General features: G+C 56.3%; 74 protein-coding genes and 1 tRNA gene (2 of these 75 cut by a window edge). 46 read left to right on the forward strand and 29 right to left on the reverse strand.

The features are described 5' to 3' along the window. Window positions 1-1591, forward strand: partial view of an ABC transporter ATP-binding protein gene (locus AVI_RS22245; RefSeq protein ID WP_012654382.1) — the 3' portion only. The gene continues 221 nt to the left of window position 1, outside the view; only the last 1591 of its 1812 coding nucleotides appear in the window; its start codon lies off the left edge, out of view; the stop codon is at window positions 1589-1591. Between the two features lie 62 nt (window positions 1592-1653). Here AVI_RS22245 and AVI_RS22250 read toward each other — a convergent pair whose 3' ends face one another. The 3 genes from AVI_RS22250 to AVI_RS31490 all read right to left on the reverse strand — a co-directional run bounded on the left by AVI_RS22250 (window position 1654) and on the right by AVI_RS31490 (window position 4027). Continuing rightward, window positions 1654-2955 carry a HAMP domain-containing sensor histidine kinase gene (locus AVI_RS22250; protein ID WP_012654383.1) on the reverse strand — a complete coding sequence of 434 codons (1302 nt, stop codon included), beginning with the start codon at window positions 2953-2955 and terminating at the stop codon, window positions 1654-1656. Continuing rightward, complete coding sequence (locus AVI_RS22255) at window positions 2955-3644, reverse strand: response regulator transcription factor (protein WP_012654384.1); 690 nt, start codon at window positions 3642-3644, stop codon at window positions 2955-2957. Before AVI_RS22255 ends, AVI_RS22250 begins: the two co-directional genes overlap by 1 nt. A 188-nt stretch (window positions 3645-3832) precedes the next feature. Beyond that, on the reverse strand, window positions 3833-4027 hold the full coding sequence (locus AVI_RS31490) for a hypothetical protein (protein ID WP_234636327.1): 195 nt from the start codon (window positions 4025-4027) through the stop codon (window positions 3833-3835). Between AVI_RS31490 and AVI_RS22260 the strand changes: the two genes are divergently transcribed. Further along, complete coding sequence (locus tag AVI_RS22260; protein WP_234895205.1) at window positions 4013-4654, forward strand: YoaK family protein; 642 nt, start codon at window positions 4013-4015, stop codon at window positions 4652-4654. The two genes, AVI_RS31490 and AVI_RS22260, sit on opposite strands and share 15 nt — an antisense overlap. Before the next feature lie 139 nt (window positions 4655-4793). Continuing rightward, window positions 4794-4883 (forward strand) — tRNA-Ser (locus tag AVI_RS22265). Window positions 4884-4956: 73 nt separating this feature from the next. On the opposite strand, the gene AVI_RS22270 is transcribed toward AVI_RS22265, so the two are convergent. The 20 genes from AVI_RS22270 to AVI_RS22350 all read right to left on the reverse strand — a co-directional run bounded on the left by AVI_RS22270 (window position 4957) and on the right by AVI_RS22350 (window position 14424). Beyond that, a complete protein-coding gene (locus tag AVI_RS22270; protein WP_071207950.1) occupies window positions 4957-6000 on the reverse strand; it encodes a tyrosine-type recombinase/integrase in 1044 nt (347 codons plus the stop codon). Between the two features lie 3 nt (window positions 6001-6003). Beyond that, window positions 6004-6258, reverse strand: coding sequence for a helix-turn-helix transcriptional regulator (locus AVI_RS22275; RefSeq protein ID WP_012654387.1), 255 nt, complete (start codon window positions 6256-6258; stop codon window positions 6004-6006). Window positions 6259-6320: 62 nt separating this feature from the next. After that, a complete protein-coding gene (locus AVI_RS22280) occupies window positions 6321-6827 on the reverse strand; it encodes a hypothetical protein (protein WP_041698674.1) in 507 nt (168 codons plus the stop codon). 11 nt (window positions 6828-6838) lie between these two features. After that, window positions 6839-7297: a hypothetical protein gene (locus tag AVI_RS22285; protein WP_041698677.1), complete on the reverse strand. Its 459-nt coding sequence runs from the start codon at window positions 7295-7297 to the stop codon at window positions 6839-6841. Further along, complete coding sequence (locus AVI_RS22290) at window positions 7298-7645, reverse strand: HNH endonuclease signature motif containing protein (protein ID WP_012654388.1); 348 nt, start codon at window positions 7643-7645, stop codon at window positions 7298-7300. Next, a complete protein-coding gene (locus AVI_RS22295; protein ID WP_041698680.1) occupies window positions 7638-7961 on the reverse strand; it encodes a hypothetical protein in 324 nt (107 codons plus the stop codon). The genes AVI_RS22290 and AVI_RS22295 overlap by 8 nt, the downstream gene beginning before the upstream one ends. Next, window positions 7961-8782, reverse strand: a complete 822-nt coding sequence (locus AVI_RS22300; protein ID WP_012654389.1) for a hypothetical protein — start codon at window positions 8780-8782, stop codon at window positions 7961-7963. Before AVI_RS22300 ends, AVI_RS22295 begins: the two co-directional genes overlap by 1 nt. Continuing rightward, complete coding sequence (locus AVI_RS22305) at window positions 8779-9522, reverse strand: hypothetical protein (protein ID WP_012654390.1); 744 nt, start codon at window positions 9520-9522, stop codon at window positions 8779-8781. Before AVI_RS22305 ends, AVI_RS22300 begins: the two co-directional genes overlap by 4 nt. Beyond that, window positions 9504-10049: a hypothetical protein gene (locus AVI_RS29260; RefSeq protein WP_012654391.1), complete on the reverse strand. Its 546-nt coding sequence runs from the start codon at window positions 10047-10049 to the stop codon at window positions 9504-9506. Before AVI_RS29260 ends, AVI_RS22305 begins: the two co-directional genes overlap by 19 nt. Next, the gene (gene dnaN / locus AVI_RS22315; protein WP_012654392.1) at window positions 10042-11178 is read right to left on the reverse strand and encodes a DNA polymerase III subunit beta; all 1137 of its coding nucleotides are present in this window, start codon (window positions 11176-11178) and stop codon (window positions 10042-10044) included. Before dnaN ends, AVI_RS29260 begins: the two co-directional genes overlap by 8 nt. After that, a complete protein-coding gene (locus AVI_RS22320; protein WP_041698684.1) occupies window positions 11171-11377 on the reverse strand; it encodes a hypothetical protein in 207 nt (68 codons plus the stop codon). Before AVI_RS22320 ends, dnaN begins: the two co-directional genes overlap by 8 nt. 1 nt (window position 11378) lies before the next feature. Then, complete coding sequence (locus AVI_RS22325; RefSeq protein WP_012654393.1) at window positions 11379-11744, reverse strand: hypothetical protein; 366 nt, start codon at window positions 11742-11744, stop codon at window positions 11379-11381. Then, window positions 11741-11902 (reverse strand): hypothetical protein, encoded by a 162-nt coding sequence (locus tag AVI_RS31195; protein WP_156753187.1) that lies wholly within the window; start codon window positions 11900-11902, stop codon window positions 11741-11743. Before AVI_RS31195 ends, AVI_RS22325 begins: the two co-directional genes overlap by 4 nt. Beyond that, window positions 11895-12218 (reverse strand): hypothetical protein, encoded by a 324-nt coding sequence (locus AVI_RS22330; RefSeq protein WP_012654394.1) that lies wholly within the window; start codon window positions 12216-12218, stop codon window positions 11895-11897. Before AVI_RS22330 ends, AVI_RS31195 begins: the two co-directional genes overlap by 8 nt. Continuing rightward, window positions 12215-12388: a ribbon-helix-helix domain-containing protein gene (locus AVI_RS31200; protein WP_156753186.1), complete on the reverse strand. Its 174-nt coding sequence runs from the start codon at window positions 12386-12388 to the stop codon at window positions 12215-12217. Before AVI_RS31200 ends, AVI_RS22330 begins: the two co-directional genes overlap by 4 nt. Further along, a complete protein-coding gene (locus AVI_RS22335; protein WP_012654395.1) occupies window positions 12385-12705 on the reverse strand; it encodes a hypothetical protein in 321 nt (106 codons plus the stop codon). Before AVI_RS22335 ends, AVI_RS31200 begins: the two co-directional genes overlap by 4 nt. After that, complete coding sequence (locus AVI_RS22340) at window positions 12702-12902, reverse strand: hypothetical protein (protein ID WP_139192347.1); 201 nt, start codon at window positions 12900-12902, stop codon at window positions 12702-12704. The genes AVI_RS22335 and AVI_RS22340 overlap by 4 nt, the downstream gene beginning before the upstream one ends. 7 nt (window positions 12903-12909) lie before the next feature. Beyond that, the gene (locus tag AVI_RS31205; RefSeq protein ID WP_156753185.1) at window positions 12910-13068 is read right to left on the reverse strand and encodes a hypothetical protein; all 159 of its coding nucleotides are present in this window, start codon (window positions 13066-13068) and stop codon (window positions 12910-12912) included. A 68-nt stretch (window positions 13069-13136) separates the two neighbouring features. After that, window positions 13137-14009, reverse strand: coding sequence for a DUF6551 family protein (locus tag AVI_RS29265; protein ID WP_012654396.1), 873 nt, complete (start codon window positions 14007-14009; stop codon window positions 13137-13139). A 64-nt stretch (window positions 14010-14073) separates the two neighbouring features. After that, window positions 14074-14424: a hypothetical protein gene (locus AVI_RS22350; RefSeq protein WP_012654397.1), complete on the reverse strand. Its 351-nt coding sequence runs from the start codon at window positions 14422-14424 to the stop codon at window positions 14074-14076. A gap of 191 nt (window positions 14425-14615) precedes the next feature. Here AVI_RS22350 and AVI_RS22355 point away from each other — a divergent pair, with 191 nt between their 5' ends. Next, window positions 14616-15233 (forward strand): type VI secretion protein, encoded by a 618-nt coding sequence (locus tag AVI_RS22355; protein ID WP_012654398.1) that lies wholly within the window; start codon window positions 14616-14618, stop codon window positions 15231-15233. A 6-nt stretch (window positions 15234-15239) separates the two neighbouring features. Beyond that, entirely contained in the window at window positions 15240-15638 is a 399-nt protein-coding gene (locus AVI_RS22360; protein ID WP_012654399.1) for a helix-turn-helix domain-containing protein, read from the forward strand. A 546-nt stretch (window positions 15639-16184) separates the two neighbouring features. Here AVI_RS22360 and AVI_RS29270 read toward each other — a convergent pair. Further along, window positions 16185-16517: a helix-turn-helix domain-containing protein gene (locus AVI_RS29270; RefSeq protein ID WP_012654400.1), complete on the reverse strand. Its 333-nt coding sequence runs from the start codon at window positions 16515-16517 to the stop codon at window positions 16185-16187. A gap of 72 nt (window positions 16518-16589) precedes the next feature. On the opposite strand from AVI_RS29270, the gene AVI_RS22375 reads away from it, so the two are divergent. From AVI_RS22375 to AVI_RS22570, 39 genes are all read left to right on the forward strand, one after another. Then, a complete protein-coding gene (locus AVI_RS22375) occupies window positions 16590-16784 on the forward strand; it encodes a helix-turn-helix domain-containing protein (protein WP_012654401.1) in 195 nt (64 codons plus the stop codon). A gap of 469 nt (window positions 16785-17253) precedes the next feature. Further along, the gene (locus AVI_RS22385; protein WP_012654403.1) at window positions 17254-17712 is read left to right on the forward strand and encodes a phage regulatory CII family protein; all 459 of its coding nucleotides are present in this window, start codon (window positions 17254-17256) and stop codon (window positions 17710-17712) included. A 3-nt stretch (window positions 17713-17715) separates the two neighbouring features. Further along, window positions 17716-17901, forward strand: a complete 186-nt coding sequence (locus AVI_RS22390; RefSeq protein WP_041698695.1) for a hypothetical protein — start codon at window positions 17716-17718, stop codon at window positions 17899-17901. Next, the gene (locus AVI_RS30640; RefSeq protein WP_139192348.1) at window positions 17894-18127 is read left to right on the forward strand and encodes a hypothetical protein; all 234 of its coding nucleotides are present in this window, start codon (window positions 17894-17896) and stop codon (window positions 18125-18127) included. Before AVI_RS22390 ends, AVI_RS30640 begins: the two co-directional genes overlap by 8 nt. Continuing rightward, the gene (locus AVI_RS22395; RefSeq protein WP_041698697.1) at window positions 18124-18312 is read left to right on the forward strand and encodes a hypothetical protein; all 189 of its coding nucleotides are present in this window, start codon (window positions 18124-18126) and stop codon (window positions 18310-18312) included. Before AVI_RS30640 ends, AVI_RS22395 begins: the two co-directional genes overlap by 4 nt. A gap of 265 nt (window positions 18313-18577) precedes the next feature. Beyond that, the gene (locus tag AVI_RS31210) at window positions 18578-20353 is read left to right on the forward strand and encodes a DNA translocase FtsK (protein WP_012654404.1); all 1776 of its coding nucleotides are present in this window, start codon (window positions 18578-18580) and stop codon (window positions 20351-20353) included. Further along, window positions 20353-20640: a hypothetical protein gene (locus AVI_RS22410; RefSeq protein ID WP_041698702.1), complete on the forward strand. Its 288-nt coding sequence runs from the start codon at window positions 20353-20355 to the stop codon at window positions 20638-20640. The genes AVI_RS31210 and AVI_RS22410 overlap by 1 nt, the downstream gene beginning before the upstream one ends. Further along, complete coding sequence (locus tag AVI_RS22415; protein ID WP_071207954.1) at window positions 20633-20926, forward strand: hypothetical protein; 294 nt, start codon at window positions 20633-20635, stop codon at window positions 20924-20926. The genes AVI_RS22410 and AVI_RS22415 overlap by 8 nt, the downstream gene beginning before the upstream one ends. Beyond that, window positions 20923-22095, forward strand: a complete 1173-nt coding sequence (locus tag AVI_RS22420; RefSeq protein ID WP_012654406.1) for a DNA cytosine methyltransferase — start codon at window positions 20923-20925, stop codon at window positions 22093-22095. The genes AVI_RS22415 and AVI_RS22420 overlap by 4 nt, the downstream gene beginning before the upstream one ends. After that, a complete protein-coding gene (locus tag AVI_RS29275; protein WP_012654407.1) occupies window positions 22092-23387 on the forward strand; it encodes a helix-turn-helix domain-containing protein in 1296 nt (431 codons plus the stop codon). Before AVI_RS22420 ends, AVI_RS29275 begins: the two co-directional genes overlap by 4 nt. Further along, window positions 23374-23997, forward strand: coding sequence for a transcription termination/antitermination protein NusG (gene nusG, locus AVI_RS22430; protein WP_049777372.1), 624 nt, complete (start codon window positions 23374-23376; stop codon window positions 23995-23997). The genes AVI_RS29275 and nusG overlap by 14 nt, the downstream gene beginning before the upstream one ends. Window positions 23998-24160: 163 nt before the next feature. Further along, entirely contained in the window at window positions 24161-24643 is a 483-nt protein-coding gene (locus AVI_RS22435) for an HNH endonuclease (protein ID WP_244427788.1), read from the forward strand. A 136-nt stretch (window positions 24644-24779) separates the two neighbouring features. Next, window positions 24780-25421, forward strand: a complete 642-nt coding sequence (locus tag AVI_RS22440) for a P27 family phage terminase small subunit (protein WP_012654409.1) — start codon at window positions 24780-24782, stop codon at window positions 25419-25421. A gap of 10 nt (window positions 25422-25431) precedes the next feature. After that, complete coding sequence (locus tag AVI_RS22445; protein WP_012654410.1) at window positions 25432-27174, forward strand: terminase large subunit; 1743 nt, start codon at window positions 25432-25434, stop codon at window positions 27172-27174. Next, complete coding sequence (locus AVI_RS22450) at window positions 27174-28418, forward strand: phage portal protein (RefSeq protein WP_012654411.1); 1245 nt, start codon at window positions 27174-27176, stop codon at window positions 28416-28418. The genes AVI_RS22445 and AVI_RS22450 overlap by 1 nt, the downstream gene beginning before the upstream one ends. Further along, window positions 28396-29250: a head maturation protease, ClpP-related gene (locus AVI_RS22455; protein WP_012654412.1), complete on the forward strand. Its 855-nt coding sequence runs from the start codon at window positions 28396-28398 to the stop codon at window positions 29248-29250. Before AVI_RS22450 ends, AVI_RS22455 begins: the two co-directional genes overlap by 23 nt. Window positions 29251-29259: 9 nt before the next feature. Continuing rightward, window positions 29260-30675 carry a phage major capsid protein gene (locus AVI_RS22460; protein WP_012654413.1) on the forward strand — a complete coding sequence of 472 codons (1416 nt, stop codon included), beginning with the start codon at window positions 29260-29262 and terminating at the stop codon, window positions 30673-30675. Between the two features lie 52 nt (window positions 30676-30727). Beyond that, the gene (locus AVI_RS22465; RefSeq protein WP_012654414.1) at window positions 30728-31165 is read left to right on the forward strand and encodes a hypothetical protein; all 438 of its coding nucleotides are present in this window, start codon (window positions 30728-30730) and stop codon (window positions 31163-31165) included. A gap of 62 nt (window positions 31166-31227) precedes the next feature. After that, window positions 31228-31824: a head-tail connector protein gene (locus AVI_RS22470; RefSeq protein WP_012654415.1), complete on the forward strand. Its 597-nt coding sequence runs from the start codon at window positions 31228-31230 to the stop codon at window positions 31822-31824. After that, window positions 31824-32144 carry a phage head closure protein gene (locus AVI_RS22475; protein WP_012654416.1) on the forward strand — a complete coding sequence of 107 codons (321 nt, stop codon included), beginning with the start codon at window positions 31824-31826 and terminating at the stop codon, window positions 32142-32144. Before AVI_RS22470 ends, AVI_RS22475 begins: the two co-directional genes overlap by 1 nt. Window positions 32145-32147: 3 nt before the next feature. Further along, complete coding sequence (locus AVI_RS22480) at window positions 32148-32594, forward strand: HK97-gp10 family putative phage morphogenesis protein (protein WP_012654417.1); 447 nt, start codon at window positions 32148-32150, stop codon at window positions 32592-32594. Between the two features lie 3 nt (window positions 32595-32597). Then, window positions 32598-32993 carry a tail completion protein gp17 gene (gene gp17, locus AVI_RS22485; protein WP_012654418.1) on the forward strand — a complete coding sequence of 132 codons (396 nt, stop codon included), beginning with the start codon at window positions 32598-32600 and terminating at the stop codon, window positions 32991-32993. Between the two features lie 17 nt (window positions 32994-33010). Further along, window positions 33011-33697, forward strand: coding sequence for a phage tail tube protein (locus AVI_RS22490; protein WP_012654419.1), 687 nt, complete (start codon window positions 33011-33013; stop codon window positions 33695-33697). 7 nt (window positions 33698-33704) lie between these two features. Next, window positions 33705-34088, forward strand: a complete 384-nt coding sequence (locus tag AVI_RS22495) for a hypothetical protein (RefSeq protein WP_012654420.1) — start codon at window positions 33705-33707, stop codon at window positions 34086-34088. Window positions 34089-34150: 62 nt separating this feature from the next. Then, entirely contained in the window at window positions 34151-34402 is a 252-nt protein-coding gene (locus AVI_RS22500) for a hypothetical protein (protein WP_012654421.1), read from the forward strand. Next, the gene (locus AVI_RS29280) at window positions 34402-36792 is read left to right on the forward strand and encodes a phage tail tape measure protein (RefSeq protein ID WP_049777373.1); all 2391 of its coding nucleotides are present in this window, start codon (window positions 34402-34404) and stop codon (window positions 36790-36792) included. Before AVI_RS22500 ends, AVI_RS29280 begins: the two co-directional genes overlap by 1 nt. Beyond that, on the forward strand, window positions 36792-37511 hold the full coding sequence (locus tag AVI_RS22510; RefSeq protein ID WP_012654423.1) for a hypothetical protein: 720 nt from the start codon (window positions 36792-36794) through the stop codon (window positions 37509-37511). Before AVI_RS29280 ends, AVI_RS22510 begins: the two co-directional genes overlap by 1 nt. Before the next feature lie 2 nt (window positions 37512-37513). Next, window positions 37514-38095 (forward strand): hypothetical protein, encoded by a 582-nt coding sequence (locus tag AVI_RS22515; RefSeq protein WP_012654424.1) that lies wholly within the window; start codon window positions 37514-37516, stop codon window positions 38093-38095. After that, a complete protein-coding gene (locus AVI_RS22520; RefSeq protein WP_041698705.1) occupies window positions 38092-38505 on the forward strand; it encodes a DUF6950 family protein in 414 nt (137 codons plus the stop codon). Before AVI_RS22515 ends, AVI_RS22520 begins: the two co-directional genes overlap by 4 nt. Continuing rightward, complete coding sequence (locus AVI_RS22525) at window positions 38502-40667, forward strand: phage tail protein (RefSeq protein ID WP_012654426.1); 2166 nt, start codon at window positions 38502-38504, stop codon at window positions 40665-40667. Before AVI_RS22520 ends, AVI_RS22525 begins: the two co-directional genes overlap by 4 nt. A 50-nt stretch (window positions 40668-40717) precedes the next feature. After that, window positions 40718-42634: a hypothetical protein gene (locus tag AVI_RS22530; protein WP_041698707.1), complete on the forward strand. Its 1917-nt coding sequence runs from the start codon at window positions 40718-40720 to the stop codon at window positions 42632-42634. A gap of 17 nt (window positions 42635-42651) precedes the next feature. Further along, the gene (locus AVI_RS22535) at window positions 42652-42843 is read left to right on the forward strand and encodes a hypothetical protein (protein WP_139192505.1); all 192 of its coding nucleotides are present in this window, start codon (window positions 42652-42654) and stop codon (window positions 42841-42843) included. A gap of 59 nt (window positions 42844-42902) precedes the next feature. Continuing rightward, window positions 42903-43511 carry a glycoside hydrolase family 19 protein gene (locus AVI_RS22540; RefSeq protein ID WP_012654428.1) on the forward strand — a complete coding sequence of 203 codons (609 nt, stop codon included), beginning with the start codon at window positions 42903-42905 and terminating at the stop codon, window positions 43509-43511. Beyond that, entirely contained in the window at window positions 43511-43765 is a 255-nt protein-coding gene (locus tag AVI_RS22545) for a hypothetical protein (protein ID WP_041698712.1), read from the forward strand. The genes AVI_RS22540 and AVI_RS22545 overlap by 1 nt, the downstream gene beginning before the upstream one ends. Then, window positions 43765-44109 (forward strand): ubiquitination-like system serine protease family protein, encoded by a 345-nt coding sequence (locus tag AVI_RS22550; protein WP_041698713.1) that lies wholly within the window; start codon window positions 43765-43767, stop codon window positions 44107-44109. The genes AVI_RS22545 and AVI_RS22550 overlap by 1 nt, the downstream gene beginning before the upstream one ends. Continuing rightward, a complete protein-coding gene (locus AVI_RS22555; RefSeq protein WP_139192506.1) occupies window positions 44106-44510 on the forward strand; it encodes a hypothetical protein in 405 nt (134 codons plus the stop codon). The genes AVI_RS22550 and AVI_RS22555 overlap by 4 nt, the downstream gene beginning before the upstream one ends. A 256-nt stretch (window positions 44511-44766) precedes the next feature. Next, the gene (locus AVI_RS22560) at window positions 44767-45087 is read left to right on the forward strand and encodes a hypothetical protein (RefSeq protein WP_012654430.1); all 321 of its coding nucleotides are present in this window, start codon (window positions 44767-44769) and stop codon (window positions 45085-45087) included. 1 nt (window position 45088) lies between these two features. Beyond that, on the forward strand, window positions 45089-45610 hold the full coding sequence (locus AVI_RS22565) for a hypothetical protein (RefSeq protein ID WP_012654431.1): 522 nt from the start codon (window positions 45089-45091) through the stop codon (window positions 45608-45610). A gap of 5 nt (window positions 45611-45615) precedes the next feature. After that, a complete protein-coding gene (locus tag AVI_RS22570; RefSeq protein ID WP_012654432.1) occupies window positions 45616-45909 on the forward strand; it encodes a hypothetical protein in 294 nt (97 codons plus the stop codon). Window positions 45910-46301: 392 nt separating this feature from the next. On the opposite strand, the gene AVI_RS22575 is transcribed toward AVI_RS22570, so the two are convergent. The 5 genes from AVI_RS22575 to cyoA all read right to left on the reverse strand — a co-directional run bounded on the left by AVI_RS22575 (window position 46302) and on the right by cyoA (window position 51358). Then, complete coding sequence (locus AVI_RS22575) at window positions 46302-47054, reverse strand: SURF1 family protein (protein WP_012654433.1); 753 nt, start codon at window positions 47052-47054, stop codon at window positions 46302-46304. Window positions 47055-47118: 64 nt separating this feature from the next. Next, on the reverse strand, window positions 47119-47517 hold the full coding sequence (gene cyoD, locus AVI_RS22580) for a cytochrome o ubiquinol oxidase subunit IV (protein ID WP_012654434.1): 399 nt from the start codon (window positions 47515-47517) through the stop codon (window positions 47119-47121). After that, a complete protein-coding gene (gene cyoC, locus AVI_RS22585) occupies window positions 47514-48131 on the reverse strand; it encodes a cytochrome o ubiquinol oxidase subunit III (protein ID WP_012654435.1) in 618 nt (205 codons plus the stop codon). The genes cyoD and cyoC overlap by 4 nt, the downstream gene beginning before the upstream one ends. Window positions 48132-48135: 4 nt before the next feature. Beyond that, on the reverse strand, window positions 48136-50139 hold the full coding sequence (cyoB, locus tag AVI_RS22590; RefSeq protein WP_012654436.1) for a cytochrome o ubiquinol oxidase subunit I: 2004 nt from the start codon (window positions 50137-50139) through the stop codon (window positions 48136-48138). 40 nt (window positions 50140-50179) lie between these two features. Continuing rightward, the gene (cyoA, locus tag AVI_RS22595) at window positions 50180-51358 is read right to left on the reverse strand and encodes a ubiquinol oxidase subunit II (RefSeq protein ID WP_041698717.1); all 1179 of its coding nucleotides are present in this window, start codon (window positions 51356-51358) and stop codon (window positions 50180-50182) included. Window positions 51359-51741: 383 nt separating this feature from the next. Here cyoA and AVI_RS22600 point away from each other — a divergent pair, with 383 nt between their 5' ends. Further along, on the forward strand, window positions 51742-52341 hold the full coding sequence (locus tag AVI_RS22600) for a sigma-70 family RNA polymerase sigma factor (RefSeq protein WP_012654438.1): 600 nt from the start codon (window positions 51742-51744) through the stop codon (window positions 52339-52341). Continuing rightward, window positions 52325-53023 carry the 5' portion of an anti-sigma factor family protein gene (locus AVI_RS22605; protein WP_012654439.1) on the forward strand. The gene runs 126 nt beyond the window's last position, so the window shows 699 of its 825 coding nt (coding positions 1-699); the start codon lies at window positions 52325-52327; the stop codon falls past the right edge of the window. Before AVI_RS22600 ends, AVI_RS22605 begins: the two co-directional genes overlap by 17 nt.

The raw sequence follows: 53023 nt of genomic DNA on the forward strand, positions 1-53023 counted from the left end.
TGCCGCTTTCGCCTGGTTGATGGCGCTCTCTGCCGGAGCCGTCCTGCTGCGCCATGCAACGTTTACGGCCATCATCGGCTTTACGCTGCGCTCCATGTCGGACATTGCTGCCGATGCTTTCTCTCGCATTCAACGCTTTTCCAGCGATTGGCATGCCAATAGCTTCGCTGGTTCGACGGTGCGCAAAGTGACGCGCGGCATGTGGGCACTCGATCTGCTGAACGATACGGTTTTCGTGGCGCTGTTTCCCTCGCTGGTCATGCTGATCGGTTCCACAGTGCTGATGACGTGGCATTGGCCAATGATGGGCCTGTTGGTCGGGGTCGGGTCCGTTTGCTTCGTGTTGTTTACAGCAATCATGGCTCTGCGTTACGTTGCGCCAATGGCCAGCATGGCCAATAGTTGGGATACCAAGCTGGGTGGGTCTCTGGCCGATGCGGTGACCTGTAATGCTGTGGTCAAGGCCTTTGGTGGGGAAAGCCGTGAGGAAACCCGCCTGAGCTGGGTGCTGCAAAAATGGCAGGACAGGACGCGTCGCACCTGGACGCGCGGCACACTGAATGGCAGCCTGCAAGCAGCCTTGCTGATGGTGCTGCGCGGTGGGGTTTTGGGTCTGGCCCTTTGGCTATGGAGTGCTGGAAAGGCCAGCCCTGGTGACATCACTTTCGTGCTGACGGCCTTTTTCATCCTACAGGGCTATCTGCGGGAAATTGGTATGCATATCCGTAACTTGCAACGGTCAGTCAATGATATGGAGGAACTGGTTTTCCTGCATGGTCAACCCCTTGGCGTCGTGGATGTGGCCGGTGCAAAACCTGTTGTCATCGAACGCGGCAAGATCGAATTCGATCGGGTGTCCTTTCATTACGGCAATCATTTTGCGCCGCTCTACAAGGACTTTTCCGTTGTGATCCAGCCCGGTGAGAAGGTTGGGCTGGTTGGCCATTCCGGTTCTGGCAAGACGACGTTCATCAAGCTCATTCAGCGCTTGCATGACGTCAACGGTGGGGCGATCCGGATCGACGGTCAGGATATCGCACTCGTTGCCCAAACCTCGTTACGCCAGCAGATCGCCATCGTGCAGCAGGAGCCGATCCTGTTCCATCGCTCGCTTGCGGAAAACATCGCCTATGCAAGGCCCTCGGCCAGCCAGCAGGACATCGAAACCGCTGCAAGGCTTGCCAGCGCCCATGGCTTTATCGAGGCCTTGCCGAAGGGGTACGGCACGCTGGTCGGTGAGCGCGGCATCAAGCTTTCAGGTGGTGAACGCCAGCGGATTGCGATCGCCCGTGCCTTCCTTGCAGATGCGCCGATTCTTATTCTGGACGAGGCAACGTCAAGCCTGGATTCGGAATCGGAAATGCTGATCCAGGAAGCTATGGAACGGCTTATGCAAGGCAGAACCACCTTGGTCGTGGCGCATCGGTTGTCGACCGTGCGGGCGCTCGACCGGCTGCTGGTCTTCGATCACGGACGGATCGCTGAGGAGGGGACGCATGAGAGCCTGATCAGGATGAAGTCAGGCATTTACCGTGGTCTTTTCGAGCGCCAGGCGTTGGAGTTGACCAAGGGCATGGTCTTCGGAGAATAGGCTTTTCCAACGACAAAAATGCTTTGCGTCATACCAAGGGCCATTGAAAATGGCCCTTGGTATCAGGTCTGCCGCATAGCGTTGTGGCATTCCGACCGTGTGTCGCTATCGCCAGGCAATATCATGGTGATCCGCAAGCCTTTCGGCTTGACATTGCCGGCAAAGACCTTGCCGCCGTGCCGTTCGACGGCCGTCTTGGCAATTGCCAGGCCAAGACCGTATCCGGAGGCACTGCCGCTGCTGCCTGAACTGATAAAGGGGCGAAAAATACTTTCAAGGTCATCTTCTTTGACGCCAGGACCTTCGTCCGTGAAGGTGAGTGTCAGGCCATTCGGTGAAACGGTTGCCGAAATCCGGATTACTGTCGCTTCTCCGGTATATTTGATTGCGTTTCGCAAGACATTCTCGATGGCGCGATAGATAAGCTCTCCATTGACAGCGGCGACAAAACTGCCACTCCGCTGAAAGTCAATTGATACGGCTTTTTCCTGCGCTTCAAAAGTCGCGTCCTGAACAATCTCATCGAGAATATCGAGAATATCGATAACCAGGAGCTGATTTTCTTCATCTGTCTTGGAGGACAGCCTGGCCATGGTCAGGATCTCACCGACCAGCCTGTCCAGCCGCTCGATTTCATGATCCATGCGATCCAGCAGGCCGGGTAGGCGCCCTGGGTTCTTCCTCAGGATACCGGTAACGGCTTGCAGGCGTGACAAGGGTGAGCGTAGTTCGTGGGAAATATCATGAAACAGTCGTTCTCGGCTCTCATGCAGTTCCTGTAGGCGCATGGCGCTGATATCGAAATGCTGTGTCAGAATTCCGATTTCATCCTTTCGATTTTTGACAGGATCGTGGATGCGGATGCTGAAGTGGCCTTCTGCCAGCATTTTCAGCCCATGGCGAAGCCGCTCAATGGGTGTCAGCAGGTATTTCGTCAGCAGGTAAGCGGAAAACAGGCTTGCGACAAGGCCGATCAGCCAAGGCAACACAAGTGGCCAGTCATTGCTGATAGACGATTCATCGATAGTGAGGGTATAGCATTGGTTGGCGTAGGATATGGCAATGCTGCCTGGAAATTGATCCTTGGCGCAGGTTTGCGGGGCCGCTGCCGGCACTGCCTGGAGTTGGAAATGCCCATCGTCTCCTTTGGGTGTTATGCTGCGGATAAACGCCTGTGTCTCCTGCGGCCCGACCCGTTGGAGCATCTCGGCGATTTGCGCGGCAATGATCTCGTTCTGCACCTCAGCGATGCGCATATGCGGTGGCAGCTGGCCGTTGAACCGTGGAAGCGATATGCCCAGCATGGTTGTCAGCGTGATTGTCAGCCAGACAATGACGAAAAAACGCCAGAAAAGCCGAGGCATCAGCTATCCTGTAGCAGAATGTAACCCTGCCCCCGAACAGACTGGATCCAGCTTTGTCTGTCTTTTCTGAGGCCGAGTTTCTGGCGGATACTGCTGAGATGAACATCGATACGCCGGTCGAAAGGCGTCAGGGGCCTGCCGAATACGCTTTGGGAAATGTCATGTTTGGAAACGACCTTGCCGCCATTGCGAACCAGAAGCTCCAGGAGATTGTATTCCGTCCCGGTCAAGGCGAGAGCCTCACCATTGATATGCGCCTGCCTGCTTGTTGGATAAAGAACGAGTTCGCCGCTTTTGAGCGGTTGAGATGGGTGTTCGGGCGGTGTTTTACCGGTACGACGCAATATTGCCCGGAGCCGGGCGACCAGTTCACCTGGCGAACAGGGCTTGGAGACATAGTCGTCGGCACCGAGGTCTAGCCCGGTAATCCGATCCTTGTCATCCCCCCTGGCTGTCAGCATGACGATAGGAATTTCACTGGATTTTCGGATGTTCTGCAAGACATCGACACCATTCATGATCGGCATCATGACGTCGAGAACGATGATATCGGTCGCACCACTGTCGACAAAAGCAAGGCCCTTGGCGCCATCGTCTGTCGAGAGTACATCAAACCCTTCATCCGTCAGATATTCGCAAAGCAATCCGGTAAATTCCAGGTCGTCATCAATCAAAAGAACACGCGTCATTTTTCAGCTCTTCGTGGCGGTGGCCTGTTATAAGTGAAAATCGACCAAGGGGTTCAAGTTTTACATAAGTTTACGTGCTTATGGTAGATGTTGTGCAGACATGTGGTGGCTATTCATGCTCGTTTAGTGCCGCCATCATGTCACGGCGCATCGGATTGGCTCCAGCCGCCCATGACTGGGCTTGCAAATCAATCAGGCCGGACGGAAAATCGCATCTTTAACCCGCCGACTAGGCGCTTGCCCGACTCGTATCCATCATGAAAAGCCACTTGAAAAGTCTTGCCCATCGCGACCGCACCGAGACGAGCGACCGCCATCTGGCATTTTATCTGACCTTCATTGCCGGCGCGGCCAATGCCGGCGGCTTTATGGCGGTCGGTCAATATACCTCTCACATGTCGGGCATTGTCTCGTCCATGGCGGACAATCTGGTGCTGGGCGATTTAAAACTTTTGCTGATGGGGCTGCTCGCTCTTTGTTTCTTTCTTGCTGGCGCTGGCTTTTCCGCAATTTTGATCAATTGGGGCCGCAGACGAGATTTGAGGTCGGTCTATGCGCTGCCATTGGCGGTTGAGGCGTGGCTGATGGGTGTGTTTGCCCTTTCCGGGGCGATCAGTTTCAGCGAAAAGGGCGACGCGGTGGTGTTCGTCGTCATGCTTCTCTGCTTCATCATGGGCTTGCAAAATGCCATCATCACAAAACTCTCCGGTGCACGCATTCGAACGACCCACGTGACGGGCTTGGTTACCGATACCGGTATCGAACTTGGCAAGCTATTGTATTGGAACGGATACTCAAATGGTAAAGTCACATACCCACCGGTCCGGGCCGATTTAGCGAAGCTTTGGCTGCTGGTGCGCATGGTTGGATTATTTTTCGGCGGCGGCGTGGTCGGGGCTATCCTGTTTCAACGAATCGGCGTTTCCGCAGCGGCGTTTCTGGCGATACCTCTGGCGGTTGCCGCTCTCTACCCGATGCTTGAGGACTATTCCTCCCAAAAGCAGCGCTGAAGGCAAATCCGGTCCGCATGTTGTGTCATTGACGCGCTGTAAAGTGGTTGACGTTCCTGTTCGGCTGGATATAACGCCTGCCAGAGATTCTGTTGAAAACCAGACAGAGTCTGGATGTCGGAATACGGCGTCGGGCTTAGGAAGAGTGTCCGAGTGGTTTAAGGAACCGGTCTTGAAAACCGGCGTGCGGGAGACCGTACCGTGGGTTCGAATCCCACCTCTTCCGCCATGCTGAAAAAAAGATCAATAAAATCAGATAGTTACAAGCAAAAGTGTCAAACCTTTGGGTTGGGTTTGACACTTTATGTTCTACTTTTACCCCCGCCTTGAAGGTGAGGGGCGGCTTGTGTGGCGAGTTCGCGGCGGCTGGCGGCGACGGTGTAGCGGGTCACTTCGTCCAGGGATTGGTGGCCGCTGATGGCCATGATCTGGTGCGGTGTGCATCCGGCCTCGGCCAACCTGCGGCATGCGGCTTTGCGTAGGCCGTGGGGTGATAGTTTGTCCGGCAAGCCCGCTTCCTTTGTCATGTCTCGAAACCAGTTGGTGAAGCCAGCCGGAGTGAATGGCTTGCCTTGAGCGGTCGTCAAAAACGTCATGTTCTTAAGGGGCAGTGCATTGAGCACGTCTTTGAAGGCGGCGTGAAATGGGATCTCCACCAACTGGCCTGTCTTCTGCTGGACGATGGAAATCCATCCATCGCGCACATGTTGGCGACCCATGCGGACAACGTCACTGCGGCGCTGGCCTGTGTAAAGCAGGAGCGATAGCGCCAAGTGCGCGCGGGTGCCTGGCTTGTGGTATGCGGTGAATTGTTCGATGTGGTGTTCCTCCCAGGTTAAAAAGCCTTCGGACTTGTGCCGGATTTTCTTCACGTCCTTGGTGGGATCATCCCGACGCCATTGCAGATCGACAGCATGCAGCATCAGTATGTGGATGATCCGCAGTAGATTGTTTGCGGCGGCTGGTGTCGCTGCCTTCTCCCCAATGATTTTTTTGACGTTCTGGGCCTGCATGTGATGTACACGCTTGGCACCGTGCTCTTCCCGGAATCGTTCGATGATGCCGCGATATGTGGTCTTGGTGGATTCTGATAGCCTCTGGAAATCAGATGTTTTGTAATAGCTGACGACAAGCGCAGAGACCGTGCCGGGTGCGCTCTTGGATTTGCCAACCTCTATCTTTTCACCGGCCATCGCCTTTTCGTATGAGGCCATGAATTCTGGACTCCAGGGCAACCCTGAAAGGGGCTTGATCGGAAATCCTTTCCGCCGATAGTACCAGCGAATTTTCCCATGCCGATCCTCAAAGCCCTGGCAGTATTTTGGCGGTCTGTGCATTTGCTTCATTCTTCAATCCCAATCGTTGCCGTCTGGGTACGAAATATCGCCATCGGATGGCAGTGCGTCCAGCGCAATATCAATCTGGCGTACATCCCACACACGCCGCGCATCAATTTTACGCGGCTGAGGCATGCGGCCATCATTCACCATCTCGTCAAACTTTGAGACGCCAACACCGGCATAGGCCGCCGCCTGGACACGGTTGAGCATCCGTTGGGATGGCAACGGCAAGGCTGATTTTGGGTGGTATGGTTCGGTTCGCATTATGATTACCCTCTAGCTCGGAAGGCCGAATTGCCAAGGCTACTTGCCTGGCGGGCTTTCGATTATCTGCTCTCTTGTGCGCCCTGGAATGCCTTACGAACGTCATTTTCGGTAAGAGCCGAACCGACCTTCTCATCAGGGGGCACTAGGCTTGCGAGGCTCTGGAGCCAACCCCCAGCAGCCTCGCAGTCCCGCGCCGTGCAATCTCGGAGAGGCTTTCCGTTGGGCATAATCATGTCCATTAAGATCATTTTGGCTTCTTCGATGATCTTCGCCTTGACTTTGGCTTTCAAGGTATCAGCCCTTGCCTTGAGGGAAACAGTAGTTTTCCTCTCCACGGTAAGGGATGGTCTGGTGACGATGCTGTTATAGTTGTTTGAAAACCAATATTCGATGATAGCATCGAGATAATCAGGGCCATCATCCAATAAAAGCGCATCTCGCAAAGCGCTAAGAATGGCCTGTTTGTCGGCTCCAGCATGATCATCCATAACCCTGATGAGTAGCTCTCGTGGGTTGTATCGTTTCCACGACTGAACCTTCGCGCCGTATGTACCTGCATCAAGCATCTGACTTCCTTTCAGAGTAAGTTCATTTCTTTTAGAACTTTGCGTGCCGCCGACATCTCGGCGTATTCTTGGCGGCGCTTCGCTCGATATTCATCGGATCGGCGAATGTCACGCTGCTTACCGCGAGACTTGGCGTAATAGGCTTCAGGGTCCTGTTCTCGCCTTCTTCTTGCAGCTTCGCGTCTTTTGAATTTAAAAAGTTCTGGATTTTGAGCTTTCTTCTCGGATTCTCGGTCTCTTCTCTTGATCCGCTCTTCTGGATTGCGCTGAAAGCGTTCCCGCTTCTTGGCGTTAATCTTACTTCTGTTCGCCGCTTGGTATTCTTTGGTTCGCGCCAAAATTTGCGCTCGGTTTGCCTCATATCGGGCTTTTGCCTTGGCGGCCTTACAAGCTTCAGAGCATACTTTTGTTTGCCCTAGACGACCGCTGATATCGACACTGCACACTTCACAGAAGCGTTGCTTCATCATTTATTGCACCTCCATACAAGCGAATGCCCGCTTCGCCTGTTCGCGCCGAAGGGCGTTTCGTTTCTTGGTGACAAGCTCCAGATGATCGGGGTGAGGCCGCACGCAAAGCCGGTTGCGGCATACGTGATCGATTTCCTTCTTTCCGGGGATGTAGCCGAATTCATTGGTCCACATGACAAGATGGACAGCTACCGTCTGACCACTGAGCGACATGCGCGGATAGCCCGCGCCGCGTCCTTCGTTGCCGGAGGTCGGACCTGTCCAGATCCAGCAACCCGTTTCCTGTTTTTCAATCACGCGAGACATAATCCGTTCGCGGATCTCTTCGCGGCGGTTCTCGTCAGGCATCGGCGCTGCCTTCCGTGGTATCGCTGGCCAGCGCCTCCTTAAGGGTTTTCTCTTTCTCGAATTCGAGCGCGATCCGCATCAGCGCGGACCGATATGAAGCCTTGACTTCATGTGTCTGCCTGAGTCCTTGTATTGGATACGGCTTATCGCTGAGGATGTAGTAGGCCTCGCATATTGATAAGCCACCTCGACCAGCGAGACCGCGCAAGGTCTGGCTATGATTAGTTTGCGCTTGCTTTTCGTGTGGCTGAATTAGCGCCCATGGAATGCATTTGATAATTGGGTCGTTGAGGATTGGGAACATAGGCTCAGACATCACTCTGCCTTTCCTTTGTTGAGGACGGTGCGGGCTGCATTTATTGCGGCGACCTTGTGATGAATTAGGACGCCATCTGCATCGCGTTTCCAAGGCAGGTTGGGCGGGAGCATATCAGCAAGCGCTGCCTCCAGCTCTGCAATGCGGGCCTGCTGGTCGGGCATGGCTGACAGCACAACGCGAAACTGCTCCCGGATCGCGGAGAAAACACCAGCATGGGCCAGTACCCATTCATAAAGCTCGTCATCCTCGCTCTTATCGCCAAGATCGTAGGGCGCCTTCATCAGAAGATATGAAGAGACCTTCCGATCAAGCCACTCCGAAAAATACTGGATTGTGTTGATGGCTGGATTTGACATAAAGCGCGTGAGGGGTGTAGCGCCCATCATTTCCGCGATTGTCAGCATTCCGGCAGCCTTCATGCGATCATCTAGGGTGATGACCGGCTCTTGCGCTGGCGCTGTGGTGACGGTTGCGACAGGCAGCTCCTCAAACCGCCCATCTTCGAATTCTTCACGGGGCCGCACCCACAGATTGCCGTCTTCGGTGGCGCGATAGATAGCGACTTCCCGCATATCAACTGCCTGATTGTCATACTCAGCATCAAGGTTCGGGTCGTGCCAATGCTCGGTCTGCATTTTGCCGATGCCGATCAACTCGTATGTGCTGCCGCGCTTTTTGTGGCGGTGCGTTGCCGCCGTCTGCGGAAGGGCGGCTTCCAATGCTTCAAGCTGCTTGCGGTCGATCACGGTTATGTCGTCCACTGGAGACGCACCCATGTCTTCCTTCAACTTGGCGATGATTTCACTTGTGATGGTCATTGGGGAACCTCCGCAGCATCGCCACACTGAAAGGTATCAACTTCGCCATCCGGCAGAACATCGCCGCTATCGAGGTCCACGACAGGCGATCCTTCCAGACAGGCGGCGTGGCACGTTCCCATTTCAACATCGGTGGCGCAGATGTCTTCGGGCTTGAATGGGGTGGCGCAGATCGGGCATTCGCGCGGGGCAAGTTGGTAAAAGCGCTCCAAGAATTCTTTCTCTGCCCGTTGCGGAAACCATCCGTGTATTTCCACGCCTATCGGGCGATACCGCAGGCCCCAGGGTTCGGGTGGCTTACCCATGACTTGGCTCAGTTCGTCACCGAGGATGGCTTCATCGGCCCATCGCACGCTTTCGGGCGTCACCAGCGGCAAGCCAAAGCGTAGGCAGATGGCCGTCATCAGGTTTGTTTCAAACGCCTTGTAGTTACTCAGATGGGGCTTTACCGGGCGGATGATGTCGGAAATATACGCTTCCGCTGCATCGTGCAGCAGGCCCCAGAGGGCATCTTCACTGCGCACTTGATGGCTGATGAGTACGCAGTGTTCCGCCACGGAATAGAAGTGGTTGCAATGGCCGCCGTAGCGGCACGCCATGGATAGCGCATGGGCTATGTCTTCAATATGGATTTCTTCGGGCCGTGGATCGCATGGCCAGAACTTGCGACCGGAATAGGTCTGCATCCAATCGCCGTGACGACGATCCTCACCCTGCGCAATTACTTCCGTGCTTTCCATGTCTCGAAATCCTTTTTCATGCGCTGCCAGCGGGATGCGGCGGCGGGGTCTGTGTTGAGTTCGGCCCGCGACTTGATTTGCAGCATGGTGCGGACGCGGGTTTTGATGCGGTCGGCGTCGGCGGATGGGTCCATGCCGTGCTGGTCGATCAGCCAGAGGCGGAAATTGTTGTGCTGGGTGGCCATGGCGCATTCTGCGGCGTAGTTGGGTGGTTCCCTGCCTGCGGCCTTGCGCTCCAGGTTCCTGATTTCCATGTTCTGGGCGTGGATGCGCGCAATGGCGGCATCCAGCATTGACAGCAGGAAGCTTATCCATGCGCGGCCCTTGATCAGCATCTGTTCATCGTCAAAGCTGATGCCTGGGCGAAGGGTGGCGATATCCTGCACGGTAGATGATCCGGCCTCGCGCACGCTCAAGACCGGCGCACGGCTGGCGGGGTCGAGGCCCCGCAGCCATTCGGTCGATGCAAGGGCATCGACGCGGCGGATTTCTTCGAGTTGCTTTGCGCGGGCCTCACGGTCAGTCATGTGGCAAGACCCGTGGATAGACGACATAGAGTTCGTCCGTGCCGACAGTTGGCGTCAAAAGGCCTGGGCTTGATTCTGTCAGCAGGTTGATCGCTACATCAGTCGTCTTAATGCTGGATAGGGCATCTTTCAGATAGTCGCCATTAAAGCCGATTCTGATTTGCGGGCCATTATATTCAGCTGCGATTTCCTCCACGGCTTCTTCGCCGTCAGTCGCGGCCATGGACACCTGCAACATGCCATTTGACCCGACAAGCTTGATCGTGTCGCGCTTATCATCTTTCTTGACGAGGCAGACGCGATGCACTGCATTGATAAGATGCTTGGCATCAACGATGATACGGCTGGTATTGTCCTTAGGAATTGCAACGTCATAGTCTGGGTAGACGGCATCGATCAGTTTTGATGTGAGGCGTACGTCATGACAGCAGATCTGTATCATTTCGTCAGAGATTTTGACTTGGGCAGACGCCTTGGTCTCGCCAAACAGTCTTCTGATTGCATCAATAGCTTTGATGGGGATGATTGCGCCGGGGAAGGTTGTGCCAGCCTCACACGGAAAACGCACAACTGCGAGATTGTGCCCATCGGCAGCAACTACGGCGATTTTGTTTTCGCCTTCTTCCGGGTGGATGAAAATCCCCGACAGATAGGCTCTGTCCTTATGGTCAAACAGGGCATATTTGACACGGGCGATGGCGGAAATCAGCGAGGGCATATCGACCGCCACCGACTTGCCGGACGCCAGCGATGCAATCGTCGGGAATTGATCGGCGTGGAGTGTGGCCAGCAGGAACCGAGAGCGGCCCGACTTTACGCGGACCTGACCGCGTAGATCATCAAAGGAAAACTCGATTTCCGCCACTTCGGAAAAGCTTTTAACGATATCGAGCAGCGCCTTGCCAGACAATGTGAGTGGATTGCCTGATGCGCTTTCCAGCAGATCGCAGGATGTTTCAACCTCCACTGTCATGTTGGTGCCTGACAAGCGAAGGCGCTCTGCATTTGGGGAAAGCAGGACGTTTTGAAGGATCGGGATATTCGAGCGCGGATCGACCGCCTCGAATACTGCATTGAGGGCAGGCAGGATCTGCGAGCGATGGACGCGAAACAGGAAGGTATCAGCCATGAGGGGGGGCTTCCTTCGCGTAAGCCTCGGCAATGCGGAGTTCTGCTTCTGGCAGAAGCATGTCTGCGTCGGGGAGCAGGTCGTAAAACTCTCGCAGGATATCCAACTTGTCTTCTCCGAGAGCAATCATTCTGTAAACGCGCCGGACATCTGCACGGCGGCGAGCTGCAAGAGCTTCGTCTGGGTGAATTTTTGCCATTTCAAACTCCTTTGGCTTGCCGTCCGCCGCGCACGCTTTCGCGGTAGGCGATCTGCATGGTGATGGCGGGCAGGGTGGCAATCGTGCCGGTGATGGTTTTGACGCGGTGGGTGCGGATGAAGGGGAATTGCTCTTCCAGCACGCTTTTGCCTGTCGGCTTGGGTGCGGGCTGGGCGGGGTCGAGTGAGGGGATATTCCAGCCGCCTTGGCGGTCGCTTTGGCAGCCTGCGGCATTCATCCATTTGCGGGCGCTGTGCTTGCCGCAACCGCAATGGGCGGCGATATCAGCCGTGGTCATTCTGGCGGCGGCCATGGTGCGCAGCTCGGCGTCTGTCGGGCGGTTGGCGTAGGCTGCATGGTGGGTCATTGCGCATGCTCCCTCAGGGTTTTGCATTTGGTGATCAGCAGGCCGGGGACGTGGCCGGACTTGCGGGCCTCGGCGGCGCTGGTGGCCTCGATATCCGCCGTGGTGCCATCCGAGTAATGGAGGCGGAAGAGTGTGGTGGGCTGGGCTGGTTTAGCCATCAGCTTGCCTCCGGGCTTGCAGCCACGTGCGGATGGCGTGGCTCAAGGCGTGGTCGGTGTGCAGGTTGCCTCGCAGGTTGATGATGTGCAGCGCGGCATGGCAGGCCCAGGCCAGCGCCCGGCCATTGATGATGCCGCCGTTTTGGGAAAGCCTTGCGCCGTGGCGGACGTTTTCGGCTTCGATGTCAAATTCGTGGGACAGGCTGGCGATGGAAATCTCAGCGTTGAATAGGTTGGTCGAAGTGTCGTTATCTACGACCAAGGGTGGGCGGCGGCGCGGGAAAGGGAGGATGGTGGCGGTGGATTGGGTGGTCATGGCTGTCCATCCTGAGGGGTTGCTTCCAAGCCCATACGAAATAGACGCCTTATGGCTTCCCCGCGGGAGCGAATACGGTTTTCAAAAGACCAGTTGTCGATTGCCTTCAAATCGGACTCCGTCATCATCACTGAGATGCGGAGATCCTTCAGCTCTTTACGCTCGCTCATGGCTGGCCACCCATTGCCGCTGCAATGCGGGCATCCATGTGAGCTTGGAAGGCCGGGAACTGTTCGCCGATCTCGTGCATGAAGCCAGCCCGCCACAACAGGATAAATTTGCGGGCTTCCGTGCCGCGCTCCAGTGAGGCGGCGAAGGATATGGCGGCGTCGGTGCGGACACGGCGGAGGCGTTCGCGGTGGGATTTGGCTTTTTCACCGTCCAGACGCAAGGCGAGCGCGATGGTCGTGCCGCCGAAAATCACCATTGGCCAGTAGGGGAAAACCGGACGTGAGGCGTCCCAGATATCTTTGATGATGTCGATCATCTGACAAGCTCCATATGCAGCAGGCGGAATTGCTGGCGCAGATCCTGCGGGATGGTGGCGAAGCGCTCGACGGGGCTGGTGGGGCCGATGTCGGTGCAAGGGTCGATCTCGCGGGCAATGCGGGAAAGGATGATGCGCATGCGGTCATTTTCGGCGCGCAAGGGCTGCTCTTCCTGCGGGGTGGATGGTGTGATCATGTCCACCTCACAAGATCTTGACGATGATGGTGAACAGCGCGATGCCAAGCGCCAGGCCGTAGCAGATGCGCTTTGCATCGCGGTTTGCCGCCTCGGCATCGCTGGCCAGCATGGCCTGCACGTCGATGGGAATGCGGGTAATGGTGTGGTCAAGGGATTTGGGCATAATGGGTGCCTTTATTGATCCGTTCGGGAAACCGCAGGGGGTGGATCGGCTGCGGAAACCGGAGGGGATCACGCTGCTTCCATGGTCTTGGGGTGATGGGATGATCCAGCGGCCTTAAGCTCGGCTGCCAAATGCCTGAAAAACTCGGTGCGCAGCATTTCCATGCTGCTGACATTTGGCAGGCCGTCACGCATACGTTTCTTGCGCTGCTGATCCATGGAGCTGATGGTGGCAAAAACATCAAAACTGTCGATTGCCGCGACGATATCGGGATGAGACAGGAACGGCGGAGCGCTGCAAAGCGCCTCAAGTATTGGGCGCAAGATGCCGGCTGCCCACAAATCCTGATTATCGTCAAAGCCATCGCATCGAACGAGGATGGAAAGCGCCTGGGTAAGCCGGTCGCCATATTTTCCGTACAAATCCTTGGCGCCGCCAACGAAATAGATGGTCTTTGGCGGCTTGCTGCCTTTGCTTCCGTTGCTGGTGGCAATCTTGCATCCGGCTGCCTCTATGGCGGCCTTGAGAGAAACCGCCGCCGGATTACCTGCGGCCAATTCAGCACGAAAAATATTGAAGCTGGTTATGGCGGTGACAGCACCATTGACCGCAGCAAATGCCTCTGCCTGTTCGGCGCGGTCCATAGGCACAATCTGGCACGGAACCTGATCAATCGCGCACAAAGCTGCCGCATGAACCCGGTGCTGCCCGTCGATTATTGCGAATTTTCCGCCCTCGACTGGCGCGCAAAATACCGGAGAAAAGCGCGACCACTTGAAATTGCTGGCAATGCGCCGGATGGCTGTCCAGTTTTTGCGGTCAAGGTCGCGCTGATAAGCGTCATCAACCACCAGATCGGCAATGGGAACCCATTGCAGCATCGGCGCTGGTCCTGGCTCCGTTGATAGACTGTTGTCGGCATGCAAAGGGATTGGTCGCATTGGCGTTTCCTCAAAGATCCGTTCGGGAAACCGCAGGGGGTGGGGCTGCGGAAACCGGAGGGGATCAGGGCTTTGCTTGATTTTCAAAAGCGATGACATTCACCGCATCAACCAAAGCTGACTTGAAGCGATTGTAGGCGGCAGCCAGATCGCGAAGGCCACCCTGATAGCGAGGATCAAATTGCACAGTCGGCATGAAGCCTTGCTTGGTGGATTGCCAAACCTGAAGAACCAAAGCGATCTGTTTCCAGAAGAGACCGGCGTTCTCGCTGCATCGCGCAGCTTTTTCCATCTGCGCGATCTGGGCATTGAGCGTTTTTGCCGGTTTCATTTCTTGATCCTCTTCTTCTGGTGACGCCGCCGGATGGTGGGGTTGTGGGGACAGGTGGCATCCGGCGGCGTCTGCTTTTGCCAACCTCTGGGGTAATTCGATTGGCTGGCTGCACTATGAAAAACTAATAGTTATTCGTCAAGCGAAAATATTAGAAAATAATAACTGCTACGAATTTGCCATATCGAGAAGGTTGGCGCAGACCAGCTGTCCGCTTTCCAGCGTGCGAAATTTATGCAAGCGTGGGCTGTGGTTGTTTACTGTGTGGGGGCGCAATGATTAAGCGGATTATGATGATGGCAACGATACTTGCCGGTTGGGCGCTTTGGCCGATGTATGGGTACGCAAAAACGGGGGTAGATTGCGCAAAAGTTACGGACGCGGGGGAGCGTTTGTTGTGCTATGACGCCGTCTTTAAGTCCGAGACGGTCACCAAAAACAATAGTGCGTCCAACTGGGCGATTGTGATTGATAAGTCGAAGATCGATGATAGTCAGACCGTTGTTCTCGGCTCTGATTCCGATGAAGAATTTGACGATAAATTTTCGCTCAAGAAGATCAACGCCACCCTTCTATTGAGGTGCTTCGAGGGGAAAACGTCGATTCTTATCGGCGCCGGTAATCATTTCCTTGCGGATATTCAGAGCTTTGGAAAAGTTACCATAAGGCTGGATAGTGGCGCACCGTTTACGCAGGGCTTCACATCGACAACCGATCATAAATGGCTAGGTTTATTTGGCGGAACAGCTGTTCCGTTGATTAAGAAGATCATGGCGGCAAACGTCATTGTTCTTCGATTTACCCCATTTAACGGCGCGCCGATGGTTGCTACTTTCCAGGTGGCAGGTTTGCAAAATGACATTGCGCCTCTGCGCCAAGCTTGCCGCTGGTAGGTCCAGATGCACACCTATCTTTCGGAGTGGCGGCGGTTTCGGCGCCTTGGTCAAAAGCAGCTCGCGGCTAAAGCTGGTATTAGCCTGCAACATCTTTCGAATGTCGAGTTGGGCCGCAAGGCGTTCAACAGCGTGACATTGGAAAAGCTCGCGGATGCTCTGAGCTGCACAACGACTGAATTAGTCGCCGTTAATCCCGTCACCTACGGCGGCATGAAACTTTCCCGGATCGTCCGTGGAAATGATCCTGAACACCTTGAGGAAATTGCCGCTATTTTTTCCTCTCTGGCTCGCCTTGTGCGGACGCACCCGGAAAGAGTTCAAGAAGCCGTGAGGGTTGCTCAACAGCTTTCTGACCATAGTCACATGCGACGTAAAGGCGGCACGCAAGACAGCCAAGCGTGATGACGTAGAGCTTACGCTCATCAACACCCATGTCGGACATTGCTTTAATGATCTGATCGATCTGCTTTGCCATGCGCCACCCTTTAAAAACCTATGACAATATAGGGGGTAACGGCTAAATGAGGATCTACTCATAAATAAGAAAGATTCAGTCTGTCAGTTATAATTTTGAAACTTCTAATTTTCTGCGCGGGCTCTAAAACACGGGAATTGTGCGGTTTGACGGTGCGTTTTAGGTTTATCTTAAGTGATTGCCGCCGGGAATTGTTTAAAATGGAGTAAATATAAAGCTTGAAGCCGTCCTGAAATGGGGACTAGAAACTTGATGAATAAAGGGTTTCTAGGGGAGTTTTATGTATAAGAGGCGCGCTTTGTTTTCTGTCGCTGGAGGGCTGGCAAGTGTGGCGATAACGGGGGATCTTACGAATAAAGGTGATTTTTCAGGGGCAAAGGCAAAGTCTAGCGACATGGATAGGCTATTGAATATGCTTTCGACCGAGCGGGGCGGTAAATGGACATCCCAGGATGGCGGTGATTTGATATTAATCAGCCGGTCTTAGCTCCTTCTGCAACGGCCTGCATAATGCGCTTAGCTCGATCCAGCTCTTCTTCCGGCAAGCTGCTCGCAATCAAGAATATTTCCCATGCTGCGTCGTGTTCGCCACGCGGGCCTTTCCCTTTTCCTGTCAAAAGCCAATCAGTCGATATCTTGAATTTTTTGCAATAGCGGATCACGGAATCAGACTTAAAGCCTGATCGCCCATTCTCATGCCCGGCATAGGTTTGATAATTCACGCCCATTGCCTCCGCTGCTTCTTCAACGGTTGCAAAGCCAGCGGCGAGCCTCGCCATCTTCAATCTTTCACCAATGCTGTTCATGATTCTGAAAATGCCATAGATGGTTATTAGAAACTCGTTGACTTTGAACTATTAGTTTTTAATAGTGCTGGTATGAGCAACGATATCGACGTTAAAGCCATCCGCGCTGACCTAAAGATGACGCAAGCTGAGTTCGCAAGCGAAGTCGGGGTTAGCCAGAGTATGGTTTCGCAATGGGAAACCGGAACCGCCAAGCCTCGCGGCTCTGCGACCATTCTCATTGGTCAGTTGCGTGAGCGTCATTCCCCGAAAGAGGCCGCACAATGACGGCTTCGATTTACCGTTCCCAAACCGCGCCACTCGTCCCTGACTTGCGCGGTCATTGCAGCCGGGCGGGCGGACCTTCACGCCCGGCTGCCTTTTTATTCCAATACGCGCCGTTTTCTCTTCGCGGCGTGTGTGGGGCTGCGCGGTCCTCGAAACATCGCCGCGCGGCTTCCCCTTTTTACCATTGCCCGGCGCTGTCCTTTCCAATCCTTCGCCGGGTTGTGGTGCTGGCCGCGACCGCCATTGCGGCCAGCTTCCCCTTTGATCTTCGCTCCGCTGGTTTTGCGTTGGGGCAATGCGCGAGCGGCCTGAGGCGATGGCTTCGGGCCGCTTTTTGCGTGGGTGGTTTTCTGTCTTTCGCATGGCGTTCCGGGTCGGTTGATCTGGTTGACGCTGCGTAAGGCTCTCCGGTTTGCGCGTCACCGAATCGATGCGCCGAAATGTTTCCTTGACGGGTTTTGGAGGTTTTATGCGCGCTCTTAGCGAACAGAATATTGGTGATCTCAAGGGCGCAACAGAAGCGTCCTATGTGCTGGGCGGCGGTGTCACCAGCTTTGCAGTTTTGACACGGGTCGGCGTTTCTACCCTTTCGAAATATGCCGGGCTTGGGCCTGAAAACGCGCAATCGCTGATACCGATCGATATTGCTGTCGAGGCGGATAAGCGGGCTAGGCAACCTATTATCCTGGCGGAAATGGCCCGGCAGCTTGGCTACCGGCTGGTGCCAGATGATGGCAGCACCAATGAAACCAGCTTGTGCGAACACGATGCACTAATGCTTTCGCTGGGTGCGGCCAAGCTGGCAGGCGTGGTGGCGGATGCCACGGCGGACAACCGGATCGATGCCCGCGAGCGCGAAGATATTATCCGCGCCGGTCTGCCCTTGGTGCGGCAGGTGGAAGAGATCCTGCTGAAAGCGAGGGGTTGAGCCATGACGCTCGCCGAACACGTGGTTGCCAAATCCATCCATCGCCATTGCCGCGAAACCAACCTTGCGGCGCACAAGCCCGTGCGGGTGAGCCACGAAAGCCAGTGCAAGCGCTGCGGCGCGGTGCTGACCATGGCGGAGATTATCGAGCGGCATTGCATTGCATGCCAGGGGGTGCAGCGTGGCTGAGGCGCATATTGAACGGCTGCGAAGGCTGGAGCAATGCCCGGTTTGTCAATCCAAAAGGCTCGTGTTTGTGAACGTCGGCGGCCATTACAAGAGCGCCTATGCTTGTGACGCAATCTTTTCGGCCACTGTTGATGACGACAAGGTCAACGCGCTGAAAGCCTGTGGCAATGCAACGGCGCTGGCGGCCCGGCTGCTGACAGAAGAATGCAAAGGGGCCGCATCATGAGCGGCCTTAAGCAATTGAGCGACCACCCGGATTTGAAGCTCACGGCGCGCCGCCGCCGCATGGAGCTGGTGGTTGAGCTGTTTCACAGCGGCAAGAAATCCACGTTTGAAATTGCACATGAGCTTGGGCTTTCCGAGCAGGACGTTTGCGACCTGCTGGATGATGCCGGGCGAGGGGGATGGTGATGGCTGCACGGGTGAAACTGCGTGTGACGAAGATTTGCTGCCCGGCATGTAAGGGGAGTGGCAAGGTTCGGCTATTCAACTTTGACTGCGCCTGGTGCGACGGTTCGGGGCGAATGCCGACAAAGGTCGTTAAAGAATGCCTTGAAATAGAAGAAACTTTCAGCGCTGGTCGATTTATCGTTGATGGCGGCAGCGCAGACGATCGTTCGAAAGATATTGGACGAATGCGGGAAGTTGCGAAGCTTGCCGGTGTGAGGGCGCCGCGATGAACGCACTCACTCCCATCACAGCCGATACATCCGAGTTGGTCATCACTATCGAGCGGGCGCGGCTGGCGTTTGACGCTGGCGACGTGCAGGCGGCGTTTTTGCTGTCATCCGGCGCTTACGAACAGGCCAAGGCGGCGGGCCGGTATGCGGAGAAGGTCAAGGCCAGCCGCGAAATGATCGACAAGGCGCGGCGTATGCAGGCCGATGCCCTGAAAATCGAGAGCCTTTGCACCGTGGCCATGGCCGATGCGGTGGATGAGGCCCAAACGCAAGGCAAGCTCTCTCGCGGCGGACGGCCCGAAACGGTCCAAGGTGAGGACCGTTTTTCGCTTGAAGATGTCGGCATTGACAAGCGCCGCCTGCATGAGGCGCGGCATCTGCGCAATGCGGAGCGGGCGCAGCCGGGCTTTATCGACCGGGTGGTTGAGGCTCGAGTGAATGAGGGGCTGGAACCTAGCCGCGCCTCGATCAAGACAGCGGCGGGCCATGCCATCGGCACGAAGAGCCGCAGCCAGGAAGAGCGCGGCGTAAATGCCTACTTCACCCACGAATGCGCCGTGGCGACCCTGTTGGCGTTGGAATCGTTTTCAGCCGACGTGCTGGAGCCTGCTTGCGGCGATGGCGGCATTTCCCGGCCTATGCAGGCTGCTGGCTATACCATGGAGCTGGCCGATATCGTTGATCGCGGCCTTGCAAACCAGCATGGCGAATTGCAGCGGGTGGAAGACTTCCTGCAATCGCGGCCCACCGATCTGGGGCGGGATATCGTCACCAATCCGCCCTACGGCAAGGAAATTCTCAACCGTTTCGTGGCGCATGCGCTGCGGACGCATCGCCCCCGCAAGATGGCGCTGCTGTTGAACCTCAACTTCATGTGCGGCTGCGAAGATAAAGATCGCATCTTTGCCATGGAGGAATGCCCGCCAAGCAGGATCTATGTCTTCACCCGCCGCTTGCCAATGATGCATCAGGAAGGTTGGACCGGCCCTGAAGCCAGTAGCCAGATGAACACGGCCTGGTTCGTTTGGGAACAGAACGAAGACGGTTCCTATGGCCAAGGCTTTCCGCAGCTTATTCGGATTGACTGGCGGAAATTCGAGGGTGTGGCGGCATTGCCGCCCGGTGCTGGCGGGCATGTGGGGCCGGTGGGCCGCCCGGTCGTCGATCAGGAAGAGCCGAAGCGAACCACGCCCGTCAAAACCATTGACCAGCGGGTTGAGGAAGAATTCGAGCGCGCCATGCTTTGGATCAAGCATATGGAGCCGTTCGACCTTCGCCGGTTCCGTAGCAACGTCGCAGTGCGTGAGGATGTGGCAAAGGCGCTGCTCGACGCCATGCAGTTCAATGGGCTGATAGAGCCTGCCGGTGATGACCAGTGGGTGATTTCCAGCAAGGGCATCAGTTCCGCGATTGATGTGGCCGCCGTGGTTGCGACGCGCGAATGGCGCGCACGGGCGGCAAATCGCGGCCCCGATACCATTTCCGGCAAGCAGGCCTCGCTGGTCATAGGCGATGAATTTCAGGGCGCTGTTGATGTGGCGGCGGATGATGCCGCAGCACCCACTGAGGCCGATCCTCTCTATGCCAATGCCCTCGATCTCGTGTCACGCACGGGCAAGGCCTCGGTCGATTATTTCAAGCGTGAGTTGAAACTAGGCCATGCCAAGGCGGCGGCCATCGTGGCGCGGTTGATTGCCGAGGGGCTGGTTTCCGAACCGGACGCGGCGGGCCGACGCACTATTTTTACAGATAAAATCAAGGGGGCATTGTGATGGCTCAACCCGTGAAATTTGACGGCGCAAACATGGTGCTGCGTGCGCCTGCCGGACAGGAAGAAACGGTTTCTGACCTGTACACGTATACCAATGGCCATTGCTCTGTCTCGTGCTGGCAACTGACGGCGGACGAACTGGCGGAGGTCAACAGGACCGGACGTTTGTTCCTGTCGGTGTTTTTTGGCCGTAGCCAACCGCCTGTTTTTATTCGCGATGAAGAGGCTGTGCGATCCATCGTCGTTGATTACGGTGGCGTATGGAAGCGGGGTGGCGACCGTGGTTGATGATCTTGCTTATCTGTCGCGGCTTGAGCTGTGCAGCACCAAGGCAGACAGGGCCTCATGGCTACTGACAACGCCGCATGCGGTGCTGTCACGGCTCGAAGTCCCGGCGCGCCACAGGCTGGCCGCATGCGGCTTTGGTGATGGCATTCCGGCCCTTTCCGCCCATGTCGAGGCTTTCAATGCGCCACGCCTAGCGGACGGTGATTTGCCCGCAACGGTTGTTGCTCGGCTGGAATTTGAGAAATCGCGCATGCGGGAAATTGTGCGGATTGGGGGGGCGAGATGAATGTGGCTCTACATCCCCAACACACCAACATCATCAGTCTCTGCACCGGAGGCGGCGGCCTCGATCTCGCCGTCGAACTGGCAGTTCCAAGCGCTCGAACAGTCTGCATGGTCGAGAGGGAAGGCTTTGCCTGCGGCGCGCTGGTATCAGCAATGGAAGCGGGCCTCATGGCTCCAGCGCCTGTGTGGAGCGATGCCAGAACCTTCAACGGCAGACCATGGCGCGGCCTTGTGGATGGCCTCATTGGCGGCATCCCGTGTCAGCCTCACAGCCTTGCAGGAAAGCGGCGCGGTCAGGAAGACGAACGCGACCTCTGGTCGGTCGCCCGGCGCATCATCGTCCAGTCAGGCGCGTGGTTCGTCCTTATCGAAAACGTCCGTGGGATGTTGTCTTCGGGCGGTGCGGAGCGTGTCTGGCGAGACTTTCAGCGATTGGGCTTCTCGGTTGAGGGCGGATTGTTCCGGGCGTCAGAAGTTGGCGCATCACATGAGCGCGAACGGCTCTTCATCCTCGCGGTGGCAAACGCCATCGGCGAGCGACGGTTCGCGGGGCGGGACGATAACGGAATTAATGACCGGTGCATCGTTGACGCAACAGGTAGGAAGCCTTTGGCCGACAGTATTGGCGAACGAGGCGCGGCTGGGGTTTCGGGACCGCAGCAACCCGGCAAGCCGGGGGACGCAAGAGAGCCTTTCGACGGTAGCGGCGTTGTGGCCGACGCCACAGGCGAGGGATGGCAAGGGCGCGAACCAGCAGAATTTGTGCGACAGGGGGAGCAGGACGCCACCTTTGAACGAGGTGGCAGCCCTTTGGTCCACTCCATCGGTAGCGGATGTGCAGGGCGGACGGAAGTCGAGAAGCGGGGATCGTCGCAGCGAGTTACTCATGAATGGTCAGGCCGAACTACTTTGTTCCCGCCTCGGCCTGATGATTTCGACGGTTGGCGAAGCGCACTTGCGGCCTCGCCGGAGCTTGAACCCTCTTTTTGTCGAGTGGCTGATGGGCTGGCCTCCAGGTTGGACATTGCTCGCGTGGACCGACTTAGGTTGCTCGGCAACGGCGTTGTGCCATTGGAAGGCGCGTATGCGTTCCGCACTCTTGTCGCTCGGCTTGCCGCGAGAGGCTCCGCCAGCGCAGCTCGGCTTCTTGCTATGAAGGTGACGGCATGAGCCACGACGCCACCAATTGGGCCATTCGCCAGCGTGGGCTTAAGCCTGCGGCCAAGCTGGTGCTGTGGCATCTATGCGACCGTTATCATCCTGACAATGGTTGCTTCCCTTCGCAGGATCGTCTTGCCGAGGATTGCGAGTTGTCGAGATCGTCGCTCAATGTGCAGTTGGAAGCGCTGGAAGGGGCCGGATTGATCGCCCGTCGCCAGCGCCGCCAACAGGGCAGCAATCGGCAGCAATCTACCCTCTACAGCTTTGCTTTTGAACGGGATTTCGTTGCCAAGGTTTCAGAAAAGCCGTGTCCAGAATCTGGACACGGACAAGAGGACGCCGTGTCCAGAAAAACAGGCGAGCCGTGTCCAGAAAATGGCGAAAGCCGTGTCCAGAATCTGGACAGTAACTCTGTAAGGGAACCAGTAAGAGAACCAGTAATTGAGAGAGAGCGTGAGCGCGAGAGCGCAGAAGAGGAAAATCCAAAAGCAGTCGAGCAGGCCTTCAAGCGCTGGTATGCGACTTGGCCAACCTTTGTGACCGATAGCGAGCCTGCTGCCCGTAAGGCCTGGGCTGCCCTGACAGCGGCGGAGCGGGTAAAGGCGGCGGAGCTGAGTGCAGCCTATGTCGAGGCTGCCAAGGCGTCGGGACGCAAGTTCGTCTGCTCGGCTGGTGCCTATCTCTCGGAAAAGCGTTGGGAAAAGCTGGATGCGATTGCCAAGCCAGCGGCTGTTGCTCCTGTTGTGGCTGGCGGAAAGATCGCCGTGCCGGTGTTCGGGCCTGCCTGGGCAGCAGCGAGGCATATGGCGTTTCTGGCAGGGCCATGCCCTATCGAACTGCCTGAGGATCTTCGTGAAACCGTGCGGGTTGCCTATGCTGCCTGCACCCGGCGTGGACCGCTGGCAGCGCAGAAGTATGCCGAACGGCGTGGCCTTGGGATCGATGCCGATGGGGAACTGATCTTCCCGGCTGATTTCGAGGCGATGGAACACCAGCGCCTGACGATGGCCGAAGGCTACCCTGAAGCGAACCGGCTGCACAACGCAGCGGGCAACCGTGGCAGCGTGACGATCAATCCCGACCTGGAACCACTGAAAGCGCTCTGCGAGGCAGTGCCGGTTGGCTCTGCCATGTGGGACGCATGGCGGGACTGGCATGCTGAGAACTTCCTCCCCTTCGTGCCGGATACCGGCGCGATGCGTGTGGTCTATTTCCCGAAAGGTGGGCCGCAGGGCCTTGATGAATTCGAGCGCGCGGCGCGCTCACTGTTGGAACGAGGGGCACACGATGATGCAGCTTAATCAGATTTCCGGTGTAGTGATTGGCAGTGGCGTGAGCAACGACAGGCGCATCAAGCTCGAATCACTTGCGCTTGGCAGGGCTGATTGCGGGTTAGTGCGGCGCTGGTTTGCGGTTCGGGTGGCATCTGGACGGGAAAAGGCTGTGGAAAAGGCTCTGGATGGTTACGGGATTGAGGCGCTGGTTCCACTGCGCCGGATACCGGAAAGGCGACGTGGTCGTTGCGTTTTCCCAGAGCGGTGGGTGCCTGTTATCCATGGGTATGTGCTGGTTTGCCTGCCTGTAAACGGGGTGATCCTAGCCGGTTTGCTGGGTGTGGATGGGGTGTCAGGCGTCATTGGTGGGTATGATAACCCAAAGCCGATCCTTGCAAAGGAAGTTAACGTATTCAAGGAATTAGCTGTATGTGGTGCCTATGACCTTGATGCACCTGTTGATATTATTTTGCAGGTTGGCGAACGTTGCCGCGTGGTGAATGGGCCATTCTCTGGGTTTGCTGCTGAGGTCATATCTGGCGGGACACGGGGCAGGGGTGATGTGGTGGTATCGGTAGAGATACTAGGCGCACAAGTGCCGGTGACGATGCCACTTGCAATGCTCGGTAAACTGTGAGAGCCATATGCCACGGAACAGCTGATGATCCTGTAGCGAACCTCTGAAAACGCCTGAGAATGGCGGGTAGAAATACCGAGGATGAGTCGCCGGTCAGCTCCCAGCCCTGAACCTAGCCAATAGGCGATATGTGTTTCAGGGCCAGTGCGTAAGCCATGCCCAAATGATTGACAGACAAGGCGACCAATGCGGTCGCCTTTTGTCGTTAAAGAGTATGAAGCGCGCCAAACAGTTTCGCCCATCCGGCATGCCATCCCGGCAAGAGCAGAAGCAGGTTGCGGACAAGTGGCGTGGCAGTGCTGCCAGTAGGGGTTATAACCATCGGTGGTCCAAGGCCAGAGACACGTTCCTGCGCTCTCGTCCGCTCTGCATTGGTTGCCTAGCGGAAGGCAGGACGGAAGCGGCAAGTGTGGTCGATCACGTTGATCCGCACCATGGCGATCCCGATAAGTTCTGGGACACAGCTATGTGGCAGCCCTGTTGCAAGTGGCATCACGACAGCGTCAAGCAAAGGCTTGAACTGATGTACGCAGCAGGTCGCATTGGCATCAATGAGCTGTGGCTCAATAGCAACACGGCCCTCAAGGTCGCGGCGGGCCTTCGAACGGACGCCATCGAAAACCCGGAACCCCACCCCCCCCGGTAAAAGTCTACACCCCCGCAGCGCCGGACCGGCGGCCCCCCACACAAAAAAGGGGCGCGATATTTTTGGCGGGAAATAATTTTTTCTGTACCGGACGGCATTGGGGGAGGCGTCTGGCGTTGGAAGTGAAGGCGGATCAATGGGACGGCGCAAGGGTGATCCGCTGGAGCAAGCGGCAAAAGGATTTCCGGGTCGCAGGCGTGGCGCTGTGGAAAAGGAAATCGAGGCGGTAGCGAGGGCAGCTTCCGAGGTTGCGGCGACTGCCGACGATCCGTTTCCGCTGCCTGAGGTTTTTACGACTGCACCGGCTTACTACCAGATGGCTATCAAGATCTGGCGGCATCAGTCGGATGTGTTGTTGAGGGCGGGCCGCAGGCGTCCGGCGTACCGGCATGCTCTGACCCGCTATTGCATCTGGCAGCAATTCTTCCTGGCAGCCAGTGAGCAGCTTCGCAAGGATCTGCCGAAAGGCGGCGCGGCCATCAAGGTTGTGAAGGGTGATGGTGAGACGGTCATTCGCACGCATCCGAACATTGATTTCATGGGTAAAGCTGAGACGGCCTTGCGGCTACTGGAGGCGGAGTTCGGGTTCACACCGGTTCGGGATCAGGATCTTTTGCGGGTCGAGAGTTTCAATTCCACGCAGGGGCGCTTGCCATTGGGTGGCGCCCATCCATCGTCGCCACGCGCAGCGGCGCCAGAGGCGGAGAAGCCAGCGGGTCACGATCCGATGGGGCTTATGAACGATACGGATAGCGCGCCACCAGGCGCCTTGAACTGATGGAGGCATCATGGCCGCGCTTTTTCCGCTGGCCATGCCTTACCCCGAATGGTTGGCAGATGTCGCCGACGATCCGGCGTATGAGTGGGCGATTTCAGGATGGAACCGGGCGGCGGCGGTGGCCGGTGCATGGTTCGATCACCGCAAGGCCGATACTGTCGTTGCGCGGTGGCCTGATATTTTCCGGCTCACCAATGACCGGTTCAAGGGCATTCCCTTCCGCCTGGTCAAGTGGCAGGAAATTACCGTCCGGCTTCTGGTTGGTTGGAAAAAGCCGATTGAGGTTATCGATCCTCGCACGCATAAACCGGCAATCGAGCATGTGCGGGTGTTCCGTCGCCTCGATCTCTGGATACCGCGCAAGAACGGCAAGTCTGAATTTCTGGCGGCGCTGGGTGTTCTGTTCTTTTGCCTGGAGAAGCTGGCCGGGGCGGAAGGGTATGTGTTTGCCCGCAACGAAGATCAGGGCCGCGTACCGTTTGAGAAGATGAAGGATATCATTCGTGAGGCCAACGGCATCATGGAAGACGCGCAAGGCAACGCGCGGATCGCGATCTTCGACAAGTCTATCTATGTGATGGAAACGAATTCGAGCTGCCAGCTCCTGACCGGGTCGCCGGACGGAAAGCATGGCCGCTCTGCTACCGTAACCGTTGGCGATGAAATCCATGAATGGAAATCAACGGAACTGGCCGATACGTTGCGGCAAAGCTCCGGCGCCCGGCTCCAGCCCATCGAACTTTACGCTTCGACGGCTGGCCGCAAGCAGTCGCTGACCGGTTATGAATGGTATGAAGAATCTGTCGCGATCATGCGCGGCGAAAAGGAAGATCCGACAACCCTTGTCATTCACTTTGCCATTGGTGAAGACGACGATTGGACGGACGAGGAAGTTTGGCGCAAAGCAAACCCCAGCCTTGGCCTGACACCGACACTGGACTTCCTGCGAACGGAATACAAGAAAGCCAAAGGGTCACCTCCAAAGGAGGCCCGGTTCCGCTGCTATCACCTCAACCAGTGGGTTGATGAGATTTCCGGCTGGCTTTCGCGCTCGGTCTGGGCGGAATGCACGAAGGATGCGCAGTCCTGGCGCGATCTCTGGGAAAAGCACAGGGGCCGTAGCGGCTATCTGTCGTGCGACGTTTCGGCCACGCAGGACTTGACGTCCATGGTCGTAACGTTGCCACCAGACGATGACTTTGATGAATGGGTCCTTATCCCTCTGTTCTGGATACCAGAGGGAACGCTGGACGAGCGGGCGGCGAAAGACCGGCGCGTCAACTGGAAAAAATGGGCGGCTGATGAGGTTGTCCTGACGACGCCCGGCGATGCTGTCGATCAGAACTTTGTCTTGAATGCGATCATCCTGGCAATTGCCCATTTTCAGATTTTGAAGATCGGCGTCGATCCATGGAATGCGCAAAAGCTCCAGGGGGATTTGCAGCGCGAAGGCGTTGACCCGGAGTTGTTTCAGGAAATGCGCATGGGACACCAAACGCTTTCCGGTCCGACAAAGGAATTTGAGCGCCTGGTGCTGGCACGCAAGATTGAACACGGCGGCCACCCGATACTGACTTGGATGGCCGGTCATTGCGCCGTCCGGTTTGACGAAAACCTGAATTACATCCCCGCGAAAAAGCGCTCTGCCGACAAGATCGACGGCATTGTCGCCGCTGTCATGGGGGTCGGTTTGGGGATGAATACAGAAGATAACAGCTCGGTCTATGACGAGCGCGGTATTGAGGTGCTTTGATGGGATGGCTTCGAGCGCTTGGCGGTGTTGTCTCCGGGCAACCGAAGGCAGCAACGCAAAGCGATAGCGGTGGAAGGCAGTACAGCGCCAACGATCCGCGCTTGCTTGAGGCCATCAGGTCGGCGGTCAATGGTGCGCCAAGCGCGGATCTGATGCGGAATGGTGCAATCAACCGGGCCGTTCGCCTGCATTGCGAAAGCATCGGCATGTTGCCGCTGCATCTGATGTATCAGGACAAGGATAAGGGCAAGGCAAAAGAGCATCCGCTTTTTTCCATCCTGCACCGCAAGCCGAACAATTGGCAGACAGCCTATGAGTTCAAGCGCCTCATGCAGTCGCAGCTTTTGCGGCGCGGCGTTGCTTATGCCCAGATCGTCAGATCGAGTGGCCGGATTATCCAGTTGCAACCGCTGGCGAAATTCCAGGTTGTTGCAAAACAGAATGCTGACTGGTCCATCACCTATGAGCTGACGAACAGGAATGGCGCGAAGGTTACGCTGGCGCAAAACGAAGTGCTTGCTATCCGCGATCTCGATCTTGAGGACGGCGTGGTTGGTGGATCGAGAGTTGATCAGGCGCGGGATTCGGCGCTGATGACGGCGACGATCAAGCAGGCCGTGAAGAAGCTGTTCGACAACAATATGCAGCTTGGCGGGGCTTTGAGTACGCCGAACAAACTCTCTCCTGAGGCTCGAGGTTTCCTGAAAGCGTCCATGGCGGAAAGAACCGGCGCAGAAAATGCCGGAAAGTGGCTGCTTCTTGAAGAGGATTTGAAGGCCACCCAATTTGAAAACTCGCTTGGCGATAATCAGCAGGTTGAAAACCTGCATTTCCAGATTGAAGAAATCGCCCGGATAATGGGAACGCCACGGCCCTTGTTGATGATGGATGAGACGGCCTGGGGTTCCGGCATTGAAGCGCTGGGGTTGTTCTTCATTCAATATTGCCTGAGTGCGCAATTCACGAATTGGGAACAGGCCATATCCCGCGACTGCCTGACGGAAAAAGAGCAAGAGGAATATGTGCCGAAATTCAATGAGGGCGCATTGTTGCGCGGCTCGATGAAAGATCAGGCAGAGTTCTTCACCAAGGCGCTTGGCTCCGGCGGCGGGCGGGCCTGGATGACGCAAGACGAAATACGAGGCCTCCAGGATCTTCCCGCGCATGGCGGCGAAGCGGATGTGCTTCCCCAGCCGACAACATCAAACACTGGAGCTGCAAATGTCCCTGCGAACCCTGCCTGAGGCAAAGACGTTTACGCGCCCGCAAAACTTCCAGTGGGACGCGCCAAGCGACGTGCTGGCGAAGTGGGCCGATGGTCCGCAGGCCGCTGATGCGACAGGTGAAAATATTATCTCCATCTTCGATGTGATCGGTGAAGATTACTGGTCAGGCGGCGGATTTACCGCCAAGCGGGCGGCTGCTGCGCTGCGACAGATTGGCAACAAGGAAGTGATTGTCCAGGTCAACAGTCCAGGCGGTGACATGTTTGAAGGCATCGCCATTTACAACATGCTGCGGGCGCATCCGGGCAAGGTGACAGTCAATGTTTTGGGGTGGGCCGCCAGTGCTGCCTCGATCATCGCCATGGCGGCGGACGAGATCGTCATGGGTCTCGGCTCGTTCATGATGGTGCATAATGCCTGGGGCGCGGTGATTGGCAATCAACACGATCTGCGCACTGCGACGGACCTTTTTGCCGGGTTCGACAGTGCACTTGCCGACATTTACGAAGCTCGTACCGGCGCAAAGCGCAAGGATATTGTTGCTTTGATGGATGCGGAAACCTTCATGTCTCCATCCGATGCCGTGAAAAATGGCTTTGCGGATCGCGTTGATGAGGGGCTGAAACTCTCCGGCGATGCCTCGGCATCCGCGAAGGGCGATACGGTCAAGGCGCGCCGCCAAGTTGAGGCCGCGCTTGCCCGATCAGGATATTCCAGAAGCCAGCGCTGCGAGCTTCTGGGTGAAATGAACAGTTCCGGTGCCCAGCGTGATGCAAGCACCTCCGCCGCGCGCGATGCAGGCAAATCCATGGTTGCCGCCCGGCAGCTAATCGAAATTTTCAAACTCTGAGGACTCAACATGTCTATGAGATTCAACCCTGCCATCGCGCTCGGTCTCGTTCTTCTCTCCGCCCTCCTGTTTCTTCTGGTCCTGGGTGGTGGTGCGCATGCCGCCGCGATCCTCCCTCTGGATGCGCATGTCACCGGCTTTGCCATGGTGATGACGGTTGCGCCGCAACTCAATCATCGTGCGCGTGGTCTGGTGATTGGTGTGCGCAACGAAGGCGATGCGCAAAAGATTTTTGAAGAGCTGAAAAAGAGCGTGGAAGCGTTCAAGGCTTCCCATGAGGAAGAATTGAAGGGCATCAAGAATAAGTTCGCCGATGTCGTGACGACTGAGAAGGTCGATAAGATCAACAACGAAATCACTTCGTTGCAAAAGGCGCTGGATGATGTCAACGCCATGATGGCCGCCTCCAAGCTTGGCGGTGCTGGCGATGGCGTGGAAAGTGCTGATCAGCGCGAACATCGCGGCGCGTTCAACAAGTGGTTCCGCAAAGGCGCGGACGCTGGCCTTGCAGACCTTGAAGTCAAGGCGGCCTTGACGACGCAATCTGACCCGGACGGCGGCTTTCTGGTGCCGACGCAAACAGAAACCACGATTGACCGGGTTCTCGGCACTGTCAGCACCATGCGGCAACTTGCGACCGTTATGCCGGTTGGCACGGACACCTATACCAAGTTCGTCAACATGGGTGGGTCTGGCGCCGGTTGGGTCGGCGAGGAAGAGTCCCGCCCGGAAACCGGCACTCCGACCCTGCGTGAAATCGTGCTGACGGTCATGGAGCTTTATGCCAATCCGTTCACCACGCAAAAGATGTTGGATGATGGCATTATCGACATCGCCACCTGGCTTGCCGATGAAGTCAGCATTACATTTGCTGAAAAGGAAGGCGCCGCCTTCATCAGCGGCGATGGCGTCAAAAAACCACGCGGCATCCTGGCTTACGATACCATTGCCAATGCAAGCTACGCCTGGGGAAGTCTTGGCTTCGTCGTTTCTGGCGGTGCAAGTGGGTTTGCATCTTCCGCGCCTGCCGACGCCTTCATTGATCTGTATTATGGCCTGAAAGCCGGATACCGGACCAACGCATCATTCTTGACATCTGATGCGACGATGGGGTCGATCCGTAAAATGAAGGACGGTCAGGGGAATTACCTGTGGCGCGACCCTTCCGCTCCTGGTGAAGTTCCGACAATCCTCGGCAAGCCAGTTTACACCGACGACAACATGCCTGCCGTGGCAGCCAATGCGTTCCCTGTTGCCTTTGGTGACTTCAAGCGCGGCTATATGGTTGCGGACCGCACTGGCATCCGGGTTCTGCGCGACCCATACACCAATAAGCCAAAGGTGGGTTTTTATACCACCAAGCGCGTTGGCGGCGGTGTGACCAACTTCGAAGCCATCAAGCTCCTGAAGATCGGCACAAGCTGATCTTTCTCGGTCAGGCGCTTTCATCAATCGCACTTTGAAAAGGACTGGTCCCATGAAGGATCTGCATTCGAGTATTTCGCGCGTCGTCGCTATCGGCAACGCCACACTGACTGCCGACAATACGCCCACCGCAATCGATCTTCGCGGGTATGATTCCGCTGAAATTTGCCTGGATATCGGCGTTGGGGGCATCACATTCAGCGGAACGAACAAGATTGAATTCGTGCTGACCCATTCCGATGACAACACGACATACACCAATGTCGCGGATGCTGACATGCTTGGTGTGTCTGGCATTTCCAACGGCATTATCAAGGCGTTGACAGCGGCCCACGCTGCGGCGGCGGTTTACCGATACGGCTACAAGGGCGGCAAGCGCTACCTGAAACTGCTGGCGGACTTTGGCGGCACGCATGGCACTGGTACGCCGATTGCTGCAAGCGTCATCCTCGGCAATGGCTTCAACAATCCGCAGGCCAATCAGGCCTGATTTATTCGATAATGGCGGGGCCGGGTTTTCGGCCCTGCATTTCTCCTGATGGGTGGTTTGTCATGCTTGTTCCGAAACGCATTGTTGCTCCGGCGGCGTCTATCCTGACGCTGAGTGAGATCAAGGAACATCTGCGGATCGAAGAGGATGACGATGCGGAAAACGATCTGCTCCAGGCGTTGATTGCGGTCGCGGAAACGTATCTGGATGGATATTCCGGTGTTCTTGGCCGGTGCATGATCACGCAGACGTGGCGCTATAGCCTCTATGGGTGGCCGTCATGTCGGTTGGATTTGCCGTTTCCTGATGTTTCCAGTGTCATCGTTCGATATCGGGATGATGACGATGTAGAGCAGATTTTGCCGGAAAGCCAATATCAGGTGCTGGAAGGGGCTTGTGGATCGTTTGTCCGGTGGTTCGACAGCTTTTCCGGGCCATCGCTATATGATCGCGGCGATGCTGTGCAGGTAGATATGGTTTGCGGGTACGGCGATACGGCGGCGGAGGTGCCTGCGAATATCATCCACGCGGCAAAGCTGATGATTGGGGCCTGGTACGAGAACCGGGAAAATATCGTAATCAGTAACTTGATCTCGCAACTGCCGATTTCTGTCAGTGCGCAGGCGCTTTTGGCGACCGTGCGACGGGTAGGTGTTTGATGCGAGCCGGGAAGCTTGACCGGCGCATCACGCTGCTGCGGGAAACCGAGACCGGGCGCGATGCCCTCAACCAGCCGATTTTGGAATGGGTTGGGATAAAGACGGTCTGGGCTGGTAAAACAGTCAACAAGGGAACTGAGGTTGTGCAAGCGCAGCAGATGAGCGGCACACGTCCACTAACCTTTCGCATTCGCCACCGTCCTGGTCTGAGCCTCAAGGATCGGGTTCGGTATGATGGTGCGCTTTACGAGATTAAAGACATTAGAGAGATCGGGCGCCGGGTTGGCCTTGATCTCGACTGCGTGGCGGTTGCGGAGTGAGATATGTCCAAGGTGACATTCAAGGTCGAGGGACTGAAAGAGCTTGAGGCGGCACTTTCGGAAATGACGGCTTCGACGGGCAAGCGGATCACGACGAAAGTCTTGCGCGATGCGGGCAAGCCGATTGCCGATGCAGCGGCGGCGAAAGCGCCGATCCTGACCATGGCGCTCTATGAAAATGTTGGCGTTGGGACAAAGTTGACCAAGCGCCAGGCGACGCTTTTTCAGAAGCAAAGTCCAGTTGAAGTCCATGTCGGCGTCAGTGATCCGGCTGGGGTGCAGGTCGAGTTCGGGAATGATGAACAGGCGGCGGAGCCGTTTTTGAGGCCTGCCTGGGACAGTGGAAAAGACCGGGCGCTTGACCAGATCATTTCCGGCCTTTGGACCAGCATCAACAAGGCTGCGCAGCGTGCAGCGCGGCGTGCGATAAAGCTCAAAAATAAAAGGTGACGTATGGAAGAGGCTGTTACGGCCTTTCTGCTGGCGGACGCGAAGCTGTCCAGCCTGATCTCCAGTCGTGTCCATTGGGGCAGGTTGCCGCAAACGGAAACCCGGCCTTACCTGATTTTGACCTTGGCGAGCGCAACCGTGGACATGGCGCAATCCGGGCGCACTGGCTGGGCGCAATCCCGCTTGCAGCTCGATGGCTATGCCGAAAGTGCCAGCGCCTCAAAGGCAATCAGCATGGCGGCTTTCGAAGTGCTGGAAAAGGCTCGCCATAGACAGGCGGGCGTAAAGATCCATAGCGCGATCATCGACACCATACGGGACTATTTGCCCGTTTCGACCGCCGGGGCGGCTCTGCTCTATCGGAACTCCATCGACCTTTTCATCTGGCATAGCCGATAACTCGAAAGGATACTGACATGCCTGCATCTGAGGCACAAATCGCCCTCGGCCTTGTTGTCGAAATGGCGGATGAGGCAACGCCCGCCACGCGGACCTATCTTGCCGAGGTGACGGATATCACCCCGCCAAGCGAAACCACCGACACGGTGGATGTAACGCACCAGCAAAGTGCCAACCGCTACCGCGAATTCATTGACGGTCTGACTGATGGCGGCGATTTTTCCTTCGACATGAATTATGTCGCCGGATCGGCTTCGGACGTTTATCTGCGGGCCTCACGCAACAAGTCGAAGTGGGTCTACATCACCTTTCCGAGCGGTCATCAGCTTATCTTCAAGGGCAAGCGCACCGGTTACGAAATCAGCGCTTCGCTTGGCGACAAGCAGACCGTGACCGTAACCTTCAAGGTTTCCGGCGAACCGGTGCTGACCGGCGCTACCGCGCCGCGCTCCATTGTTGCGCCTGCTGTGGTCGGCACGCCGACCGTTGGCGCGCCTTTGACGCTTGATCCGGGCGTATGGGCTGGAGCCATGGAGCAAACCTATCAGTGGAAGGTGGATGGGACGGCGGTCAGTGGTGCGACCAGTTCGACCTATGTGCCAGTTACGGCAGATATCGGCAGCCCTGTGACCTGCACGGTGAAGGGGGAGAATGACGACTTTGAAACGTCCGTCACCTCGGCTGCAACCGCTGATGTAGCGTGAGGGTGGCATGAGTAATCCTATCAGAGGCACGATCACCCGCAGCATCAATGGCGAGCAGATGGAGTTCCGTCTGGCCGCAAATGAATGGTGTGAGCTTGAGGAAGAGCTGGGCAAGCCCATGGGGGCGATCCTGCGGGAATTTGCGGAAAGGGTGCAGAATGAAACGATTTCCATGGCGTTTCTTCGTTCTATTTTTCGCGCCGCGCTTTGCCGTTGCAAGCCTGGACTTACGCATGACGCTGCTGGAGAGATCATGTCGAGCATCGATCTCAAGGATGCCGCGACGATCATTGGCGAAACCATCAATGCGTCTATGCCGAAGGCTGCCGCTGAAAAGGATGGTGCGCCGGGAAAGTCGAGGGCGGCAAGGACGAAGAATCCAAGCCGCTAGACTGGCTTAACCTGTACCGCGCATGGGTTGAGGCCGGGCAACGGCCCGGAGACTTCTGGGACATGACGTTGCGCGATATCATGATTGTCTTCAAAGCCTGTCGGGATCGGCGGCTTTTCGAGCATGATCAGCGGGCGTGGCTGGCGCATACAACGGCGTTTCTGACTGCCTATGCGCCGCAAAAGTCCAGGGAATTCCCAAAACTGAAAATCATCGAAAGCAAAAAGTCGGAGGCACCGCCTGCGGCTGCTACCAAAAACGATTGGCGCGCGATGCTGGATAAGGCGCGGGCTTGGGTAAAGGGTAAATCCTGATGGCAAATGCTGTGATTGGCGCTCTGCGCGTCACGCTCGGACTGGATACAGCGGCCTTTGAAAAGGGGCTTGCCAGTACCATGAAGAGCATGAAGGGGCTGGGCAAGTCGATGGAGTCGGTCGGCAAGACCTTGTCTGTCGGGTTGACGGCGCCGATTGCGGCCTTTGGCACCTTGACTGTTAAGACGGCGGGGGATTTTCAGGCGGCGATGAACCGCGTTGAGGCTGCGACCGGTGCGACGGCAGCAGAGATTGCCGACATGCAAAAGATGGCAATCAAGCTAGGTGCGGACACCACCTTTTCCGCCTCTGAGGCCGCCAATGCTATGGAAATGCTGGCGAAGAATGGCTTGACTGCCAGCCAGATCATGGGTGGGGCGGTGCAGGCCAGCATGAAGCTGGCGGCGGCATCCGGCGGGGAGCTGGCGGCATCTGCTGACCTTGTTACTGACGTGATGATGAATTTCGGGAAAAACGCCAAGGATCTGAATCCGGTTATCGATGGGATAACCGGCGTTCTGCTGCAATCGAAATTTGGCTTTGACGACTATCGTCTTGCAATAGCGCAGGCTGGCGGCGCGGCTGGCAGCCTTGGTGTCTCTTTTGATGATTTCAATGCATCAATTGCGGCCACCAGCTCGGCTTTTTCTAGCGGCTCTGATGCTGGTACATCCTTCAAAACATTTATCACCTCGCTGGTACCAAAGTCCAAAACGGCAAGAGCCACCATGCGTCAGTTGGGCTTGGAGTTTTTCGAGGCTAACGGCTCGATGAAAGACATGTCCGCTATCGCGGAACAGCTAAAAACCAAGATGTCGGGCCTGTCTGATGAAGGGCTCATCGAGGCCATGAATGATCTTTTTGGCGTTGATGGTATGCGGACGGCCATCATGCTGATGAAGACCGGGGGCAAGGGTATTGATGAGCTGAAAGCAAAGATTGCTAAGGCCTCTGCTGCCGATCAGGCCGCGGCGCGGTTGAAAGGCTTCAATGGCGAATTGGAGCAGTTGGGCGGCGCCTTCGAAAGTTTGCAGATTGCCATTGCCAATAGCGGCTTACTCTCGTTGCTGACGGAAATGGTAAAGTCGCTTGCGGATTGGGTTGCGAAACTGGCGGAAACCAACCCGGAAATCCTGAAATGGGGAACGGCGGTCGCTGCACTCGCTGCGGTTCTCGGTCCTGTTGCGGTTGGTATCGGCGCTGTCGTTGCGGTGATTGCCGCTATTGGCGCACCGATTGCGTTGGCGGTGGCTGGTGCCGCAGCATTGGCGGCGGCGGCTGTGGCGGTTTACACCAATTGGGATACGATCAAGACGCAATTTCCGACCATTGGCGCGATTGTCGAGGGCGCAATTGGTGTGATCAGCGCGACGTTGACAGCGTTGAACGCCAATGCGCACTCGATTGTTGCCGGTATTGTCGCGCTGTTTACCGGGGATTTTGCCGGGGCATTTACCGCCATACAGCAGATTGCCCATAACTTCGCGGATCTATGGCTCAATATTGCCGAGGTAATTTTCCCTGGCGCCAAGGCAGCAATCATTGCTGGGGTGCAGTCTATCGGCGCATCCATGGCAACCTTTGGATCGCAGATCCTTTCGACATTCGTCAACCTGGGCGCTGAAATGGTGGTGATTGGCGAGCAGATCATGGCCGGGCTTTGGCAAGGCATTCAGAACAAGTGGCAATCGGTCAAGGAAAGCGTGACCAGTATTGCCAGTGGCATCAAGAGCACCTTCACGGAATTCTTTGACATCAACTCGCCTTCGCGCGTGATGACCACACTTGGCGAATATATCACGCAGGGCCTTGGTGATGGTATCGCCAACGGCAAAGGGCAAGCCGTATCCTCTGCAACGGATGTCGCCAATGGTGTTTCCGGCGCATTGTCGAATATCGACACAGCAGGATCTGGCTTGGCGAAGAACATGGATAATGCTTTTTCGTCCATCGGTTCCGGGCTGGCGGATGCGATCAAAGGCACAAAGAGCTGGGGCGATGTTGCCAAGGGCATCCTTTCATCGCTGGCGCAATCGCTTATCGGCACAATGGGCGGCGGCGGCGGGGTTGGTGGATCGCTGCTCAAGGGCCTGTTTTCCGGCCTGACCGGCTTTGCCAATGGCGGCACGATCATGCCGGGGGGCAATGGTGCGGGGATTGACAGCCAAGTAGTGGCGTTTCGCAAAAGCCCGACTGAGCAGGTCGATATCCATGACCCGCGCAAAAGCAAGAGTAGTGGCGGCGGTGACCGTTACTACTCTATCGATGCGCGGGGCGCTGATCAGGGTGCTGTTTCCCGGATCGAGGCTGCCTTGAAAAAGGTGGATGGTTCGATTGAAAAGCGGGCGGTTGCCGCACAAAACTTTAGCAATAAGCGGAAATACATCTGATGGCGCGCCTGATCGATTGGCCTGTTGGACTTGGTATTCGTAGCTGGGAACCGTCCAGCGGGCCGGAAAGCGTCAATTCCGGCTCGAATGCCAGCACCAACGGTGTGCCACAGACATTTGCCAGTCCGCTGGGTGGCTGGGGCTATTCCGTGACGCTCCCCGCCTGCCAGGGGCGAATGGCGCGGCGGTTGCGCGGGATGATTACCGCGCTGCATGCCGGTGCCAATGCCGTGCGGCTGGCCTGGCACGATGCTGACGGCATGAGCCTGGAAGAGGCCGGAATCTCTTACTCTGTCGAGCAGATGCGCGACGGCTTGCCTTGGTCGAATGATGAGCCTTGGTCGAATGGCGAGAATTGGGCGGCGCAATATCCGCTGGTGAGTGTCGGGGCGGCTGCTGCCAGGGGTGCGACGATCATCACTCTGTCCGATAGCTTTTGGGGCGGTCAGCTCGATATGGGTGATGAGTTCGGCTTTGTCGGGCACTTCGCCAAATATCAGGTAACGCAGCGGATCGCCGCCGGGCAATACCGGATATGGCCGCAACTGCGCAGGGCGGTGACGCCGGACGATCTTGCAACGCTGGTGCCTGTGCTGGCTATGCGGCCTTTTTCCACGTCCTTTGCCAGCTATTCGCGTGACGTGGATGTGATGCCTGAAACTGTTTTGCAGCTCTTCGAAGTCTATGACTACGATGTGCGCGCCTATTTTACGGATTGATCATGGTTGCGCAGTTTACTGAGGCCGATCAGGAATTTCTTCGGCGTCCGCATGTGTCGCGGTTGTGGTTTTTTGAGATCGATCTCGAAGACCGTATCTGGCGGGTGCATAACGGCTCCGGCGAATATGAGATTGGCGGCTATACGTGGGTTGGTGTTTCCAGCCCGCTCGGACAGCAGCTTGTCAGCATTGGCGCGGTGCGCGATCCGCGCTTTGGCGAGGCGGCGAAGATCGATATCGTCATTGCCGGGGCGAATGCGGATTTTGTCAAATATATCCGCAGCAACCACAAGATCTTGGAGGGCCTGAGCGTCAATGCCTATTGGTCGATGATCGATCAAGAAACATTCGAGGCGTGGCCAAGTGGCTTGAAAAAGATGTTTCCGGGGTTGTTTTCGGCGCCTTCCGTGCATCGCGAAGGCATTGGCACGCGGACCATCGGGATTACTGTCGAAAGCCTCTGGCACACCCTGAATTTCCCGTTTGGCGGATATTGGACTTATTCAAGCCAGTTGAAACGCTATCCGGGCGATAAGGGCCTGCAATATTGCGGCGTCGATATCTATGAGGTCATCAAGGCATGACCGGCTCTATCGAAGATGCTTTGCGGGCGCATATCGAGGCGACCGGCACGACACCGTGCGAGTGGGGCAAGAGTGATTGCACCAGCTTTGCAGCGACATGGATTGAAACCGTGCATGGCCGCACGGTGAAGCGTCCGCGCTGGAAAAGCAAGGAACGGGCGATGGCGTTGATCAAAAAACGCGGCTCGCTGCTGGATCTTTGGTCCGATGTGCTTGGTGACTTTGGCCTGTTGCGCGGCATGGATGGCATGGTGCCGGAACCGGGCGATGTCGGGCTTATCAATACACATCTTGCCGGTGTTGTCGGCGGGATTTTCGTCAAGCCGCATTTGTTTGCCTGGCGTGGCGAGCCTTTTGGCACGCGGCTTATGCATATCCGCTCATTCGAGGCGTTCTGGTCGATCCGATGAAGATCCTGAAAATCACTCTGCTTGGCTCGGCTGCTGTTCTGGCGCTGACATTGCCAGCCCATGCTGACCCGATCAGCACGGCATTGGGCAGCTTCATCTTTCAGTCGCTGTACACGATTGGCGTTTCCGGCGCGGTGGCCAATTTTGTTGCGGTCAATGGGCTTGCGCTGCTGGCGGTGGCCGGGTCTGTCGCATCGAGTTTTTTTGCAACGAAGGGGTCGGTTAAACCGTCCGATGCCAAGTCTACCTATTCGACCGAGGAAAGCTCGGTTCGGGAAGGTATCGGCTACACGACAGGCGCTGGCGTCAAATTCTACGGCAACACGGATGGCTCAACCCGCTGGCGGTTGAATGGGCATACCGTTGGCCCGATTGATGCAATTACCGAATATTACCTTGGTGAAAAGGAAGTGGTGATCGATGACGATACCGGCTATGTGACATCGCCGCCGTGGCCAAAGTCGGACGGCACAAGCTGGGCAAAGATTGAGCATAAAGCGGGTGGCGGCGGCGAAACGGCCTGGCCTGCGCTGGTTGCGGCCTTTCCTGGCAAATGGACATCGGCCCATAAGGTTGAGCGGACTTTTCAGACGCTATCGACATTTTACAACCCGGGCCTGGAAAAAGAGAAATACCTTTCGCTGTATCAAGGCGGCGTGCCAGAGCTGCGGGTGGTTTACCGGGCATCGCTGGTTTACGACGCGACCGACGAAAGCCAGGACTCCACCAATGACGCGACGTGGCGTTGGACGGACAATAGTGTCTGGTGCATCATCCATGTGATGCGCCGCGATCCGCGGCTGTTTTCGCCTGACATGTGGGATTGGACGCTCAACACGTTGACGGCGGTCAAGTGCGATACCCATGTGGCGACCCTGACCGGTACGGAAAAGCGGTCTCGGCTTTGGGGGCAGTGGAACTATGAGGATAAGCGCAACGATACCGTTCAAAGCATGCTGGATAGTGCTGGACTGGTGATCCGCACCACGCAGGCGGGCAAGATCTATCTCGATATGATTGATGATGCGCCGGTTGCGGAAATCAGCTTCACCGATGACGATATTGTTTCCGATGACTGGAGCGGCGGACCGGAGGCGGTGGATCGTCCCAACGTCTGTCGGGTGAAATATTATTGCGAACCGCGTGATTTCGAGGTCGCGGAAATAGACATGACTGGCATCGCCTGGGCGCAGATTGACGATGAAGTCACGCGCTATGGTGAGAAATTTCACGATGTCGAACTGTCTTATTGCCCCTCGGCAAGCCAGGCGCAGCGCATTGCCCGGCGGCTGTTTGCTCTTGAGCGTGCCGAAACCTATTCGGCCACCATGAAGATGGTGGGCATGGCGGCGTGGGGGCTGCAATATGCTGAGATCCAGACTGAGTATGATGACACGCCGCGCCTGATGCAGTTGGGCGCACCGGAAATGAATGACGATGACGGCACGGTCTCGATCTCTGGGAAATACTGGCCTGAATTGTCGGCCTGGAACCCAGCAACAGATGAAGCCGCCGCCCCGGAAGATACACCGGCCCTCAACTATGTGGCCGATATCGATCCACCGGGGCCGCCGACTTATGCGGTGCAAACCACGGCTCCAGACGGCACCAGACAGTTGCGGTTGCTTTATTCCGTCTCAGGGTCGCCTGATGTTGTCGAGGTGAATTACCGCTCCTATTCCGGTGGGTCGCCAAGCTCCTGGCGCTCGATGACGGAGCGGTCTGGCGTCGCTTATGTAGCGCTCACATCCGATATCCTTGGGCAGACGATTGATGCGCGGGCGCGGGTTTTTGAGGATGAAGAAGGTTCGGATTTCTCAACGACTGCGAGCCTTGTCGTCGGAGTTGATAACGGGTTGCCACCAGCGCCGTCGCTTGTGTCGGGCGGAATAACTGTCGATGGGACAACCGCCACCCTTAGTGTGTCGGTTGTCAGTAATGACTTCCGGGTTGCGGCCATCCGCCTGATGTATGGGCCGACTGTGCTTCAGACTGTAGCGGTTTCGCCCGGCGTTGCCATTGGCTTTTCAAACACGACCTCCGTTGGATCTGGTGGCGGCACAGTCGAATGGAAAATCTACGGCGTCGTCACCAACGGATCAGTTGGCGCTGCGCTGACGCTTTCGGCCTACATCCCAGATACCGGCGGAGGTAGCGACTAACCGGTCGCTCAAGCCCTCTCTATATATCTCCAGCTTTGAAGGATTTCCGCATGTTCACGCGACAGGCGCTCTCTGTGTTTGCCGGTTACACTGCCAATGGGCAGCCACGCCAGATCGTGCCGGGCGAAAGTCAGGTGTGGGGCATGGAGCTTCAAGAGGCCGTCAAGGCGCTGTCGAATGTATCGGGCACGACCTTTTCCGTGGATACAAAGGCGGAACTGGATGCAGATCTCGCATATGGCGAGGGTGTCATTGCCCTTGTCTGGCAGGATGATGATTCTGACAATGATGGATACTGGCGCAAACTCGGCGCCTCTGGCTCCGGTAGCTGGGTGTGGCGGGCGCCTTTGCCATCAGGGATTATCTGGGGTGTCGATAGCGGCGCTGGTACGGCCAACGCCATCAGCGTTATCACGCGCGGGCGGGTTTCCGGCTATGCACTGATCGGCTTTCGGCTGTTCGAATCCACCACTTCGGAGCCAGCGACCGTTGCCTTCAATGGAGGTGCGGCCCTGACGATCAAGACCAACCAGGGGACCAATGCCAGCGCGCTTTCCGTCGGTATGTGGGTTTTTGGGATTATCGATGAGGATGATGATAGTTTCCGGCTGTTGATCGATGAGGATATTTCTGAGCTTATCGCACAAGCTGAAAGTGCGCGCGATGCTGCGAATGAAGCAAGAGTGGCGGCAGAGGAGGCAGCCAGTGCGGCGGCAGCATCAGTGGTTGGTGCAGTCAAGTATAACCAAAGCCAAAGCCTGACTATCAGTGAGCAGCAGCAGGTCATCACAAATATCGGCCTTACTACACCTTCAATTCTGAGGCTGATAGGGCTTCCGTTTGTTACACTGGATATGTTTAGTGGTGGCGTTTCTGCCTCGGCTAGTGCCAATCTTACCGCATTGACGAGCGCAATAGCGGAAAAAAAGAAAGTAGAGGTGCGGCGCGGTGTCTATCAGATGAATGGCGCCACGTTTACGGTAACTGATCCAGAAGACATCGTTATCATCGGAGAGGGAAGGAACACTTCGCTTTTTAGTTATCCGACGGCTGGCGATACCGGGCTTATCTTCAACTACAGCATGGCGTCCCTTGAAAATTGGTGGGGAGACGCTTGTACTTTTCGGGTTGAGAACCTTGGCTTTCGTGGCAATGGAGCAGCCTCGAAGGGCTTGACAGTTCAACAACTGTCTTCCACCGGTAACATTCGACTTGAGCGCGTTTTAAAAAACCTATCCTTTGCGGGGCGTGCAAGCGGTGAATATCTCGGCACTGGTCTTGTCACGACGAATGCCAGCTATTTGACGATGGATGGGATTTTCTATCGCGGCGATGGTACCAACGGTACGGCATATTCCTTGAATGGGCAGCTTGATAGCCTCGATAACTCGATTGCGCGACTATACGCATCGGAGTGCGCGACAGGCATAAACGTCTCTGGGAAGATCGAGGGATTGACGATTTCCGATAGTCGGTTGGTCAATCTTGCCAACGGTATCTTCGTAAGCCCTTATCTCGCCGCTGGCGAAAATGTCCAGCCATGGGTGAGTATCAGCAACTCCCATATCGCGGCCCGGTCGCGCGGTATTTACGCGACAGATATTGCTCAACTTCAGGCGACAAGCAACCTGATCTATTTGGTCTCCGGGTCAAGCGATGCCATTGGCATCGATTTGCTGCGGACGGAGGCGTACGGCATTGGTTACGGCCTACACCAGATTATCGGCAATCAGGTTTTCAACCAGCAGGGCGCAGTCGGAACGACAATCGGCATTCGCTTTGAAAGCAGCACCTCTACCGGCCAGGATCATTCCGTATGTGATGGCAACATTGTTGCCAACCTGAATATCGGAATTCAGACCTATGCCACATCCAACCAGATCAGCGGGCAAAACCGTGCGACGGGCTGCACGACGGCGCTGAATGACAACGGCAGCAATACCAATCTGACCGTGCTGACCTCTTGATACAAAAGGGCATTCTGATGGTTGATTTTGTCTGGTTAATGTTGCGCGGGCTGATGGTCTGGTTGATTCGGATTGGGGATGCCTCGAAAGGTGTCCGCAGGGTTGTTGTCGCGGCCTACGTTCTTTCTTTCATTGCGACGGCGCTGATCGGCGTAAACAGCACAATCAACATAGGAATGCGCCTTTTCGACTTAGCTTCGGAATATTGACCAACAAAGCCGCAGCTATTCCCTGGCGGGCATTCTAAAGATTAAAAAAGGAAACGATCATGGATCGCGCGAAATTCTTCGCGGCGGTGCGCACGTCGCTGTTTGGCGGTGCGCTGACGCAAAATCAGGTGAGTGGCATCACGGCCATTCTCGATGCCTGGCAGGCCAGCACAATGACCGATCTGCGCTGGCTGGCCTATATGCTGGCGACGGCATTCCATGAGACTGCGCAAACCATGCAGCCGGTGCGTGAGACGCGTGCGGCGACGGACGAACAGGCTATCGCCATTCTGGATCGATCCTGGGGAAAGGGTGTGATGCCCTGGGTAAAGTCGGCCTATTGGCGAATCGGGGCCGATGGCAAGAGCTGGTTGGGGCGTGGCTATGTCCAGCTTACCCACAAGGTCAATTATATCAAGCTGGGCGGTGCCATTGGCGTGGATCTGGCGGCCAATCCAGCCCTGGCGATGCGCGAAGATGTGGCGCTTAAGGTGCTGTTTGTTGGCATGGGCGAAGGTTTGTTTACCGGCGTCAAGCTGGCGGATTACTTCCAGGGCGCCAAGGCCGATTGGGTGAACGCCCGCCGCATTATCAACGGTACGGAAAGTGCCAGTGTTGTTGCTGGTTATGGCCAGAAATTCCATGCGGCGCTTAAGGCGGCCACGTGATGGAGCGGAGCTGGATTTATCGCCGTGCCGCCGTCTTTTTCGCGCTCGCCTTTAGCGCCGGGATTATCCTGGCGCTGTTGATCGGCGGACAGGACACCATGCTTGCCCGTGACCTTGCGCAGGGCGCCTATCTGATCATGGGGTCTACCATCGGCGCTTATGTGTTTGGCGCTGAATGGAGTGACAAGAATAAAGCCAAGGAAATCCTGCAAGGGATCGATGGCTATCCGCCGCCACCCGGAGGGCAGATTTGATGGCCGCTATCAGCAAAAAACTCAGATCTATTGAGGGCGGTCGCCTCGGCTTCATGTGCCCTGGCTGCGATGGATTGCACCAGGTGGCCGTTGGCAGTGGGCCGGGTCCACGTTGGTCATGGAATGGCGACAAGGATAAGCCGACATTCGCTCCATCCATTCTCATAACATGGAAAGAGCCGAGCGACGTACCGGCGGAATTTGATGACGAAACCAAGGATGTTTCCATGGTTTGTCACTCGTTTGTTGTTGACGGGAAAATTCAGTTTCTCGGAGACTGCACCCATGCGTTGGCGGGGCAGACGGTCGAAATTCCAGATTTGGAACGGCGGGGTTCTGCGTGATGTTTGCAACCCTGTCTGACTTTATCAAGATCCCGCTGGCGGTGCTGTTTGGTATCGTCATCGCCGCGATCTTTTATGAGGGGCTGAAGGTTCCGTTTTTTGGCTGGCAGCTCGTGGATGGGCGGATTGCCTCAGAGGTCAAAGCGGCAACGGCGGATCTTGTCGCCGCCTCTGATCTTGCCGCTGCGAAAGCGGATCTCGCCAAGCTGCAAACCGACATCGCCCGTGCCGAGGCGCTGCGGCAAATGGCGGAGCGCAATATTCAAAGCCTCATGCAACAGGATGAAGACGATGCAAAAGCCCTTGCCGAAAGGCAGGCTGCGGATGATGGCGTTGATGGCGCTCGCTACACTGCTGCCGATATTGAGCGGATGTCTAAGCGATCGCGCCGCGCGCGTTGATATCGCCAGCGCTGCGGCCACGAAGGCTGTGGCGCAAGCATCAACCAAGCTCCCAGATTATCCGACCTATTGCCGCGCCCACATGACGCGACCACCCCTTCCCAAAGTGGGTGATCTCGCCCGACAACAGGATGAGAAATGGGAGGTTGCCGCCGATGCGTCGGACAGGCGGACGGATTTCTGCGGGTCATTTTACGATCAAGTTAAGACAAGCTACGGCGCGCCGGGTGCGGCGTCGAAATAGAGAGGGAATTCCATGGCAACGCAGGAAGAGAAGATCGCAATCGTTCAACGTGGTGTCAGTGCGTTTGCCGCAATCGAGCAGGCGTTGAAGGATATTGCCGAAAACGCCAATGCGCTGAAGTCCGTCTATGAGGATGGCGCCGCCGCTGGTATGGCCGATGGACGGACTGTCGTTCTCCAGATTGCTGAGTTTAATCGCTGGATTGGTGATGTCGGTGATTTTGAAGCCAAGGTTTATGACGCCCATGACCGTTCGACGGCCATTGCAAAAGCGAACGATGCGGACAGCGCTCTACCAGAAGGATATGTGACTATCCTGGGCGGAGGCCGGTGATATGCAGTGGTATCATGCTGTAATCGGCATCATGGCCGCCTTATCGCTGATCGCGTCTCAACCTGTGCCGCGTGCAATGCGGTGGGTTTTGCTGATTGCGGCGTGCTATGCCATCCCGGTTCTTTATATGCATGCCGAAAAACCCACCGGAATCTGGTTTCCCATGCCCTCTGCTGTTTCGTTTCTATGCGATGCGGTGTTGGTGCTGGCGATCCACAAGGGGCATAAAGAGCGGTGGGAATTTGCACTGCTAATTCTCTATATGGTTTCTGCTACCTGTGGACTTATCCAAACGTTCGGAACGCTGGTTGGCGTTCCTTCGCCGCTTCCTGTCTATCTCTATGGGGGGATATTGGAGGCAGTCAACGCGGTCGCGTTCGCTCTTATTGGCGGCATAGGTATGGTGGAAATGTTGGGGCATGTGGGATCTCATTTTACTGGCCGTCATGGGGGCAATCTGGCTAGGGTTGTGCATGTTGCCCGTTCGCCAACCCCCGCCCCAAAAAGACGCTGGAAGTGGTGAGCGACATGGCGATTGATTTTTCGCCTGTCGATATCGATGTCTATAAAGCATTCGGTTCGCTCCTTGGCTCGGTTGGCGCGCTGCTTTATTCCAGGCCCACCAACATGCGCGATATGCTGGCGCGGCTGGTGTTTTCCTTGATTGCCGGGTTCGCACTCTATTTCGTGCCAATCGAGGTGCTAGGCTGGAAAGAAATCCGCGACCGGATTATTGCCGGTTCATTGCTGATGGCTTTTCTGTCGTGGTTTATAGCCGGGGCGCTGGTGAAATATGCGACAGCAAAGGCCAAGGCGGATTGATATCTGGCTTGGCGGGAATTGGTTCAACGCAAAAGCCCCTACGGAATGCCGTAGGGGCTTTTTTTGTTTTTGCGCCTCATTGCGAAGCATCTTGCTACAGTAAAAATGGTTTGACACTTTGGCCAAAAAGCAAAAGAAAACAGTAGTCGCAAAGTGGGCGGTTTGACGGCTTAACCCATTGAATTCATTTTATTAATTCAGTCCCACCTCTTCCGCCATTCCCAAAAATAGATACATTAAATCAGATAGTTACACGTTGAATTGTCAAACGATTACGCTCGGTTTGACAATTTATGTTCTCGTTTCACCCTCCTACTTCGAAGGGGAGGGGCGTCTTGGGCGGTTGTATCATTATGAAATAGCGCTGCTGGTTCCTGCGCCCTTGGTCTCGATCACATGTCGTGGGTGTCTTCTGCGGCGCTCTTGCGTTTCAGCAGGAACCACAGAAATGCCAGGCTCATGGCGGCCATGGCAAACCAGGTTATTGCATATTGGAGATGGCTGTTGGGAAAACGGATCTGGGTTAAACCGCCGACCGGGTAGCCGCCCGGCACATCGCTCTTGTCGGCATCCATAAAGAAGGGCGCTACTTGCGTCAGATTGCGTTTGGCGGCAATGGCAGAAACGTCGCGTGAATACCAGCGATCGGCATTCGCATCGTTGGAGCGAAGCAAGGTTCCATTCGGTTCACTGATGCGCAAAAGGCCGCTTACTGTCACGTTTGCAGGGATCTGGCCTTGCGCGCGGCGTGACGGGTCTTTGCGATCAATCGGCACAAAGCCCCTGTTGATTAACAGGGTTCCATCTCTTTCGGTCTTGAGAGGGGTCATGACCCAATAGCCGGCGCCCAATTCCGTGGCGGCGTAGACCAGGGTTTCCTTGTCGTGCTCGTAAATGCCAGAGGCCTTGATATGGCGGTATTCATCGGCGTCGCGATTGACGGCAGGCCATTGAGATGGGGATGGTGCATCCACTGGCTCGGCATGAACACGCGCATCGACGCGAGCGATCAATGCCTGTTTCCAACCCAGGCGTTCGATTTGCCAGATGCCGAGTGCGATGAATAAGGCCGTTGCCAGCAGGAGAAAGCTGGATAGTGCAACCTTCTTCATGGGAAAACGCCTGATGGCCTGCTGGTCTGACATTTATCAACCGTCCTGAAACGGATCGGGCGACATGCATATGCCGCCCGATCGGATATCGGCGTCCTTACGGAACGTTACGCATCATTTCGGGGCTCATCGGCATCATATTGGTGTTCAAGTGATGCATGACCCAGAGAGAGCCGGAGAGTGCGATAACGACAACGATGATGGTGAAGATCAACGCCATCATGTTCCAGCCGCCTTCCGACTTGGTATTCATATGCAGGAAGTAGATCATGTGAACCACGACCTGGATGGCACCAAGGCCCATAACGATGCCAGCCAGCAAGGCCTTGTTGGTCAGGCTGCCGCTCATCACCAGATAGAACGGTATCGACGTCAGGGTGACCGACAAAATAAAGCCGATCATATAGGTCTTCATCGAGCCGTGGCTGGCCTCGTGGCCGCCATGATGATGCTCATGGCCGTGGCCATGCGAATGTGCGTGCGAATTGTCGTTCATCCGATCACTCCCAGTAGGTAGACGTAGGAGAATACGCCAATCCAGATAACGTCGAGGAAGTGCCAGAACATCGAGAGGCACATCAGGCGACGGCGGTTTGCTTCGATCAGTCCGTGCTTGCCGACCTGGGCCATCAGCGTCACCAGCCAGATGATGCCGAAGGTAACGTGCAAACCGTGGGTGCCGACCAGCGTAAAGAAGGCTGACAGGAAGGCGCTGCGATTTGGCCCTGCTCCTTCATGGATCAGGTGAACGAACTCATACAGCTCGAGCGCCAGGAAGATCGCGCCAAATACACCGGTTACGCCCAGCCAGATCAGCGTAGCGGCCTTGTTGTTCTTCTCCATCGACAGCATGGCAAAGCCATAGGTGATCGAGGAAAACAGCAGCATTGCCGTGTTGATCGCGACCAGTTTCAGGTCGAACAGGTCGGCCGGAGCCGGGCCAGCCGCATAATTGCGGCCGAGTACGGCATAGGTGGCGAACAGCATTGCGAAGATCAGGCAGTCGCTCATCAGATAGAGCCAGAACCCAAGGTTCGTGCTGCTTTCCGGATGATGCTCTTCGGTGAGGTAGAATTCCGGCTTTGCGGTTTTTAAAGTTCTGGGATCCATCTGATCACCCCTTCCTTGCCAGAAGCGCGGTCCGCGTTGCCTCGGTATTCACCACCTCTTCGGCGGAGATATAGAAGTCGCGGTTGTAGTTGAACGTGTGGGAGATCGACACTGCGACGATCGCCACGAAAGACACGATGGCCAACCACCACATGTACCAGATCAGGCCGAATGCCATGGCAACGCTGAGGCCCGCAAGGATAACACCCGTGCCGGTATTCTTCGGCATGTGGATCGGCTTGAAGCCCAGCAGAGGACGGCTATAGCCACGCTTCTTCATGTCATCCCAGGCATCGGTGTCATGGACAACAGGCGTGAAGGCGAAGTTATAGGCTGGAGGTGGCGAAGAAATAGACCATTCCAGAGTCCGGCCATTCCAAGGGTCGCCTGTCAGGTCGGCCAGTTCGTGACGCTTGAAATAGCTGACCACAAGCTGGATGACGAAGGAAGCGATACCAAGGGCAATCAGGCAGGCGCCAAATGCGGCGATGATGAACCAGATTTGCAGCGACGGATCGTCGAACTGGCTCATGCGGCGGGTGACACCCATCAGGCCGAGTACATAAAGCGGCATGAAGGCGAAGTAGAAGCCGACCAGCCAGAACCAGAAGGACATCTTGCCCCAGAACGGATCGAGCTTGTAGCCGAACGCTTTCGGGAACCAGAAGGTGACACCGGCCATCAGTCCGAATACCACGCCGCCGATGATGACGTTATGGAAGTGGGCGATCAGGAACAGCGAGTTGTGCAGGACGAAGTCGGCTGGGGGTACGGCGAGAAGAACGCCTGTCATGCCGCCGATGACGAAGGTCACCATGAAGCCCATGGTCCACAGCATCGGCACTTCGAACCGGATGCGGCCACGATACATCGTGAACAGCCAGTTGAAGATCTTCGCGCCCGTCGGGATCGAGATGATCATTGTGGTGATGCCGAAGAACGAATTAACGCTGGCGCCTGAACCCATGGTGAAGAAGTGATGCAGCCACACCAGATAGGACAGGACCGTAATACAGACTGTGGCATAAACCATCGATGTGTAGCCGAACAGGCGCTTGCCGGAGAAGGTCGAAACCACTTCCGAGAAAATGCCGAAGGCGGGCAGAACCAGGATATAGACTTCCGGGTGACCCCAGATCCAGATCAGGTTCACATACATCATCGGGTTGCCGCCGAGATCGTTGGTGAAGAAATTGGTGCCCACATAACGGTCAAGCGTCAGCAGGGCCAAAGTCGCGGTCAGGATCGGGAAGCTCGCAACGATCAGCACGTTGGTGCAGAGCGAGGTCCAGGTGAAGATTGGCATTTTCATCATCGTCATGCCCGGAGCGCGCATTTTAACGATGGTGGCGATCAGGTTGATGCCTGATAATGTCGTTCCGACACCGGCCACCTGAAGTCCCCAAATGTAATAGTCAACGCCGACGCCGGGGCTGTAATCGCCACCCGAAAGTGGTGGATATGCAAGCCAGCCGGTACGGGCGAACTCACCGACGAACAGCGAAATCATTACGATCACCGCGCCAGCAACCGTCATCCAGAAGGAGAAGTTGTTGAGGAACGGGAAGGATACGTCGCGCGCGCCGATTTGCAAGGGAACGACGAGGTTCATCAACCCGGTTACAAACGGCATGGCCATGAAGAAGATCATGATCACGCCATGCGCGGTGAAGACCTGGTCATAGTGATGCGGCGGCAGGAAGCCTTCATTGCCATTGAAGGCCATGGCCTGCTGGCCACGCATCATCAAGGCATCGGCAAAGCCACGCAACAGCATGATCAGCGCCAGAATGACATACATCACGCCGATCTTCTTGTGGTCGACGCTGGTGAACCATTCATTCCAGAGATAGCCCCAGAGGCGGAAATAGGTAACGGCGCCGAGCACGGCAATGCCACCGATCGCGACAGCCAGAAAGGTCAGCACGAGAATGGGTTCGTGATACGGGATCGCATCTAGGGTCAACCGGCCGAAGATGAACTTCATAAGGTCAGGGTTTGAGAACATGGGAGGCCCCGTTTAAGTTGAATATCGCGAGATGACCGGCTCAGTTTTTGGGCTGAGCTGGTGCGGTCGCGCCGTTATCTGTGTCAGGCATGTCCATTCCAGGCATGGAATGATCGGCCATGGAGTGATGCATCGCGTGGTTGCCTGCGTCGGTTGTAGAGGCGACGGGCATGCTGTCGGTAGCAGGAGTGGCCTGCGAATGATCCTGTGGCGCATTCGCGTCGGCTCCATGGCCTGGAGTGACGCTCAGATCGACACCACGATTGTCGTATTGCAGTTTCTCGCGGTTCTCGGCGCTTTCCTTGCCAGCTCCGCCCATCATGTCGATATGCATCATGTTGCTCATGCACATCTTGGCAGGATCGACACACATATTGATGATGGCGTTGAAAAGGTCCTTGTCGGCAGATGCAAAGTAGCGCACCGGATCTTTTTCGCTAGGCTTTTCAAGCTTGATATAGGCGTCGCGGTTGAGTGCGGTACCCTTCGCCTTGACCTGCGCTACCCAGTCCGCAAAGCCCTGATCGCTCAGGCCGTGGAACTTGAAGCGCATGTTGGAAAAACCGGCACCGGAATAGTTGGCCGAGAAGCCGTCATAAACGCCTTCCTTGTTGATCACGCCGTGCAGCTTGGTCTGCATGCCGGGCATAGCGTAGATCTGACCAGCAAGCGCTGGGATATAGAAGGAGTTCATCACCGACTGAGCGGTAATTTTGAAATTGATCGGAACATCAACCGGTGCTGCCAGTTCGTTGACCGTTGCAATCCCGAGATCTGGATAGATGAACATCCACTTCCAGTCGAGAGCGACGACTTCAACCGTCAGCGGCTTCACGTCGGCGGGAATGGTCCGTTCTGCATCAATCCGCTCCAGCGGGCGGTAAGGATCGAGCTTATGCGTGGAGATCCAGGTTACCGTTCCCAGAACCAGAATGATGGCGACCGGCGCCGACCAGATCAGGATTTCGATCTTTGTGGAGTGGTTCCAATCCGGCAGGTAGACCGCCGATGTGTTGGAAGAGCGATATTTCCACGCAAAGAAAAATGTCAGCAGGATCACAGGGACGATAATGATCAGCATCAACACGGTGGCGAAGACCACCAGGTCGCGTTGCTGCGCTGCAATGTCGCCAGCGGGGGACATCACCACCATGTTACAGCCCGAAAGCAGCAGCATGGGCAAAAGCAGGAGGGAGGATAGGATCGGGAATTTTTTCATTACTTTGACTCTCATCAAGCGCATAAGCGCGAATTAATCCTTTTCCGGTGAGATTAAATGCGCGTTTTGTCGCAGGGAGTGTCGCTAATATAGGAAATATATCCTCCTATGGTTGTTGTGTTGGATCATTATGTTGAGAGTTTGCTTTTCAAAAACCCTTGCGAATCAGTAGGTTCTAGCCAAGTTCTCTTCGCAGTTGCGAGATGAAAAATACCAGTTTTTGTCGTGGTGAGCGGACCGAAATGGCAATAATCAAATTGTCGCACCCTTGAAAAATTGGCTGGCCATCGCGAATGGGCTAACGGTTTCACCGGGAATCGCAAAAACAGAAAAAATTATTCGCACCCGGGAATAAGAAAGGGTCCTCGTGCGTATATAGGGGTATGAACAGCAAATCCGGCCCCTTTGACGTGATTGGACAATTGGCAGCGCTGAGGCGTTATGCCCTGTCGCTTGTGCGCAATGCCGATGATGCCGAGGATCTCGTCAACGACGCGCTGGTCAGGGCCTATGAGCACCAGAACAGTTTCCGGCGTGGCGGCAATATTCGTCACTGGTTGTTTTCGATCCTGCATAATACCCACGTGGATAGCTTGCGACGCAGGCGATCTGCGGCAAGACGTGATGCGCAGGCAGCCGATCTTGTCGATCCGGTTGTCGGTGCAGAGCAGGAGCATGTGGTGCGGCTTGCCCAGGTGCGCCGCGCATTTCTGGACTTGCCGGAAGAGCAGCGGCAAGTCCTGCATCTGGTGGCGATCGAAGAGCTTTCTTATCAGGAGGCTGCGGAGGTTCTGGATATTCCCATGGGCACGCTGATGTCACGGCTGTCGCGGGCTCGGGCGCGGCTGCGCGATCTTGAAATGACCGATGCTGGGCGCCGGGCACTACCGCCACCGATTGAGAAACCAGCCCATAGAGGGCAGGGCGGCTCAAAACCGGCTGGCCTTCGCATCGTTGGAGGTTCCGATGACACACCATCCTGATCCGATTTTGGATTTTGATCTACAGGCCTATATCGACGATCAACTGAACGTTCAGCGGCGGATTGAGGTCGAGGCCTATCTTTCCAGGCATCCCGATGCGGCGGCGCGGATGATGGCCGACCTGCGTGTGCGGGACGAGTTGCGCCTGGGGCTGGCCCATGACCGAATGGCGCTTGATTTGGGCGCGGCGCGGCCCGCGACCCGGGATGCGGCTCGCCGGCTGGAGCAGGCTTTGATGCATGCAGGCCGTATGACAGTGCTACGCCGCGCAGCTGCCATAGCAATTTTCATCGGCGTAGGTTGGGTCGCACATTCCGTGATCAATCCATTCGCGGCGACGCAGGTCATAGCCTCCGTTCCGACGCCAGCCTTTGTGCGGGAAGCACTGCAAGCCCATGAAACGACCTTGCTGCGCGAAAGTCTTCATCCTCAGCAGATCGCCCAAGATCAAGTCGGTCAGGGCCAATCCGGGGCGCCGATGTTTGACCGCAAGGAAATTCGCTCTGCCACTGGCATCGTCATGCCGGATCTGCCCAGCAATTGGACGATTGCCGATAGCCAGATTTTCCCTTCGGCTTACGGACCGAGTGTTGAAATCGCCGTCAAGCCGAAGCGGGGCTCGGAGGTGACGTTGTTTGCCGCCCGCACCGGCTCCTTCGCTGTCCAGAATGTCACGCTCGCT

This window comes from Allorhizobium ampelinum S4, from assembly GCF_000016285.1.
Taxonomy (GTDB): domain Bacteria; phylum Pseudomonadota; class Alphaproteobacteria; order Rhizobiales; family Rhizobiaceae; genus Allorhizobium; species Allorhizobium ampelinum.

Coding starts and splice junctions, on each gene's coding strand:
- AVI_RS29260 (WP_012654391.1), bottom strand. CDS start 10,049: ATGACTGACCGTGAGGCCCGCGCAAAGCAACTCGAAGAAATCCGCCGC.
- AVI_RS22445 (WP_012654410.1), top strand. CDS start 25,432: ATGGCCGCGCTTTTTCCGCTGGCCATGCCTTACCCCGAATGGTTGGCA.
- AVI_RS22295 (WP_041698680.1), bottom strand. CDS start 7,961: ATGTCTGAGCCTATGTTCCCAATCCTCAACGACCCAATTATCAAATGC.
- AVI_RS22330 (WP_012654394.1), bottom strand. CDS start 12,218: ATGACCACCCAATCCACCGCCACCATCCTCCCTTTCCCGCGCCGCCGC.
- AVI_RS22550 (WP_041698713.1), top strand. CDS start 43,765: ATGGCCGCTATCAGCAAAAAACTCAGATCTATTGAGGGCGGTCGCCTC.
- AVI_RS22540 (WP_012654428.1), top strand. CDS start 42,903: ATGGATCGCGCGAAATTCTTCGCGGCGGTGCGCACGTCGCTGTTTGGC.
- AVI_RS22305 (WP_012654390.1), bottom strand. CDS start 9,522: ATGGAAAGCACGGAAGTAATTGCGCAGGGTGAGGATCGTCGTCACGGC.
- AVI_RS22290 (WP_012654388.1), bottom strand. CDS start 7,645: ATGCCTGACGAGAACCGCCGCGAAGAGATCCGCGAACGGATTATGTCT.
- AVI_RS22465 (WP_012654414.1), top strand. CDS start 30,728: ATGAAGGATCTGCATTCGAGTATTTCGCGCGTCGTCGCTATCGGCAAC.
- AVI_RS22355 (WP_012654398.1), top strand. CDS start 14,616: ATGATTAAGCGGATTATGATGATGGCAACGATACTTGCCGGTTGGGCG.
- AVI_RS29270 (WP_012654400.1), bottom strand. CDS start 16,517: ATGAACAGCATTGGTGAAAGATTGAAGATGGCGAGGCTCGCCGCTGGC.
- AVI_RS22530 (WP_041698707.1), top strand. CDS start 40,718: ATGTTCACGCGACAGGCGCTCTCTGTGTTTGCCGGTTACACTGCCAAT.
- AVI_RS22280 (WP_041698674.1), bottom strand. CDS start 6,827: ATGCTTGATGCAGGTACATACGGCGCGAAGGTTCAGTCGTGGAAACGA.
- nusG (WP_049777372.1), top strand. CDS start 23,374: ATGATGCAGCTTAATCAGATTTCCGGTGTAGTGATTGGCAGTGGCGTG.
- cyoA (WP_041698717.1), bottom strand. CDS start 51,358: ATGAAAAAATTCCCGATCCTATCCTCCCTCCTGCTTTTGCCCATGCTG.
- AVI_RS22260 (WP_234895205.1), top strand. CDS start 4,013: ATGGCGGTCGGTCAATATACCTCTCACATGTCGGGCATTGTCTCGTCC.
- AVI_RS22475 (WP_012654416.1), top strand. CDS start 31,824: ATGCGAGCCGGGAAGCTTGACCGGCGCATCACGCTGCTGCGGGAAACC.
- AVI_RS22375 (WP_012654401.1), top strand. CDS start 16,590: ATGAGCAACGATATCGACGTTAAAGCCATCCGCGCTGACCTAAAGATG.
- AVI_RS22510 (WP_012654423.1), top strand. CDS start 36,792: ATGGCGCGCCTGATCGATTGGCCTGTTGGACTTGGTATTCGTAGCTGG.
- cyoD (WP_012654434.1), bottom strand. CDS start 47,517: ATGAACGACAATTCGCACGCACATTCGCATGGCCACGGCCATGAGCAT.
- AVI_RS22395 (WP_041698697.1), top strand. CDS start 18,124: ATGAGCGGCCTTAAGCAATTGAGCGACCACCCGGATTTGAAGCTCACG.
- AVI_RS31200 (WP_156753186.1), bottom strand. CDS start 12,388: ATGAGCGAGCGTAAAGAGCTGAAGGATCTCCGCATCTCAGTGATGATG.
- AVI_RS22390 (WP_041698695.1), top strand. CDS start 17,716: ATGACGCTCGCCGAACACGTGGTTGCCAAATCCATCCATCGCCATTGC.
- AVI_RS22565 (WP_012654431.1), top strand. CDS start 45,089: ATGCAGTGGTATCATGCTGTAATCGGCATCATGGCCGCCTTATCGCTG.
- AVI_RS22435 (WP_244427788.1), top strand. CDS start 24,161: ATGATTGACAGACAAGGCGACCAATGCGGTCGCCTTTTGTCGTTAAAG.
- AVI_RS22495 (WP_012654420.1), top strand. CDS start 33,705: ATGAGTAATCCTATCAGAGGCACGATCACCCGCAGCATCAATGGCGAG.
- AVI_RS22575 (WP_012654433.1), bottom strand. CDS start 47,054: ATGTCAGACCAGCAGGCCATCAGGCGTTTTCCCATGAAGAAGGTTGCA.
- AVI_RS22560 (WP_012654430.1), top strand. CDS start 44,767: ATGGCAACGCAGGAAGAGAAGATCGCAATCGTTCAACGTGGTGTCAGT.
- AVI_RS22470 (WP_012654415.1), top strand. CDS start 31,228: ATGCTTGTTCCGAAACGCATTGTTGCTCCGGCGGCGTCTATCCTGACG.
- AVI_RS22250 (WP_012654383.1), bottom strand. CDS start 2,955: ATGCCTCGGCTTTTCTGGCGTTTTTTCGTCATTGTCTGGCTGACAATC.
- AVI_RS22360 (WP_012654399.1), top strand. CDS start 15,240: ATGCACACCTATCTTTCGGAGTGGCGGCGGTTTCGGCGCCTTGGTCAA.
- AVI_RS22535 (WP_139192505.1), top strand. CDS start 42,652: ATGGTTGATTTTGTCTGGTTAATGTTGCGCGGGCTGATGGTCTGGTTG.
- AVI_RS22570 (WP_012654432.1), top strand. CDS start 45,616: ATGGCGATTGATTTTTCGCCTGTCGATATCGATGTCTATAAAGCATTC.
- dnaN (WP_012654392.1), bottom strand. CDS start 11,178: ATGGCTGATACCTTCCTGTTTCGCGTCCATCGCTCGCAGATCCTGCCT.
- cyoB (WP_012654436.1), bottom strand. CDS start 50,139: ATGTTCTCAAACCCTGACCTTATGAAGTTCATCTTCGGCCGGTTGACC.
- AVI_RS29265 (WP_012654396.1), bottom strand. CDS start 14,009: ATGCGACCAATCCCTTTGCATGCCGACAACAGTCTATCAACGGAGCCA.
- gp17 (WP_012654418.1), top strand. CDS start 32,598: ATGGAAGAGGCTGTTACGGCCTTTCTGCTGGCGGACGCGAAGCTGTCC.
- AVI_RS22255 (WP_012654384.1), bottom strand. CDS start 3,644: ATGACGCGTGTTCTTTTGATTGATGACGACCTGGAATTTACCGGATTG.
- AVI_RS29275 (WP_012654407.1), top strand. CDS start 22,092: ATGAGCCACGACGCCACCAATTGGGCCATTCGCCAGCGTGGGCTTAAG.
- AVI_RS22545 (WP_041698712.1), top strand. CDS start 43,511: ATGGAGCGGAGCTGGATTTATCGCCGTGCCGCCGTCTTTTTCGCGCTC.
- AVI_RS22515 (WP_012654424.1), top strand. CDS start 37,514: ATGGTTGCGCAGTTTACTGAGGCCGATCAGGAATTTCTTCGGCGTCCG.
- AVI_RS22460 (WP_012654413.1), top strand. CDS start 29,260: ATGTCTATGAGATTCAACCCTGCCATCGCGCTCGGTCTCGTTCTTCTC.
- AVI_RS22300 (WP_012654389.1), bottom strand. CDS start 8,782: ATGACCATCACAAGTGAAATCATCGCCAAGTTGAAGGAAGACATGGGT.
- AVI_RS29280 (WP_049777373.1), top strand. CDS start 34,402: ATGGCAAATGCTGTGATTGGCGCTCTGCGCGTCACGCTCGGACTGGAT.
- AVI_RS22275 (WP_012654387.1), bottom strand. CDS start 6,258: ATGCGAACCGAACCATACCACCCAAAATCAGCCTTGCCGTTGCCATCC.
- AVI_RS22270 (WP_071207950.1), bottom strand. CDS start 6,000: ATGAAGCAAATGCACAGACCGCCAAAATACTGCCAGGGCTTTGAGGAT.
- AVI_RS22480 (WP_012654417.1), top strand. CDS start 32,148: ATGTCCAAGGTGACATTCAAGGTCGAGGGACTGAAAGAGCTTGAGGCG.
- AVI_RS31205 (WP_156753185.1), bottom strand. CDS start 13,068: ATGCCCAAATCCCTTGACCACACCATTACCCGCATTCCCATCGACGTG.
- AVI_RS22285 (WP_041698677.1), bottom strand. CDS start 7,297: ATGATGAAGCAACGCTTCTGTGAAGTGTGCAGTGTCGATATCAGCGGT.
- AVI_RS22340 (WP_139192347.1), bottom strand. CDS start 12,902: ATGATCACACCATCCACCCCGCAGGAAGAGCAGCCCTTGCGCGCCGAA.
- AVI_RS22520 (WP_041698705.1), top strand. CDS start 38,092: ATGACCGGCTCTATCGAAGATGCTTTGCGGGCGCATATCGAGGCGACC.
- AVI_RS31195 (WP_156753187.1), bottom strand. CDS start 11,902: ATGGCTAAACCAGCCCAGCCCACCACACTCTTCCGCCTCCATTACTCG.
- AVI_RS22385 (WP_012654403.1), top strand. CDS start 17,254: ATGCGCGCTCTTAGCGAACAGAATATTGGTGATCTCAAGGGCGCAACA.
- cyoC (WP_012654435.1), bottom strand. CDS start 48,131: ATGGATCCCAGAACTTTAAAAACCGCAAAGCCGGAATTCTACCTCACC.
- AVI_RS22455 (WP_012654412.1), top strand. CDS start 28,396: ATGTCCCTGCGAACCCTGCCTGAGGCAAAGACGTTTACGCGCCCGCAA.
- AVI_RS22600 (WP_012654438.1), top strand. CDS start 51,742: ATGAACAGCAAATCCGGCCCCTTTGACGTGATTGGACAATTGGCAGCG.
- AVI_RS22525 (WP_012654426.1), top strand. CDS start 38,502: ATGAAGATCCTGAAAATCACTCTGCTTGGCTCGGCTGCTGTTCTGGCG.
- AVI_RS22420 (WP_012654406.1), top strand. CDS start 20,923: ATGAATGTGGCTCTACATCCCCAACACACCAACATCATCAGTCTCTGC.
- AVI_RS22490 (WP_012654419.1), top strand. CDS start 33,011: ATGCCTGCATCTGAGGCACAAATCGCCCTCGGCCTTGTTGTCGAAATG.
- AVI_RS22440 (WP_012654409.1), top strand. CDS start 24,780: ATGGGACGGCGCAAGGGTGATCCGCTGGAGCAAGCGGCAAAAGGATTT.
- AVI_RS31210 (WP_012654404.1), top strand. CDS start 18,578: ATGAACGCACTCACTCCCATCACAGCCGATACATCCGAGTTGGTCATC.
- AVI_RS22450 (WP_012654411.1), top strand. CDS start 27,174: ATGGGATGGCTTCGAGCGCTTGGCGGTGTTGTCTCCGGGCAACCGAAG.
- AVI_RS22320 (WP_041698684.1), bottom strand. CDS start 11,377: ATGGCAAAAATTCACCCAGACGAAGCTCTTGCAGCTCGCCGCCGTGCA.
- AVI_RS22325 (WP_012654393.1), bottom strand. CDS start 11,744: ATGACCCACCATGCAGCCTACGCCAACCGCCCGACAGACGCCGAGCTG.
- AVI_RS22410 (WP_041698702.1), top strand. CDS start 20,353: ATGGCTCAACCCGTGAAATTTGACGGCGCAAACATGGTGCTGCGTGCG.
- AVI_RS22335 (WP_012654395.1), bottom strand. CDS start 12,705: ATGATCGACATCATCAAAGATATCTGGGACGCCTCACGTCCGGTTTTC.
- AVI_RS22500 (WP_012654421.1), top strand. CDS start 34,151: ATGACGTTGCGCGATATCATGATTGTCTTCAAAGCCTGTCGGGATCGG.